This window comes from Cupriavidus sp. GA3-3 (assembly GCF_000389805.1).
Lineage (GTDB): Bacteria > Pseudomonadota > Gammaproteobacteria > Burkholderiales > Burkholderiaceae > Cupriavidus > Cupriavidus necator_D.
The window spans coordinates 1-57430 of sequence record NZ_KB944474.1 but is presented as its reverse complement, the minus strand read 5'-3'; the positions used below and the strand labels follow the sequence as shown (position 1 = coordinate 57430).

The following is a 57430-nucleotide window of genomic DNA, read 5'->3' as shown; positions in this document are numbered from 1 at the left end:
ACTCCGGCGATATGGAAGGCCTTGAGGCTCTCCTGCTGCAGCTTGTGATGTTCGACCTGCGCATCGCGCTCGGCAACGATGTCAGTGATGGTATTGGTGCAATAGGCCAGGCCATCCAGGCCGGCGTGGTGCTCCACGATGCAGACCTGGCTGCCGGCTTGCGCCACCACGAGGTTGCGCGCATGGGTTGCCAGTTCGGCAGCGGTGGCAAGGAACAGCAAGTGGATCGGTTGTTCCGGGACGGTGCCGGCCGCCACGCGGATATAGGCACCGTCGGTCATGAACGCCATGTTCAAGGCGGCGAAGCCGGACGGGTAGTCGCTTGTGCGACACAACAGCAGCGCTTCCAGGCAGTCCGGCGCGCGCTCCAGCGTCGCGGCGAGGCTGGCCAGCTCGATGCCCGCAGGCAGGGTGCCGATGCGCGACCATTGCGGCTGGTGCGTGCCATTGACGAACACCATCAGCTGCGCGCCGGCCAGGGCAAGCGCCTCGATCTGGGCTGCCACCGCGGGGTCCAGGCTGTCGCCGGCCTGCGGCAGTGCCACGGCAAAGCGGCTTCGCTCGAGTGCGGCCACGCTGGTGTATTTCCAGTCCTCGTGGCGCAGCGTGGGGAACCCGGCCTGGGCGAAATGATCCAGCGCCTGCCGCCGCGCGTGCGCAAGCCAGCCCAGACGGCGGCCGGGCAGTGCGGCCTCGACGCGGGCGAACTCGGCGAGATAGTGCTCCAGTCCGCTTGCGCTCATGTCGAAGACTCCATCGCGGCATAGCCGTGCCGCTCCAGTTCGCGCGCCAGCTCCGGCCCGCCGGACCTGGCGATGCGGCCTTGCGCAAGCACGTGGACCTGGTCCGGCACGATGTAGTCGAGCAGGCGCTGGTAGTGCGTGACCAGCACAATCGCGCGTTGCGGGCTGCGCATGGCCTCGATGCCCCTGGCGACGATCTTGAGTGCATCGATGTCGAGGCCGGAGTCGGTCTCGTCGAGAATGGCGAGCCGCGGCTCCAGCACTGCCATCTGCAGGATCTCGTTGCGCTTCTTCTCGCCGCCGGAGAAGCCCTCGTTCACCGATCGGTAAAGCAGGTCCTGGTCCATCTCCATGAGCTGGAGTTTGTCCTTGACCAGGGCGAGGAAATCCATGGCGTCCAGCTCCGGCTCGCCACGGTGCTTGCGGATCGCGTTGAGCCCCGCCTTGAGCAGGTAGATATTGGAGACGCCGGGGATTTCCACCGGATACTGGAAGGCGAGGAAGATGCCCGCGCGGGCGCGCTCTTCCGGCGGCATGCCAAGCAGGCTGGTGCCGTCATAGAGGACTTCGCCCTCTGTCACGGTAAAGCGGTCGCGCCCGGCCAGTACGTGGGCCAGGGTGCTCTTGCCCGAACCGTTCGGGCCCATGATGGCGTGCACCTCGCCGGCCTTCACGCTGAGGTCGATGCCGTGCAGGATGGGCTTGTCGTCTACGCTGACGTGCAGCTTGCGAATCTCAAGCATGGCTGGCTTCTTTCATCCGATACTGCCTTCCAGGCTCACGCCCAGCAGCTTCTGGGCTTCCACCGCGAATTCCATCGGCAGCTCCTTGAATACTTCCTTGCAAAAGCCGTTCACGATCATCGAGACTGCATCCTCCGCGCTGACGCCGCGGCTCTGGCAGTAGAACAACTGGTCCTCGCCGATGCGCGAGGTGGAGGCCTCGTGCTCGACCTGGCCGGTGGCGTTCTTCACCTCGATATAAGGGAAGGTATGGGCGGCGCATTTGTCGCCCAGCAGCAGCGAATCGCACTGCGAGTAGTTGCGTGCGCCGACCGCGCTCCTGGCCATCTTCACCAGCCCGCGATAAGCATTCTGGCCGTGGCCGGCCGAGATGCCCTTGGAAAGGATGGTGCTCCTGGTGTTCCTGCCGAGGTGCGTCATCTTGGTCCCGGTGTCGGCCTGCTGGTAGTGGTTGGTCAGCGCGACTGAATAGAACTCGCCGACCGAGTCGTCGCCCTGCAGGATCACGCTCGGATACTTCCAGGTGATGGCGGAGCCGGTCTCCACCTGGGTCCACGAGATCTTCGAGCGCGCGCCGCGGCAGTCACCGCGCTTGGTGACGAAGTTGTAGATGCCGCCCTTGCCGTCCTTGTCGCCCGGATACCAGTTCTGCACGGTCGCGTACTTGATCTGTGCGTCTTCCAGGGCGATCAGCTCCACCACCGCGGCATGCAGCTGGTTCTCGTCGCGCATCGGCGCGGTGCAGCCTTCCAGGTAGCTGACGTAAGCGCCCTGGTCGGCGATGATCAGGGTGCGCTCGAACTGGCCGGTGTTGCTGGCATTGATGCGGAAGTAGGTCGACAGCTCCATCGGGCAGCGTACCCCGGGCGGGATATAGCAGAACGAGCCGTCGCTGAACACGGCGGAGTTGAGCGAGGCGAAGAAGTTGTCGGTATAGGGCACGACCGAGCCGAGATACTGCTGCACCAGCGCCGGATGCTCCCGCACCGCCTCGGAAAACGAGCAGAAGATGATGCCGAGTTCGCCCAGTTTCTGCTTGAAGGTGGTGGCCACCGAGACGCTGTCGAATACCGCGTCCACGGCCACGCCGGCCAGCAGCTCGCGCTCGTGCAGCGGCACGCCCAGCTTTTCGTAGGTGCGCAGCAACTCCGGATCGACCTCGGCCAGCGTCTTCGGTCCGGCCTTCTGGGAGCGCGGCGCGGCATAGTAGGCGATTGCCTGGTAGTCGATGGGCGGGTGCGTCACCGTCGCCCAGTGCGGCTCGGACATCGTGAGCCAGTGGCGGAAGGCCTTGAGACGCCACTCCAGCATGAACTCCGGCTCGCCCTTGATGGCCGAGATCATGCGGATCACGTCCTCATCCAGCCCGCACGGCACCGTGTCCGTCTCAACGGCGGTGTAGAAGCCATGCTTATAGCCGTGGCTGATCAGTTCATCGAGCTTGCGTGCCGGGGTTGCCATGGTTTGCCTTCGCTTGCCACTGTCACCTGAATCACAAAATGTCAGCTTGCGGCCCGTTTGCGCGTCGGGCGCGCAAGGCGCCGATATCCACCGGGTGCAACACCGGTTGCGCCATATCCGCCAGCGTCACGCCATTCAGTGCGCTAAAGATGACTCGATTGATCGATTGCCAGTTGGCGCGGATGGCGCACAGGCTTTCCTGCGCACACAGGCCGGCAGCGACACTGCACTCGGTCATGCCGGCCGGGCCTTCCATGGCGTCAATCACCTGTGCGATCGAAATCTGTTCCGGCGGTCGCGCCAGCAGGTAGCCGCCATTGGCACCGCGCAGAGACTCCAGCAAGTGGTGCCTTGCCAGCATCTTCAGAATCTTGCTTGCCGTCGGAACCGCCACACCGATCGCGGCGGCGACCTCGGCCGCACTGTAGATCCGGCCCGGGTTGCGCGCCAGGTGCGTCATGATCACCGTGCCATAGTCAGTCAGCTTGCTAAGTCTGAGCATCGTCGCCACCAGTGTTTCTTAAATTAGAACCAATTCGGTCCTGATTTGTTCCGGCACGGAAATCCGCCTAACAAAAGTCGTAACCGACGGTGTATAGATGGCTTATCTGCGCCAGCGAGGAGGACCTCAGGCATGGCCAACCAACCCATTACCGTCATCACCGGCGCGAGCCGCGGCCTGGGCCGCGCAGCCACGCGCCGTCTGGCCACTGTTGAAGGCCATCTGGTCGTCGCCACGGCGCGCACGCCGGCGGACCTCGCTGGGCTTGAGGCAGAGCTCCGGCTCGCGGGGCATCCGATCGCATGCCACCGCCTTGACGTCACGGAAGAAGGCTCGGCGGCCGCACTGGCCAACTGGCTGAGCGAACGCTTCGGACGCGTGGACGTGCTGATCAACAACGCTGGTGTTTCGCTCGACCACTATCACACCAGCCTGCTCGAACTGCCGCTCGCGACCCTGCGCCGCACCCTGGAAACCAATCTGTTCGGCGTGCTGCGGACCACCCAGGCGCTGGCACCGCTGCTGCGCGCCAGCCGCGCCGCGAGGGTGGTCAACCTGGCTTCGGGCATGGGGCAATTGGCGGAGATGGGCCGCGGCGTGCCGGCTTACCGGATCTCGAAAACGGCGCTGAATGCCGTCACGCGCATCCTGGCCGCCGAGATGGCCGATCACGGCGCCAAGGTCAACTCCGTGTGCCCGGGCTGGTGTCGCACCGATCTGGGCGGCCCCGATGCGCCGCGCTCGCCGGAGCAGTGCATCGACACTGTGATCTGGCTGGCAACGCTGCCCGACGATGGTCCCACCGGCGGCTTCTTCCGCGATCGCCAGCCGATTCCGTGGTAGCGATCAATGCTGTGACGCGCCTTCGAGCATCCGGATAGCGGCCGATTTCCCTGCCCGCAAGGGCCGGTACGTGACCATCTTCCGCCCCAATCGGAGGTTCGGAAGCAGTAGCAAAAAGGGACGCCTTGGCGTCCCTTTTTGCATGATTGAACCCAGCGGCTCAGGTGCAGACCGTGTTGGCCGCGTCCTTCGCCTGCACTTCCGGCGGGGTCGGTACCGTCAGCGTCACGGTCGGCCGCCTGTCCGCACATACCCTCGGTTGACGGGATAATTTATGTGGGTAAAATCTAATTCACAACTATGAATAAATGCAGGTGCCAGCCATGGCTGGCCATGCCGGTGCCGGCTTCCGACAACCGCCGTCCAGGAGACAACCCGATGAAACCGAACTTGCGCCGCCGCCTGATGCTGTGCGCCGCCATGCTGGGCGCGATGCCCGCGTTGGCCTGGAGTGACACCTATCCCAGCAAGCCGATCCGCATGGTGGTGCCGTTTGCGCCAGGCGGGGCCACAGACGTGGTGGCGCGGCTGATTTCGCAGAAGCTGGGCGAAGCGCTCAAGCAGTCGGTGGTGGTGGAAAACCGTCCCGGCGCCAACGGCATCATCGGCACGGACATCGTGGCGCGCGCGGCGCCGGACGGCTACACCCTGCTGCTGAACAGCGCCGGCGCGCAGACCCTCAGCCCGGTGCTGTACAAGGCGGGCTATGAGCCGCTGAAGAGCTTTGCGCCGATCTCGCAGATCAGCAATATCGGCTTCGTGATGGTGGTCCATCCGTCGGTGCCGGCCAAGACCGTGCAGGAGTTCGTGGCGCTGGCCAAGTCCAAGACCAAGCCGCTGAGCCTGTCGGCCGGCAGCAGCATGATCGAGCTGATCGGCGCCACCTTCAAGTCCGCGGCGGGCACGCCGGACGTCGTCAGCGTGTCTTACCGCGGCACCGGGCCGCAGATGCAGGCAGTGGTGGCAGGCGAGGTCGACATGACCATCGACCCGTTCAACGGCATGGCGATGATCAAGGCCGGCAAGCTGCGTCCGCTGGCGGTGTTCGCGTCCAAGCGCTCGCCCGCGCTGCCGGACGTGCCGACCATGCATGAGGCCGGCTATGACGGCATGGCCTTCAATTCCTGGGCGGGGCTGCTGGCACCGGCTGGCACGCCCAAGGAAATCGTCACGCGGCTGAACCAGGAGGTGAACCGCATCCTGGCGCAGCCCGAGATCAAGCAGCGCCTGGCAGCGATCGACTATGAGGTGGTGGGTGGCACACCGGAGCAGTTTGCCGCGACCATTGCCGAGGATGCGGCAAGGTGGGCGAAGATCGTCAAGGATACGAACTACAAGGCGGGTTCCTGAGCGATCAGGCTGGTGCAGGCGTCGCCTGCCGCACCAGCCAGCTGCGGAACGCGCGCGCCGCGGCCGGTTCCATCCGGTCGCGCGGCCACACCGCGTAGTAGCCGCCGCCCAGGCTGGCGCTGGCCTCGCTGGCGCGCACCAGCAGGCCTTCGCGCAGGCAGGCGTCGATCATATGGCGCCAGCCCAGTACGATGCCATGGCCTTCCATGGCCAGCTGCAGCAGGATCGGGTACTGGTTGGAGGTGAGCACGTTGCGCAGCGTGGCGTCGGGCAGGCCCTGGTTGGCCAGCCAGGTCTGCCAGGACATCCACTGGCGCTGGCCGTCGTCGAGCATCAGCAGCGTTTCATTGGCCAGCGCGGCCGGGGCCAGCGTGCGGCCGTTCAGGTAGCCCGGCGCGCACACCGGGAACACTTCCTCGCCATACAGCCGTCGTGCTGCCAGTCCCGGCGGCGGGCCCTCGCGCAGATAGTACATGCCGATATCGAACTCCGCCGGCGACAGTGACGCCAGGCTGTCGTTGACGGTCAGGCGCAGCTGGATCTCGGGGTGCGCCTCGCGGAACGAGGCCAGCCGCGGCGTCAGCCACAGCACCGCCACGCCGCTGGAGCACGCCACCGTCAGGGCGGTATGGCTGCGCACCTTCATCACGTCTTCGGTCGCTTCGGCGCAGCCCACCAGCAGGCGCTGCACCACCTCGGCATAGCGCTGGCCGCTGACGGTCAGGCGCAGCGCGCGCGGTTCGCGGATAAAGAGCTTGCGCCCGAGAAAGTCTTCCAGCTGGGCCACCTGGCGGCTGATCGCGCTTTGGGTCAGGTGCAGTTCGGCCGCGGCGCGGGTGAAGCTGCCGTGGCGCATCGCGGCTTCAAACGCGACCAGGTTGGGCAGGGGCGGGAGCGGGGAAATGCGCATGGGGTTTCCGGTCAGAGAAGCCGCCATGATAGACCGCCGGCGCATCCAGCTGGAGGCCAGCGGGAGGGGCGCGCCGCCCGGATCAGCCGGCGCGGCGGTGGATGCGGCCGGCCTGCATCACCACGCTCAGGCGCTCGCCCTGGCCGGCGATCAGGCCGATATCGGCCAGCGGATTGCCGTCGACCAGCAGCAGGTCGGCCAGCGCGCCGGCGCGCACGGTGCCAAGCTCGCCTTCGCGCTGCAGGATGGCGGCCGCGATCGAGGTGGCCGAGCGGATCGCTTCCAGGTTGCCGAGCAGATCGGCGCGGATGCGGAACTCTTCGGCCTGGTGGTCGTGCATCTCGCCCAGCAGGTCCGAGCCATAGCCCATCGGCACGCCGGCATCGGCATAGATGCGCAGCGAGTCGCGGCCGGCCTGGCGCACGGTCTCGATCTTGGCCACGGAGTCGGCCGGCAGGCCCAGGCGGGCGCCGTCGCGCGCAAGCGCGTCGTAGGTGACCAGCGTCGGCACCACGAAGGCGCCGTGCCTGCGCATCTCGTCGGCGCTGTCGCGGTCGACCAGGTTGCCGTGCTCGATGGTGCGCACGCCACAGCGCACCGCGCGCGTGATGGCGCGGCCGGTGTAGGCGTGGGCCATCACATAGGTCTGTGCGGCTTCGGCTTCGGCAACGATCGCGCGGATCTCGTCTTCGCTGTACTGGGTGTTGCCGATCGGGTCGGTAGGCGAGGCCACGCCGCCCGAGGCCATGATCTTGATCTGGCTGGCGCCCTTCTGGATTTCTTCGCGCACGGCCAGGCGCACGGCATCGACGCCATCCACCACGCGCGCGATGGCACCGGCGCGGAAGGCACACGAACAGGGCTCCAGCACATCCGAGCGCGGACGGAAATCACCATGGCCGCCGGTCTGCGACAGCGCCTTGCCCGACGCAAAGATGCGCGGCCCCGGCACCAGCCCGGTGGCAACCGCCTGCGACAGGCCCCAGTCGGCGCCGCCGGCATCGCGCACCGTGGTGAAGCCGCGCTCCAGCATGCGCTGCATGATCGGCAGCGCGCGGATCGCCACCAGCACGTTGGGCTGCACCGCGTTCAGGCCGAGGTTGGCCAGCGAGGCCAGCACATGCACGTGGCAGTCGATCAGGCCGGGCATCACGGTCTTGCCGCGCGCGTCGATGCGCTGTGCGTTGGGGGCATCGATGGCCGGGCCGACCGCGGCAATGCGCTCGCCTTCAACCAGGACATCGTGGCCGCGCAGCAGCTCGCCCGTGCCGGGTTCGAGCACATCGCCGCCGTGGAAAAGGATCTGGGGACTCTGGGACATGTCAGCGTTGTTGCAGGTAGGAAGGTTCGCGCACGAAGCGGGTGCCGACCAGGCTGATGGCGGCGGCGATCATCACGTAGATGGCCGGGGCCATGCTGCTGCCGGTGGTGGCGATCAGCCAAGTGATGATGAAGGAGGCAAAGCCGCCGAAGATCGTCACCGCGAAGTTGTAGGCCACCGACAGGCCGGTCGACAGCACGCGCGCCGGGAACAGTTCGGAGAACGCCGCCAGGATCGGGCCGGTATAGGTGGCGATCAGCACGCCGAACACCAGTTGGAACACCAGCAGCGAAGCCAGGCCGGGCGCATGGTTGATATACGCGAACATCGGCCACGCCAGCACCAGGATCAGCAGCGCCGAGCCGCTCAGCAGCACGCGCCGGCCGATGCGGTCGGCCAGCAGGCCCACCAGCGGCGCGAACACCATGATGGCACTGCCGCCCGCCATGCCGGCGATAAAGCCATCGGCCTGCGGCACCTTCAGCACCTTGACCGCGTAGGTCGGCATGTAGAACAGCAGCACATAGGTGCACACCGTCCACAGGATCACCATCGAGAAGCTGGCCAGGGTCTCGCGCGGGTAGGCCTGCACGATTTCCTTGAGCGGTGAATCGGCGCGCTCGGCGTTGTCGCGGAAGGTCGGGGTTTCATCGAGGTGGTGGCGGATGTAGTAGCCCACCGGGCCGATCACGATGCCCAGCAGGAACGGCAGGCGCCAGCCCCAGCTGTTGAGTGCCTCGGTGCTCAGCGAACTGGTGACGAAGGTGCCCACCGCCGCGCCCAGCAGCACGGCCACGCCGATGCTGGCCTGGATCCAGCTGGAGTAGTAGGCACGCTGGCGCGCCGGGGCGTACTCGGTCAGGAAGGCGGTGGCGCCGCCCATCTCGCCGCCGGCGGAGAAGCCCTGCATCAGGCGCGCCACCACGATCAGCAGCGGGGCGAAGAGGCCGATCTGGTCGTATGTGGGCGCAATGCCGATCAGCGTGGTGCCGAGCGCCATCAGCAGGATGGTCAGCGACAGTGCCGCCTTGCGGCCCACGCGGTCGGCGTAGATGCCCAGCACGATGCCGCCCACCGGGCGCATGAAGAAGCCCACGCCGAAGGTGGCCACGGCCAGCAGCAGCGAGCTGAGGTCGTCGCCGGTGGGAAAGAACAGCTTCGCGATGATGACCGCGAAGAAGCTGTAGACGGTGAAATCGAACCATTCCAGGCCATTGCCGATCACCGTCGCGATGATGGCGCGGCGGCGCTGGCTGGGCTGGATGGCGGGCGCCGCTGGCGCAGCCGGTGTGTAGGGCGCGCTCGTTGGCGCAGCGCTGTTTTGCATGGGTGTTTCCTCCTCTGTGACAGCTGCCGGGGGCAAGGGCCGGTGTCGTCTCAGGCCGGCCGGGCAGATGGTGCAGCTGATGTTAGGAGAAGGCGGGGCGCAGACGGTAGCGATATCTCCGCATGAATGCATGCGCGTGGCGCATGGCTCGGGGTGATCGCGTCGTTGAGAGTATTTGCCGCCCGGACATTGCCGCCTGCTCAAGAGCAGCAGTTTCGCGGCGCTCAACCCCGGGCAGCTGCTGTGGCCGGCGTTCCTGCTGTAGTGGCAAGCGCGCCGGCCATGCAGCCAATCATGTCAGCGGACGCTAGTGAAAAGCAAGCTCAAGCTCCACGCCGCTGTAGTCAACGCGCGGAGCAAGCCTGCGGCGTGGCCCTTGTTCAAAGTGAATCAAGCCATAGCCCTCCATCGTGCGGAGTGTCCGCGACAGGTTCGACACGGCCCGTCCGGTTTTTTGCGATAGCTCTTCGAGCGATTCAGGATTCGTTTCCGCGATCAGCGCAAGCAATTGGCGATTGGCTGGGGACAGGACCTTTGCCAGCACGTCCAGCGATTGAAACCAGACCTTGGGCTCATCCTTTCCGGGCTTGAGTTTGCCGCGGGCGATCGCCATGGTGCGGGCCTTGAAGTCGTCCAGTGAGGCGATGCCAATCTTGAGGTTGCCGCTCATCATTCACTCCTTTTGCTGCAGGATCTTGTCGACCTCTGTCCAGAAATCTTCCAGCAACGTGGAAGCATCGTGGTAGTCGTAGAATCGAACGCCCGCCGCCATGTGCTGGTGGTCGTATTCAATGCGCGTCCGCACTCCTGGCCCGGATCCCTCATTGATGCCGTGCGCATTGTCAAAGCCAAGCAAACGGCAGCCAATCCTGTCATGCAGTGTCAGCGAATACCTCAGTCCGTGAGGGCGTTCCTGCGAGACAGCGCAGGTGCGCACCACGATTTTCACCCAATACAAGCTTTCGTCATCCATGACGAAGCGGAGCCCATCCAGGTCCAATAGTGTGTCGAGGCTACGGTCGCGCATAGGTATGCTATCACAGTGTGATAAGTATAGCGAGCCCGACCGCTTGCATAGTTTCGTACGTCCATAGGACGCCCGAACAACGTTTGTCTGTGGCCAAGGCCCGTCTGGTTAGCACATCACTTTGCCACCGACAATGTAACGAGGAGGTTATTTTCTGGAAATCTGGCGCATATTCAGAGCTTTCCCAAAGGGCTTTCCTTGCTGGCTCCGGCTTTTCCGTTGCTGATCGCTTGCGGCTCCTGTCGCCGGCCCTTCAGGCAGCCAGCAATTCTTCCACTTCCTCGCGCCGCGGCGGATACGCGCCGGCCCGGGTCGCAGCAATTGCCGCCGCGGCGGCAGCCAGCCGCGCCTGCGCGGCAAGGTCGCCCGCCGCGCCGGACAGCACGCCGGCCATCCAGCCGCCCATCGCCGCATCGCCACAGCCGACGGTGTCGGCCACATCAACTGCGAGCGCGGGCTGCTCGACGACAATACTGCCCTTGAGCAACGTCATGCCATGCGCGCCGCGCGTCAGCATGACGGTTGCATCGGGCGCCATGGCGCGTACCTGTGCCAGTGCCGCGTCGATATCGAGCGTGGGAAAGAGTCCGGCCAGGTCTTCGTCGGAGATCTTGACGTAGCTGGCCAGCCGCAGCATGTGTGCGAGGACGTTGGCGTAGCCCGGTGCGCGCATCAGGTCCCGGAAGTTGGGGTCGAAGGCAATGCGCTTGCCCGCCGTTGCGGCCAGCGTGGCTTCTTCACACAGCCGTGCCGCCAGCGGCTGGCGCACCAGGCTGATGGAGCCGAAGTGGATCACCTCTGCCGCCTGGCGCCAGCCCTCTGGCAGGCGCGCCGGATCGAAATGCAGGTCCGCGCTGTCGTCGCCGACAAAGAAGTACTGCGGCGGATGGCGTGACGCGACAAAGGCCAGCAACGGCGAGCGCGCCACCCGCTGCAGGAAGCGGCTGTCCAGGCCGGCGTCAGCGCTGGCCTGGGCCAGGTCATCGCCGAACAGGTCCTGGCTGACGGCTCCCGCAAAGGCGGTGGCAATGCCCAGCCGGGCGCCCACGCGCGCCACGTTCCAGCATGAGCCGCCGGGCAGGCCCAGCCAGCTGCCGTCGGCCTGGCGGACCATGTCGGTCAGGGCTTCTCCGAACACGACATAGCGGGGAAGGGGCGTGGACATCGGCGTCTCCTGTGTTGTTTGCCGCGGGTTAGCCTGCGGCCGTTGCCCGCACTGCCTGGGCGCGGCGGATCAGTGCGGCCGTCGACGCATCATGCGCGGCGGCGCCGGCCGTGCCTTCCAGTTCGCGCTGGATCGGCGCGGCCAGTTTCTTGCCGAGTTCCACGCCCCACTGGTCAAACGAATTGATCTGCCACAGCGCACCCTGCACGAAGGTGCGGTGTTCCGACAGCGCCAGCAGCGCGCCCAGGTGGTACGGGTCCAGCCGCTGCAGCAGCAGCGTATTGCTGGGCCGGTTGCCCTCGAACACCAGGTGCGGCACCAGCGCTTCGTCGCGCACGCCCTCGGCGCGCACTTCGTCGGCGGTGCGCCCGCGCAGCAGCGCCTCGCCCTGTGCAAAGCAGTTGGCCAGCAGCTTGGTATGGTGGCCGGGCAAGTCGCTCACGGGTTCCAGCGTGGCGATGAAGTCTACCGGAACCAGCTGCGAGCCCTGGTGCATCATCTGGAAGTAGGCGTGCTGGCCGTTGGTGCCGGTCGTGCCCCATACCACAGCGGCCGAGCCCGCATCGAGCGCGCCGCCGTCAAGCCGCACGGACTTGCCGTTGCTTTCCATTTCCAGTTGCTGCAGGAAGGCCGGCAGCAGTTCCAGCGGCTCGCAGTAGGGCGCCACGCAGCGGCTGCCGGCGCCGAGGAAGCTGCGGTACCAGACGTCGAGCAGGCCCAGGATCATCGGCAGGTTGCGCTCGGGCGGTGCGCTGGCGAAATGCAGGTCCATCGCGCGCGCGCCGTCCAGCAATTGCCGGAAGCGCTCGAAGCCGATGGCCACGGCGATCGAAAGTCCCACTGCGGACCACAGCGAGAAGCGTCCGCCCACCCAGTCCCAGAACGGGAACATATTGGCCGGGTCGATGCCGAACTCGGCCACCGCATCGCGGTTGGTCGACACCGCCACGAAATGGCGCGCCAGCCCGGCGCGGGTCACGCCTTGCTGCAGGAACCAGTCGCGCGCGGTGCAGGCGTTGGCCATGGTTTCCAGCGTGGTGAAGGTCTTGGAGCAGACGATCACCAGCGTGGTGGCGGCATCCAGCCCCGACAGCGTGCGTGCCAGATCGCTGCCGTCGACATTGGCGACAAAGTGCATGCGCGGGCCGGTGGTTTGTGCATCGCTCAGCGCGCGGCAGACCATGCGCGGGCCCAGGTCCGACCCGCCGATGCCGATATTGACGACGTCGGTGATCGCGCGGCCATCGAACCCGGTCCAGGCGCCACTGCGCACCGCGTTGGCAAAGCGCTCGATCTGTGCCAGCACCGTGGCTACGTCAGCGCCCACGGGCACGCCGAGCGCGCGATAGCCGTCCTCCGGATAGGCGCGCAGCGCGATATGCAGTGCTGCGCGGTGCTCGGTGGTGTTGACCGGTTCGCCGCCGAACATGGCGTCGCGCCGCTCGGCCACGCGCGCCTGGCCAGCCAGGGTGAACAGCAACGCCAGCGTTTCGTCGGTGATGCGGTTCTTGGCGTAGTCCAGCGTCAGGCCGCAGGCTTCGGCGGTGAAGCGCTCGGCGCGCAGCGGGCCGCGCGGGCCTTCGAACCAGTCGCGCATATGGGTGCCGCGCAGGGTGTCGGCGTGCGCGCGCAGGGCTTGCCAGGCGGGCAGGGAAGTGGTCATGTCAGATACTCCGCAATACGTGGGCTACATCTCTTCATGCCAGGCCATGCCGTCTCGCGACAGCAGGGCACTGGAGGCTGCCGGGCCCCAGGTGCCGGCGGTGTAAGGCTTGGGCGGCGTGGGCGAGTTCTCCCACGTCTTCAGGATGGGCGCGACCCAGCGCCACGCCTGTACCTGCTCATCGCGCCGCACGAACAGGCCCAGCCGGCCGCGGATCACGTCGAGCAGCAGGCGCTCGTACGCGCCCACGCGCCGTACACGTGGGGCGGCAGTGTTCAGCTGCAGGTCGAGGGACGCGGGAATCAGCGCCTGCGTGTCGCCCGGCTGCTTGGTCAGGAAATACAGCCGGATGCTCTCCTCGGGCTGCAGCGTGATCACCAGCCGGTTGCCGGACATGATTCCCAGCGGGTGCGGGAACAGCGGGTAGGGCACGTCATGGAAATGGATTACGATCTCCGCCACGCGCGACTGCATGCGCTTGCCGGTACGCAGGTAGAACGGCACCCCGGCCCAACGCCAGTTGGCGATCTCGGCGCGGATAGCGACGAAGGTCTCGGTGCGGCTGTCGGGCGCGATGCCGGGTTCACTGGCATAGCCGGGCACCGGGTCGCCGCCCGCGGCGCCACGGGAGTACTGGCCACGCACCACCTTTTCGGCCACGTCTTCCGGCCGGATCGGCCGCAGCGCCTTCAGGATCTTGAGCTTCTCATCGCGGATGGCGTCTTCCGACAGGCTCGTGGGCGGCTCCATCGCCACCATGCACAGCAGCTGCAGCAGGTGGTTCTGCACCATGTCGCGCAGCGCGCCGATGCCGTCATAGAAGTTGCCGCGGCGCTCCACGCCCAGCTCTTCGGCGATGGTGATCTGCACCTGGCGCACCCATTCGCGCCGCCACAGCGGCTCGAACAGCACGTTGCCAAAGCGCACCGCCATCAGGTTCTGCACCGACTCCTTGCCCAGGTAGTGGTCGATCCGGTAGATCTGGTCCTCGGCAAAGTGCCGCGCCACTTCCGCGTTGATGGCCTCGGACGAGGCCAGGTCGTGCCCGAGCGGTTTTTCCAGCACGATGCGGCTGCGCGGGCCGGTCAGGCCCACGCGCGCCAGTTGCTCGCAGATGGTGACGAACAGGTGCGGGGCCGTGGCCAGGTAGAACACCACCACTGGCGCCGCGCGCGCATTGACCAGCTCGGCCAGCGCGCCGAAGCCGGCATCGGCGTTGGCATCGACCTGCAGATACACGATGCGGTCGAGAAAGCCCTGCCACGCTGCGGCCGCGGCGTTGCCGGCCAGCGCTGGCAGCACTTCGTCGTTTAGCATCGCCAGGTAGGCGTCATGCGACAGCGGCTGGCTGCCCAGTGCCAGGATGCGCCCGCGCGGATGCAGCGAACCGGCGGCGTGGGCATCGAACAGTGCCGGCAGCAGCTTGCGCCGCGCCAGGTCGCCGGTGGCGCCGAACAGTACGAAATCGAACTCTGGAGCAGGTTCAGGTGCCGGAGCGCCGGCAGGGGGGCTAGCCATCATGGAATCAGCAAATGGAAAAGAGGGTGGAAGGACCGGCCGTGCCGCTTACCGCGGCGCGGCCCAGCCCTTGTACTGGCCTACATTGGCACGCGTCACCAGCGTGGACGGCAGCAGCACGGTCGGGTTGGGCGGGCGCTGGCCATTCATCATGCCCACGCCCAGTTGCACAGCGGTGCGGGCAATGGCCCACGGGTCCTGGCTGGCCGAGGCCTGCACCAGCGTGTCGGCCTTCAATGCCGCCTCGATGTCAGGCGCGCCGTCGACCGAGGCAATCACGATGCCGCGGCGGTTGAGCTGGCGCGCGGCCAGGTCCGCGCCCACGGCCTGCGGGTCGTTGATGGTGAAGACCGCATCCACCTTGGGAAAGCGCGTCAGGTACAGCTGCATTACGTTCAGCCCGCCTTCGCGGGAGCCCTTGGCATCCTGGTCGTCGGACAGGATGCGGATATCGGGGTGGCGCGCCAGCACGGTCTTGCAGCCCTTGACCCGGTCCAGCACCGCCGATACGGGCGGGCCGTTCTGGATGATGACGTTGCCGCGGCCCTTGAGCCGGTCGGCGATAAAGCCGCAGGCGAGTTCGCCGGCCTGGGTGTTGTCGGTCTGCACGGTGGCATCGGCGCCGGCGGCGGCCACATCGACCGCCACCACCACGATGCCGGCCTTGCGCGCCTTGCGTACCGCCGGCTCGATGGCGCGGGCGTCGGCGGCGTTGATCAGGATCAGGTCGACGCCGGCGACGATAAAGCTGTCGATGTGCATGAACTGCTTGTTCAGGTCGTAGTCCGCCGACAGCACGGTGACCTTTGCCTTCGGGTTGGCCTGCAGGGCCGCGGCCTCGGCACCGCGGGCCAGTGCGACAAAATACGGGTTGCCCAGCGAACCCAGGGTCACGCCAACCTTCTTGAGCGGGCGCTGCACGGACTGGACATCTGAAGCCGGCGCGGTCTGCGCGGGCGCTTGTGCCAGGGCCGGCACCGCGCACAGCGCTGCCAGCGCGCTCGCGGCAAGGGCTTTGAGGATGGGTTGGATCACGGTCTGTCTCCTGTGCGGCCGCAGCTCAGGTACGGGCCGAGCCCTTCTGGCGATAGCGGTCGAGCGCGACCGCGCCGATGATCACCAGGCCCTTGATGATGTATTGCCAGATATCCGACACGCCCAGCAGGATCAGCCCGTTGGACAGCACCGCGATGATCAGCGCACCCACCAGCGTGCCGGCAATCGATCCGACCCCGCCGACAAAGCTGGTGCCGCCCAGGATCACCGCGGCGATCGCATCCAGCTCATAGGACTGCCCCAGCTGCAGCCCGTTGGCCGCATACAGCCGCGACGCCGACATCACGCCGCCCAGCCCCGACAGCAGGCCCGACACCGCATAGACGAACAGAAGCACCACCCACACCTTGATGCCCGACAGGCGCGCCGCCTCGGCATTGCCGCCGACCGCGTAGATCTGCAGCCCCAGCACCGTGCGGCGCAGCACCAGCCACGACACCGCGACCACCGCAACGGCAATCACCACCAGCCAGGGGATGCCCAGCAGGTCGCCGTTGCCGATAAATGCGAACGGGATATCCGGGTTGTAGACCGTACTGTCGTTGCCGACCAGCCGCGCCAGCCCGCGCACCGCGGTCAGGCTGCCCAGCGTCACGATGAACGGCGGCAGCTTCATGAAGGCGATCAGCGCACCGTTGACCAGTCCGAACAGCAATCCGCACAGCAGCGCTGCCGGCACGCTCAGCGCCGCCAGTTGCGGCATCAGCGAGACCAGCATCGCCACCACGGCCGACACCGACAGGATCGATCCCACCGACAGGTCGATGCCCCCGGTCAGGATCACGAATGTCATGCCCGCGGCCAGTACCAGGTTGATCGACGCCTGCTGGGCGATGATCGACAGGTTCTGCAGGCTGGCGAAGTTCTCGGTCAGCAGCGTGAAGCCAAAGCAGAGCAGCACCAGCACCGGCAGCATGCCGAGCGCGCGCAGGCGTTCCTGCGTGGTGGCGCGGCCGGTGGCGTGGCCCACCGGCGTGGCAGCCTGGGCGGTGACGCCATGGGCCGTGGATGAGAGGGGATTGCGCATATGTGTCTCCTGATGCTGCGAGGCGGGATGCCGCCCCGGTGCGGCCGTTCTTTGCCGGCCTGTACGGGAATTCAGCGGTTCAGTGCAGGACTGGGGGCGGTTGCTCGCCGGCTCCGGTGGCCAGCGCAATGATCCGTTCCTGCATGGCGGCGGCATCGGCGCAGCCCGGCACTTCGCCGGCCAGCTCGCCTTCGCGCATCACCAGCACGCGGTCGCACAGGCCGACCACCTCGGGCAGTTCGCTGGAAATCATCAGCACCGCCACGCCGGAGCGCGCCAGCTCGTTGATGAGCCGGTAGATCTCGGCCTTGGCGCCGATATCCACGCCGCGCGTGGGCTCGTCCAGGATCAGCACGCGCGGCCGGGTTTCCAGCAGCCGCGACAGCATCACCTTCTGCTGGTTGCCGCCGGATAGCGATCCCACGTTGACCTGCGGGTGCGCCACGCGGATGCCGAGCGAGCGGATCGCCGCGGCGGTGCGCTGGCGCGCGCTGGCGCGGTTCAGGCGCCCGCCGCGCAGCGCATCGCGCGCGGCCACGATCAGGTTGATGTTCTCGTGCACGCTCTGGTCCAGGAACAGGCCCTGCAGCTTGCGGTCTTCGGTCAGGTAGGCAATGCCGGCATCGATCGCCTGGCGCGGGCCGGTGACGGCCAGCGGCGTGCCGGCCACGAACACGGCGCCATCGGTGCGGGCATCGGCGCCGAAGACTAGCCGCGCCAGCTCGGTGCGCCCGGCGCCCACCAGCCCGGCCAGGCCCAGCACCTCGCCGGCGCGCAGGTCGAAGCTGCAGCCGCGCACGCGCCGGCCATCGGACATATTGCGCACCGACAGCATGATCTCGCCCGGCGCGGCCGCGCCATGGGTCTTGGTGTAGAAGCCGGACAGGTCGCGCCCGACCATCATCTTGACCAGCGCCGCCTGCGTCAGAACGTCGCGCGTGAGCGTGCCGACAAAGCAGCCGTCGCGCAGCACCGTGACGCGGTCGGCCAGCTCATCGATTTCCGCCATGCGGTGGCTGATATAGATGATGGCCATGCCTTCGGCGCGCAGCTGGCGGATCAGGGCGAACAGGCGGTCGGTCTCGCGGGTGGACAGCGGCGTGGTGGGCTCGTCCATCACCAGGATGCGGGTCTCGAAATGCACCGCGCGCGCGATCTCCACCAGCTGGCGCTGCGCGATCGACAGCGTATGCACCGGCGTCTGCGGCGTGAAGTCCGCGCCCAGCCGGGCCAGCGTGGCCTCGCAGGCGCGCGCCATGGCGGCGCGGTCGACCATGCCGCGGTGGTGCAGGTGGCGGCCCAGGTAGATGTTCTCGGCCACGCTCAGGTTGGGCGCCAGGCTCAGCTCCTGGTAGATCACGGCCACGCCGTGGGCGCGCGCCGTGGCCGGGCCGTCGATGGCCACCGGCTTGCCGGCGATGCGGCACTCGCCGCCCGGGTCGGCGATGTAGGCGCCGGACAGGATCTTCATCAGCGTGGATTTGCCGGCGCCATTCTCGCCCATCAGGGCATGGACTTCGCCGGCGTAGACGGTCAGCTCCATGTTGCTGAGCGCCTTCACGCCGGGGAAGGTCTTGGAGATATTGCGCAGTTCAAGCAGCGGCGCTGGGCCCGCATGGCCGCCATGCAGGTGCGCTGCCATGGGCGAGGTACGCGGTGCTTCAGACAATGGCATGGCCGGCCTCCGGAACGATGGCAGACGCGCCCCGTAGCAGTTCGGCGCGCGGCGAGAAGTTCATGAACATCGGCAGCGACGCGGCACCCACCGCGCCGGCGTTGGCGCCAAAGCAGCCGCGCACCACGGTGGCGGGCGCGCGGGCTTCGGGGGCGCTTTCATCCAGCACCTGCTGCAGGCGCGCAATCAGCGTGGCGACCAGGCCGCCGTCGATATCGGCATCGAAGATCACCAGCGGCACGTCGAGCACGGCGAGGGCGGACTGCAGCGCCGGCGCCAGCGCATCGACGCAGTCGGCAATCCATTCCTCGACCGCGGGGTGGCCCAGCTCGACCTGGCGCTGCAGGTCGGCATGGCCGTTGACCACCACGCCGTGGTGGCGCAGGTGGCGGGTCAGGGCGTTGAGCGACGCGCGCGAGATCAGGATGTCGCGCCGCTTGCCGGTGCCGGTGGCAACCGGCGCGGAGGGCAGGGTGCTGGGCGGCACCGGCATCATCGCGATATCGCCGGCATTGCCGGAGACACCGCGCACGCAGTCGCCATTGAGCACCACGCCGCCGCCGATGGCGGGGCCAAGGAAGACATAGAGGAAATGCCGGGCATGGTGGCGCCCGTAGAACAGTTCGGCCACCGCGGCGGCGGTGCCGTCGTTCTCGCCGAAGACCGGCAAGCCGGTGGCGGCGTTGAGCATTGCCGGGAAGTCAGCCTGGTCCCAGGCGCGGAAGCTTGCCTGGAAGGCTTCGCCCTGCACGTCCAGCTCGCGCAGCCAGGCACCCAGGTTATAGGGCTGCGCCACGCCGATGCCCAGCAGGCGCTTCTGTTCGGTGGGGGTGAGCAGGGCGCGCAGCTCGGCAATATCGTGCCGCACCATTTCCAGCGCCTGGTCAGGGTGGGGCAGGACCAGCTGGTGGGCGCGGCTGGCCAGGATATGGCCGGCAAAGTCCACCATCACCACCTCGATGCTGCCGCGGTCCAGCCGTACGCCAATGCCGAAGGCGCCCTTGGGCTGCAGCCGGATCAGGCTGGCCGGCTGGCCGCGCTGGCCTTCCGTGCGGCGCCCGGACTGTTCGACCAGACCTTCCTCGGACAGGGTCTGCACGATGCTGCCCACCGCCGTATTGGTCAGCTGCGCCATGCGCGCCAGGTCAGCCTTGGAGGCCTCGCCGGCACGGCGCAGCGCCAGCAGCAGCGCGCGTTCGTTGTACAGGCGCAGGCTGGCGGAATTCACGCCACGGCCCGCTTTGGATGCGGTCATCTTGTCTCCGTCCGCTATTAATTAATTCATGTTGAATTAAATGATATGGGTGCGCAGAACTCAACCGCGGGGAAACCCGGAGGGCGGATGCGCCGCCTGGGTGTCAGGTGATCGGGAAGCCACTGCCATGGCTCGGAAGGAAGAAGGTAGCGGCGGTCCGCCCGCAGGAGGACCGCCCGGGGGCGTTGCGGGGGGCGGGCTTATTGTTTGGACATCTGCATGGTGAAGTACCCGCCGGTCCCGGTGCTGGCGGCCATCACCAGCGTGCGTGCATAGCGCGTGCTGCTGCTCACGATGATGCTGCCGTCGGCCGGCATCAGGCGGATCGCGGCAAAGCCGTTGTGCGGCACGCCGGTCGACAGCGCGCAGCCGGTGCTGCCCGGCTGCGTGGAGTTTTCGGCAACGATCCTGACCGCATACAGGTTCTTGGCCGATCCCGGGGTGGCAAGCGTTGCCGTGCCCTGCAGGTCGCAAATGCGGGTGCCGCTGGTATAGGTACCGGTGACGTTGCCCGCGTCATCGATCTGCATGGCAAAGCCGTCTTGCTTCCAGTTGCCGGCGATGGCAGCCTGGTCCACGGCTAGCGCGTTGGACGGATCATAGGTACCGGATAGCAAATTGATAGGGTTGCTTGGCGTGGCGACGAAATTGCCGTCAAAGCGCTGCCCCGGGGTAATGGTGCCGGCCCCGGTGGCCGGGTAGGCAAAGCCGGTTTCGTACAGCGTGCCGGGGCCCAGCGTCCAGGCCGAGCCAGAAAACTGGAACGCGCCTGCCAGCACGCCCGTCGGTCTCGCGTGCACGAACTTCCCGCTGTTGTCGACCAGCGTGGCGTTCATGAGGCCGACCCAGAGACCTTCGCTGCCATTGCCGACCGCTGCCGTCGAGCCCGGTTGCGGTGCGCTCAGGCTCGGCGGCAGCTCGCCAGTGGGTGCAGGTTGCGGTGCTGCTTCGGGCGAGGGCTCGGGCTTTGGTGCAGGCGCCGGTGCCGGATTATTTTCGGAAGGTGGCGTTTGTGCCGCCGGTGTGGTCGTTGTGTCGTCCCCGCCGCCGCCACAGGCGGCCAGCAGCGCGATGGCCGACAGCAGGGCTGCCGGCATTGCCATTTTTCTCATTGGATTTCACCTCCGGATTGTGGGAAAGGTCTAGCTGTCCCGTTGCATATGGGCGTCGGGCAGATCCCACTACGGAATGGTTGCGTCGGGCGACGCGGTGGGAAATGCCGACCGGCCAAAGCTATCGATCCGGGGTCGGCAGGTAAATCAGACGGATCTGAAATACGGGGGAGAAATTGCCTGTATGAATATCCGAGGGCAGTCACTGCAGGCGGCCGCGCGTGCGGCGGGCGCCTTCGGCTGCGTCAATCCGGCAACGCCCCCGCCTGCCGCAGCGCCGCGCGCGCAATCTCCATGCGCGCCTTGGCGTGTTCGGGCTGCACCATGTCGAGATTGAGTGCAAACAGGTAGTCGTCGTCGCCACGCTCAACCCAGCCCACCAGCCAGCCCACTGCGGGCTTGGCCGAATCGGCCCACCCGGTCTTGGCGTGCAGGGTGTAGCCGGCGGTGCGCTCCATCACAGTGATGTCGTCCACGGCCTTGAAGGTGGTCGGGGAGAACGGCAGCGTGCGCTGTACCACGCCCTTCAGGAAGTCGATCTGCTGGTAGGCGGAGATCTGCAGCGTGCCGTTCAGCCAGAAGCGGTCGACCTGGCCGGAGCTGTTGGCATTGCCATAGTGCGATGCGGTCAGGTAGCGCTGGTAGGCCGCGCTGCCAACCCGCCGCGCCAGCGCCTGGTAGGCCGGCACGCAGGAATTCGGGAAGGCGACGCGCAGCGGCACGTCAGCGTTGCAGGCGTCGGGCAGGACAGCCTTGCCGCCGACCAGCCAGACCTTGCCGTCCCACGGCAGCTTGTCATGGTCGACGTCGGCCACGGCACCGCTCTCCAGGCCGATCATCGAGTTCAGGATCTTGAAGGTCGACGCCGGCGAGTACTGCGTGGCCGCACGCGGCTTGTTGTAGGTCAGCATGCGGTCGCGCCGCAGGTCGTAGATCACCATGGTGCCGGTGGCATCGGCCTGGCGGAACAGCGCCGCGGCATCCAGCGGGACTTCTTTCGGTGCCGCCAGGGCGGGCAGGGTGGAGGCGAGCAGGCCGAAGCCGATCGCCATCGGTGTCAGCAGACGAGCAAGATGTTTGTTCATGGCTTTGCAGAAGAGTTGAGGGGATGGCAATCCGGGCCCGGACCGTGGTGCGCAGCATAGGAGAGCGTCCGGATAAGGCCAACCGCGTTGGCTGTAACTTGCGTAACATGACGGGCGCCACCAGCGGTTTTCACTTGATCCCTGCCTACCTGATGCCAGCCACGCCTGCTCCGATCCGTATCGACGTGTCGGCCCCGTACCGGGTCGACGGCCAACCCGCGCGCTACCAGTCGGTCTGGCTGCTGGCGCGCATCTGGCATGCGCATCGCACCGGGGAGGGCGGTGTCACCGCGGCGGTGGTGCGCAGCGCCTTCCCGACGGCGGCCAACCTGCGCATGCTGGTGTCGCGCGCGTTCGCGGACTTTGCGCGCTGGCAGGTGGTGGTCGGATGGGGGGGCGACCGCCAGCGCGACCCGGCCGCGGCCAATCCGGCGCAGCGCAGCCGCGGGCCGTTCTGGATCACGGCAGCGTGCGCGCGCCACCTGCGCTTTGTGGCGGACGGGCGCACGCTGGGCCCGGCCGCGCTGGCCCGCCGCCTTGGCTTTCCCACGGGGCCGCAAGCGGCGCCGGCGGGCCAGCCGGACGGCGTCGGCTACGTGATGCGCGACATGGCCTTCTGGAGCGAGCTGACCCAGGCCATGCGCGGCGCGCAGGACGGCCACGCGGGCATGCACGGCTCGGCCGTGGCCGAGTCCTTCCGCGCGGCAGGCCGCAGTGCCGGCGACGGATTCCAGCAAGCGCTGTCATTGCTCAAGGAAAGCCTGGCGTGGCGGCGCTGCGGCCGCCTCGATCAGAGCCGGGCGGCACTCAGGCGTGTCGACCGCCTGGTGCAGGCGGCTGAGGCCGGCGCAGCGACGCCCGCGTTCTGCGCCATGGCGCATATCGTGCGGGCCTGGGAACGCTATACCCGCGGTGACAGCGACGGCGCGCGTGCCGGCCTGGAAGGGCTGCAGTCCGATCCGGAACTGCGCCTGGTGGTGCGCTACAACCCGCGCGTGCGCTTTGAAGTGCTGAACCTCGAAGCGCTGCTGCACAAGGCCGATGCCATGCGCGCCGGGCATGCCGGCACGGCGCGGGCCGCGCAGCTGGCGCTGGATACCTTCGCCGGTGCGCTGCAGGCCGCCTACGAGGCGGATTCCGTCGACGCCGTGCAGCATGCCGCGGCCAATATCGGCCTGTGCCTGTGGCTGTTCTGGCAGCACGGCCTGGTCGATGCCGCGCGCACCTTGTCCGCCAGCGCGGTGCAGCGGCAGGCGATGCGCTGGCTGGGCTTGTCGGAGTGGATCTGCGACCGGTTCGGCGTGGGCGGTGGCACGGCGTGGAACGCGATCTTCCTGTTGCGCATCGCACGCGGCAGCTGCGGGCCCGATACCCCGCCGTCCGACCGGCCAGCCAGGGCCAACGACAGCATGGCCGCGTTCCGCCGCCAGCGCCCGCTGTCCGTTGCCGACGCTGTCGACGCACTGCGGCCGTTCCACGCGCCGTTCGCACCGGCCAAGGGCTTCGTGCGCTGGTCCGCCGTGGCTGCGTTCGCGCTGGAAGACCATGACGCCGGCCACGTCAGGCTGGGGCCGTTGCAGCTGGCCAACCTGCTGCTCGAATCGGCCTGGTACCTCACCCACGAGCAAGGCGCTACCGCCATAGCGTGTGCCGCGGTGGAGCGGCTGGCCGCCCAGTTGCCGGCGCTGCGGCCGGCCGAGCGTGCCTTCTTCACCGTGGAATTGCGTGCCTTGCCGCCTGAGTTGCGCGATGCTGCCGCGGAAGCTTCGCGGCGCCGGCGCAAGGCGGCGTGAGGGCTGGGAGCACCCAGACAGCAAGCCAACGGTTTTGGGTGCGCCAAAGCCGCCCGAACTAGCCTAAGCAAGGTGTTCTCCCTCTCCCCTCATGGGGAGAGGGCCGGGGTGAGGGGTGGTTTAGCTAGAAACGACATCAAGCCGGGCCTTCGGCCTGCGGGATCCTGGCCAAGACCGATCGGCTTGATGCGATGGTACTGGCACGCTTCGCCCTGCAGATTCGCCCGCCGGCGCGGCCGCTGCCCGACGAGGCGCAGCGCGAGTTTGCCGATCTACTGGATAGACGCAGCCAACTGGTGGCGATGCGCGCGCAGGAGAAGGCATGGGTTGCCACTGCCCCGCCAGTCGCACTTAAGAGTTTGAAGGAGCATATAGCGTGGCTGGACGCCCGCATTAAGTCTCACGACATCGACATGACGCACAAGCTGCGCACCAGCGACGTGTGGAAGAACAAGGTCGAATTGCTCGACAGCATGCCGACTTGACACGGTTGCTCTCCCGCAAGCGGGAGAGCGAGCACACAAACGTTGTGCTGGAACCAGTGGCACTAGCAATCCGGCTTCAGTCGAACAGTTCGTGCCAGATGCTCTTCTTCTTATAGTGCTTCTGCTCGCGCTCATAGTACCGGTCGCGGTCGCCATGGCCGCGCTGGTATTCCTGTCGCGGGGGCGGGGTTTGCTGCGGCATTTGCTGCATCGGCGCCGCCTGCTGTGCCGGGGCGGTTGCCACGGAGCGCTCAAGGATCTTGTCGAGTTCGCCCCGGTCCAGCCAGACACCGCGGCATTTCGGGCAGTAATCGATCTCGATGCCCTGGCGTTCGGACATCACGAGTTGCGTTTGCGGGCACACCGGACAATCCATTGCTTCTCCTCATTGCAGTGAAAACAGTCAGGGTATGACCGGCGCCAGCCCGTATGGTTCGGCCGGAGAGTGCTTTCGAAAGTGGTGCCGGGGCCGTTTGATGTGGCGCGCAGGCCCGCCTGACGGGGAATTTGCGGGGCTGGCTGCCGTCGAAGGCATATGCATGCCTCCCGTCTGTCTTCCCGTCCCCGCGCTTTCGCCGGCCTGATCTGGCTGGTGGTGAGCATCGGCCTGATCTGGCTCGCCTGGCCCTGGTTGCGGCCGCCACTCGAACGCGCGATCTACGTGGCCCGGCTCTCGGTCCGCCCCGCGCCGGTGGCATTGCCGGTGCCGGTCGAGGGCATTGTCCCGGGCGCGCTGCGCGATACCTGGCACGGCGCGCGCTCCGGCGGACGCAAGCATGAGGGCATCGATATCTTTGCGCCGCGCGGCCGCCCGGTGGTGTCGGCTACCGAGGGCATTGTCACGCGCGTGGGCACCAACAAGCTGGGCGGGAAGGTGGTGTGGGTGATGGGGCCCGGGCGCCAGCTGCATTACTACGCCCATCTTGACGACTACGCCGGCGTGCGTGCCGGCGACGTGATTGTGCCCGGCACGGTGCTGGGCTATGTCGGCACAAGCGGCAATGCGCGGGGCACGCCGCCCCACCTGCACTATGGCGTCTACACCGCGGGCGGGGCGATCAATCCCTACCCGCTGCTGAAGGCGCCCGCGCCAGGGGGCGGGGCGGCCGCGCGAGGCGGCGCACGCTAGCGCGCGCCCGCGGGCTTCAAGGCAGGCTGCTCAGGCAGCCTCGCCGACGGTGCCGTGGCCGGCTTGTTCGGCTGGCTCGTCCTTGCCGCCGGGCAGCAGCAGGTTGAGGATCACCGCCGACAGCGAGCCCACCGTGATGCCGGAGCCAAACACTTCATGGACGAAGGCAGGCAGCTTGGACAGCAGTTCCGGGCGGAACGTCACCGCCAGGCCGCAGCCGATCGACACGGCCACGATCAGGGTATTGCGCTGCGTGAACTTGACGGTGCTGAGCATCTGGATCCCGCCCGACACGATCATCGCGAACATCATCAGGCCGGCGCCGCCCAGCACCGGCTGCGGAATCGTCACCACCAGCGCGCCCAGCACCGGGAACAGCCCCGCCAGCAGCAGCATGACACCGGTCAGCGCGACCACATGGCGGCTGGCCACGCCGGTCAGCGAAACCACGCCGACGTTCTGCGCAAAGGTGGACAGCGGCGGGCTCGACACCAGTGCCGCAAAGGCCGAGCCAAAGCCATCGCACAGGATGCCGCGCGACAGGCATTTACCGGAAATCGGCCGCTGCGTGGCCGCGCCCAGTGCCATGAACGTGCCCGTGGATTCGACGATGGTCACCAGGAAAGCGATCGACATGGCGACGATGCCGGAGATTGGGAACGACATCCCGAAGTGCAGCGGCTGCGGCACCGCGATGATCGGCGCCTGGTGAAACTGGGTGAAGTCGACCAGGCCCAGCGCCAGGCAGAGCAGGTAGCCGCCGGCAATGCCGACCACAATGGCCGAGGCCGACAGCATGCCCTTGCCCCACTGCACCACCGCGACCACCAGCGCCAGCACCGCGACGGCAATCGCCAGGTTGCCGGGTGCGCCATAGCGGCTGCTGCCCTGGCCGCCTGCGGCCCAGTCGATGGCCACCGGAATCAGCGACAGGCCGATCATGGTGACTACCACGCTGGTGACGGTATGCGGAAACAGCTTGCGGATCGCCGGCATGAAGAAGCTGCCCAGGATCATCACCAGCGAACCCGCCAGCGCCGAGCCCAGGATGCCAGCCACGCCGTGTTCGACGCCCACGCTGATGGCCGCGCCGACAAAGGCGAAGCTGGTGCCCATCACGCATGGCATGCGGATGCCCACCGGGCCAATGCCCTTGCACTGGATGATGGTGACGATGCCCGAGCCAAGCAGGGCCGCATTCACCAGGGCAATGACCTGGTCCGGCGGCAGCTTCAGCGCACCGCCAATGACCAGCGGCACCGCAATGATGCCGCCCAGGGCGGCCAGCAGATGCTGGAGCGCAAGCAAAAACGTCGTCAGCCGAGGGGGGCGGTCTTCCACCTTGAATAGCAAGGGCGCCATTCATGTCTCCTGTTGTCTGGCCGGATAGGTTTCCGGACTGTCTTGTTCTTCTGGCGCCGGGGAAGGGGCTGCCCCCGGCCCTGTCATTGCGCGCTGACGGGCAGGCGGAGACCGCCTGCCGCGAGCGTGGCCTGGATCCAATTCCAGGCCGCAACCGGGGAGCAAGAATAGCAGGGATAAGCACTCCGTGATACAAAAATTGCATACAATTTGTATCAACTCCCTTGCGCGGGAGGATATAGGAGCGGGGAGAGGCGCCGTGCGCCGGCGTGCCGCTTCCGCGGCCGTTGCGCCAACCCGGCGCAAACGGCGCGGCCGGTCAAGGGACCAGGCCAGCGCCGTCCGGCGGCAGCCTTACCAGCGGTGCTGGTACATCGCGGTCAGCGTGATGCCCGCAGCCGGCAGGCGGCTGGTGTTATTGCTGTTGCGCATCAGCTGGCTGTACAACGGGTAGTAGTAGCGGTTGAACAGGTTCTCGATCCCCACCGTGATCGTGTCCTTCTTGCTGACCTGGTAGCGGCTGATCAGGTCGACGGTGGTGTAGCTGCTGACCTCGCGCCGCCCGAAGCTGTTCTGGTCGTTGAGCCGGTAGTCGCGGCCGCCGTAGTAGGTCACCTGCAGGCGGTTGCTCCAAGTGCTGATCGGCCGGTACTGGACGTAGGCGGTCAGCTTCAGCGGCGGGATGCGATAGCCCGTCATGTTCTGGAAGCTGCTGCTGCCTTGCGGCTGCTCGCGGCCGTTGATCCAGGTGAACGTGCCGCCGGCGCCCCAGGTCTCGCTGTCGCTCAGGTAGTCGGCGGAAGCCTCAACGCCTGCGATGCGCTCCTTGGTCCGGGTCAGGATCAGGCCATTGTTGAAGCTCTGCACGTCGCCCAGCTGCGAGGTGGTGTAGAACAGCGCCAGGCTCGCCATCGTATTGCCGAATGCGCCGCGCCAGCCGATTTCATAGTTGTTGGTCTTGACCGGCTCAAGGCTCGACGAATTGATATTGAAGCCCGGCCGCGCATTGCGGATCTGCAGGCCGATATCGGGCAACTGGAAGCCCTGGCCGAACGAGGCATAGAACTCCTGGTTCTTCACCGGCGCGTACGCACCGCCGATATTGAAGAGCCACGCGCCGTAGTTGACGGTGCCGCCCTGGACCGCGACCGGGTTGCTGACCCGCGATTGCGACAGCGGCACGAAGTCGTCGAACGTGGCGCTGGCGCGTTCATAGCGCGCGCCGCCTTCCATCGACCACTGCTCGTTGAACTTGTGCTGAAGCTGCCCGAAGATCCCGCCGCTGCGGGTGGTCAGCGGCGGCATGTAGGTCAGCGAACCGGTCTTGTTGAAGACCAGCCCGCCGCTCTGGTCGTAGGCGCGCGGATCGAACACGTCGAGCGGCATGTCGCTGCGCTCCTGGTTGTAGTCAGCGCCCCACAGCAGCTTGGTCTTCTTGTCGGCACCCAGCGGGGTGCTGATGGTCAGGCGCCCGCCGAACACGTCGCTGTTCTGGCTGACCTGGTCCACATTGCCGCCACGCGTGGCCACCGCGCGCGCATCGAACGGGGGGAAGCGGGTGAAGTAGTCGCGGTAGTAGATCTGCGTCGACACCGTGCTGCCGAGCAGGTCCAGGTTCTGGTAGCCCAGATTGACCACGGTGTTGCGCAGTTCGTTCTGGTTTTCCAGCTGCAGCCCCTTGATCGCCCGCGCCGCGGCGGTGCCCGGCGTCAGCCTGGCCACCGACGGATCGGAGGCGTAGTCGGTGTTCTGCTTGGCCTGGTACTGGCTCACGCTCAGTTCGATGCGCTGCTGGCTGTCGATGCGCCAGCCCAGCTTGCCGCTGACGTTGTAGACGTTGGAATCGAACAGGTCGCCCTGGCTGGGCTCCGGCGCGATGCGGTGGCCGTGCGCGTCGTAGGAGCCGCCGATACGCTGCGCGCCGAGGTGGAACGCGTAGTCGATCGGCCCCTGGCTGCCTGAAAAATGCTGCTGGACATTGGCGCTGAGCCCTTCCTTGCTCAGCCGTGTCAGCGGGGTGCCGAGCGTCACCGTGGTATCCGCGCTGGGCGCGCCGCCCGCGGGCCGCGTGGTGATCGCGATAATGCCGCCGTTGGCGCCGGCGCCATAGATCGCGCTGCTGCCGCGCATGACTTCGATCTTCTCGATGTTGCTGGAATCGATGGTGGCGAGGTTGCGCGCCGAATCCCGGTTGGTGTTGAGCGGAATGCCATCCACCAGGATCAGCGTGCCGCGCCCGCGCAGCGTCTGGCCGAAGTCCGTGACCGTGCGGCTGGAGTCCGCCATGCCCGGGATCAGCTTGCTCAGCATGGTCGCGAGATTGGTGGAGCCCACCTTCAGCTCCTCGATTTCGGCTCGGATGTGTCTTGGAAGCGAGAACAGGCTCCAAGGCCTGGGCCGTGCCGGAGAGCACGGCCCAGCGCGCGGCAGGCTCGTTCGCCATTCGCGCTCAATGGTCGCTTGTAAGCGATATGGCAGGCTTACTTGTTCTTGCCCAGCGCCTTCTGAATGGCCGCTTCGGTCTGGGCGTAATTCCCTTCGCCAAAATGCTTGTAGACCACGGTGCCGTTGGCGTCGACCAGGTAGAGCGCCGGCCAGTACTGGTTGCGCCAGGCGTTCCAGGTGGCATAGGCGTTGTCCTGCGCTACCGGGTAGCGGATATCGAAGCGCTTGAGCGCTGCCTGCACGTTGGCGGTGGACTTCTCGAAGGGGAACTCCGGGGTGTGGACGCCGACCACGACCAGGCCCTTGTCGCGGTATTTGTCGTACCACTGACGCACATGGGGCAGCGTGTTGATGCAGTTGATGCAGCTATAGGTCCAGAAATCGACCAGCACGACCTTGCCGCGCAGCCCGGCAACGGTCAGCGGTTCAGAGTTGAGCCACTTGTCGATGCCGGTGAATTCCGGCGCCTTGCCATAGTCGGCAGGGGCGGCGGCGGCATGCTGGGCGGCGACGATGGCGGTAGTGGCAAGCAGGGTACGAAGCAAGCGATGCATGGTTCAGGCTCCAGGTTGGGAGGCAGGGAAAAGGGAGGTCAGCCAGGCGACGGCAAGGGTGTCGTACTGGAAGTACATGGCGATGGCGGTCGCCACCACCAGCACGCCGAAGCCTTGCTGCAGCCGGTGCGTGTGACGCGCCAGCCGGCGCACGTGAGTGGTGGCGAACTGGCCGCCATAGGCAATGCCCAGCATCGGGATGGCCGCGCCAGCCGCGAACAGCGCCAGCAGGCCGGCGGCGCGATGCAGGTCTTGCGCCTTGGCCACCAGCGCGAGGATCGACGCCAGCACCGGCCCGGCGCACGGGGTCCACACCGCGCCCAGCGTCATGCCCAGCACAAAGCCGCCGGCCACGCCGGTGCCGGTCCGGCCGCCGGCGCCCGCCAGGCGGTCGACCACGCCGGCTAACGGGGCCGCCAGGCGCTCGAAGCCCGCCGGCCAGAGCCGTGCCAGGCCGGCACCCAGCAGCAACAGGATGGCCGCGTTGCGCACCACGCCTGGGGCTTCGCTGAAGGCGCTGGACAGTGCGCCAAAGACTATGCCCAGCGCGGAAAACGCGCTGACGAAGCCAAGCGCTATCGCCAGCGGGCGCAGCCGGCCGGATTCGCCCACCGAGCCGGCCAGCAGCATGGGCAGCACCGGCAGCACACAGGGCGAGGCAATAGTCAGCACGCCGGCGGCAAAGGCAAGGAAGGCGTCGATCATGGATGGCTTCCGTCGGCGTGCGCGGTGTCGTGGCAGGCACGATAGCAGGGGCAGGGCGGCGGCGGATGGATGGCGACGACGGACATGGCGGAGAACTCCCGGTGTTGGCGATAGACGCATTCCACCGTCCGCACGTATCCGGGTTGTTTCCGCTTCCCGGCATCCGTGCAAGCTTTCATGTCTGCCGTGGCCCGGGATACAAAGCGATACATAGTGGCGCCGGTGCCGCCCCATGGTGGCGGCACCGGGCAGTGCCAATGCTGTGCCGCCGCTTCAGCGGCTGCCGTTGAGCTCGAGGTATTCCGTGAATTCGTCGCGCACGACGGCTTCAATGCGGGCGAGCTCGTCGTCCGTGATGTCTTCGAACAGCTTGCGCTTGCGCCTGGACAGCTCGCCGTGGTTCTGGACGATCAGGTCGATCAGGTTCGACAGGCGTGACTGGCGCAGGTCGAGCCAGCTTTCCAGGCGTGCGACGCTGGCATCGTAAGCGCGCAGGTACTGGATCTCCTGCGCAAGGTCCTGCTCGACGCACTGCTCGATGCATTCGAAGACGAATTCGCACAGCGCTGTTGCATCAAAGGATGCGTAAAGCCAGCCGGGCTGTGGCGACTTGATCAGGATCGTGTCGCTGTCCGAATCCAGCGCGTAGTTGAGCAGGGCCGTCCGCGGGGCGGAATAGGACTTCAGCAGCGCGGCATAGGTATCGATCTGCTTGAGCATCCGTGCCGACACCGGCAGCACGACGCCATCTGGCGTGACACCGGCCTGGCGCAGCAAATGGTGGATGAGGAATCGATGGAGCCGGCCGTTGCCGTCGTAGAACGGGTGGGCGAAGACAAAGCCAAACGATACGCACGCCGCGGCCACGATGGGGTTCGCCGCCTGTGCCTCGACCAGGCCCGCGACCGCGGCAATCCCGTCCATCATCGCGCCAAGCTGCCCGGGCGGCGGGGGAATATAGTCAGCGATGTTGCGCATGCGCCCGCCGCGGGACAGCCAGTTCTGCTTGTCGCGGTAGGAGAATTCGGCGCGCAGCCCCGAGATGATTTCGTTCTGCCACTCGCACAGCTGGGCTTCGGTCAACGGCGCGGGATTGCCGGCATATTCCAGCAGCCGCCTGAACTTGGCAACCCGCTGGTTATCGGGGATCTCGTGCTCGATGGAGTAGGTCGATCGTGTCTCCGCGAGGTAGAGGTAGTCCACCGCGCGCGCCAGCAACTCTGGCTCGAGCCGCTTGATGGCCGCGGCCACGCGGCCGGGGAGGTCGGCGGCAATGTACTGCGCCAGCTTCTCGGTGCGGCGCACCAGGGGGCAAAACGCGGCCGGGCCGAGGTGGTTGTTCTGGATGCCGAACTGCAGGTCCGGCGTTGCCGGGCCGGTCAGGTACCGGCTCTCGTCCAGCGCCAGTACCCTGGGCGCCCCGGCGGGCAGCTTGTAGTCGAATTGCGCTCCGGCAAGCCATTTGGCATAGAACGCGCTCAGCCTCGCATAGCGCGAGGTCGGGGTGGCCGCCAGCCACTCCCGTACGGCCTGCACCGCTGGCGCATGTTCGAACAGCGCCGCCAGGACGGTCAGGTCGAGCTGCTCCTTCTTCAGCGCGAAAGTCAGGTGGTCCACGGTCGTATCGCCGCCGCGGTAGCGGTTCCTTGGGTACACGGTGCGCGTGGTGCCGTCCGGTCCGGTGTGCGTGCTGAGGACCCCGGTCTTGTCGGCAAGGGCGGACGTCGAGCGCAGCGGCGGCACGCGCAGCCCGAACTTGCGGATAAGCGCGTCGTAGCCAAGTGGCGCATGAGACATAGATGGTCGCAATTCCTGGATGCCGGTTTGCTCGGGAGCTTACCAGAGTTTCTACAGAACTTACCAAAAGATCTACTTCTATACCCGCTGCTTTCCATTCTATCTATAGCAATGGAGGGCGACCTGGCCGCCGGGCTTCCAGGAGTTCTACAGTACTTACCGTTTCATCTACTTTCATGGGCAGCCTGGATGATCTTGTCTACAGTGCTACGGGCAGCAGCGCATCTGGCCAGCAAATCGAAATCCATCATGACAAGTTGCCATCTGCTGAATCTCGCCAAATCGCGCTCAGGGTTTTTCGGTAAATCCCTCAGGGTTTTCGAGAATCCCTGACCGCCACCCCGCGCTAAGCGTTTTTATTTATTTGTCTGGCCCGAATAATCGCCTATAACTTCATCTACATGCTGCGGCTGATGTCACGCATCATGCCTACGCCCGCCAGGCTTGCCTGCGGGCATTTTTTTTGGCGCGCCGGTGCGGTTTATGCCGTATTAATCGCTCTGATTTATTTCGTTCATCATTCGGTGCGGTCAAAATCATGACATTTCTGTAATCATGACATTTTCGTAATCATGCTGTTCTGGCCGGAACGGACGGCTTCCGGGTATGACAAATTTGTAATGATGGGATTTAAGTCGTTTTCCTCATCCATTCAAAACGAACCCTCATCTATCGGCGGCGACGCGCCCGGAAGTGGCTCCAGTAAAGGGTTTCATGGTTATCCGGCGGTGCCCGGCCGGGCCTCCTTCCAGGGGCGATGATGCATTTTCAGCGTGAATATCCGGAACCCATCCTTCGCAATCATAAATTCAGTGAAAACCCTGCCATGCCTTTCCCTTGACTTACCTGATATATCACATACTGTGTATTCCATCGCCACTCCGAACTTGAGAGAGGTGAGGGCGGAGACCTCAGGTCGGCGTCGGAATAAGAGGCAAATAAATGCCAATGACACAGGAGACATGAAATGCCAGCAGCCACCCTTATGCTGAGGCGCAGTGCGTCCGCATACCCGCCCGCACCCCCGCAACTGAATGGCCAAATGATTCAAGGAGCGCGCAAATGAGTAATCCGTCCGCAGCGCTGGGCGCTAATCGCCAGGTCCCGGAAGGCACACGCTGGCTGCAATTGATTGTCGGTGTGATCTGCATGATCGCCACCGCCAATATTCAATACGCCTGGACCCTTTTCGTCCCTGAAATCCAGAGTACCTACGGCTGGTCGCGCGCCAGTATCCAGATCGCCTTCACCGTCTTCGTCCTTGTGCAGACCTGGCTGGCGCCGATCGAAGGCTACTTCATCGACAAGTTCGGCCCGCGCATGATGGTCGCCTTCGGCGCGGTCTTCATCGGCGCGGCGTGGTGCATCAACTCCCAGGCCACCACCCTGATGGGCTTCTACGTCGGCGCAGCCGTTGGCGGCCTTGGCGTGGGCTCGATCTACGCCACCTGCATCAACAACGCGCTCAAGTGGTTCCCGGACCGCCGTGGCCTTGCGGTGGGCCTGACCGCGGGCGGTTACGGCGCCGGTTCCGCGGCAACCATCCTGCCCATCGCGGCCATGATCGAGTCGCAGGGCTTCCAGCACACCTTCCTGTTCTTCGGCCTGCTGCAGGGCGGACTCGCCTTTGTCGCGGCGTGGTTCCTGCGCGCACCGAAGGGTAGCGAGGTGAAGGCATCGCAGAAGCTGGTCCAGGCCACGCGCGACTACACGCTCAAGGAAGCGATGTCCACCAAGCTGTTCTGGCTGATGTTTGTGATGTTCATCCTGGTCGTCACCGGCGGCATGATGGCCGTGGCCCAGCTTGGCGTCATCGCCAAGGACCTGGGTGTGAAGGAGTTCAAGGTCGACCTGCACTTCTTCGTGATGGCCGCACTGCCGCTCGCGCTGATGCTGGACCGGATCATGAACGGCATCTCGCGTCCGTTGTTCGGCTGGATCTCGGACAACATCGGCCGTGAGAAGACCATGGTCATCGCCTTCACCCTGGAAGGCCTTGGCATCATCGCGCTCGGCTACTTCGGCAGCAACCCGTACGCCTTCCTGATCCTGTCGGGCGTGGTGTTCCTGGCCTGGGGCGAGGTCTACTCGCTGTTCTCGGCACTGGCCGGCGATGCCTTCGGCACCAAGCATATCGGCAAGATCTATGGCGTGCTCTACACGGCCAAGGGCATCGGCGCACTGTTCGTGCCGGTCGGCAACCTGATGATGGAGGCGAGCGGCACCTGGTCGACGGTCCTCTACACGGTGGCGGCCATGGACCTGAGCGCGGCCTTCCTGGCGATCATGGTCTTGCGGCCGGTGCTGGCCAGCCATGTAGCGACTTCCAGGAGTCTTTTCTCGAAGGAGACGGCGGCGGCGGGGACGCAGGTTCCAGCCTGACCGGCCGATATACAGGCGTCTAGCGGCAAACCGGGCGGGCTTCTTCGGAAGCCCGCTTTTTCGTACCGGGGACTTGCGTCTCGGGCGGGCACTTCGATCGCGCTAGTTCTCCTGAACCAGCTGGAATGCGCTCCTGCATGCCTTGGCCCATTCCCAGGCCAGTTCCCTGCGCTGCGCGGTCCGGGTTGCCATCGCTTCGTCCAGGCCGTCCGCAAGATCCTGAACGATCACCGCGGCCGGCGCCCCGGCCGCGCCCCAGGCCGCGGCAAAGGCGACCTGCTTGCTGGTGCCAGGAGGTTGTGCGGGCCGGAGCAGGCCAAGCCGTGGCAGGAAAAAGGCGCCGGCGACAATGCCGCCGTGCAGGCTGCTGCCGACAAAGCCCTGGCTGTGCGCAATCAGCGCACAGATATCCCACAGATTGAGCGATTCGAACAGGACCACAGGCGTGCCGCGCAGCCGTGCCGCCAGGCGCTGGTAGCAAGCCAGGTCGTCGTGCCAGGGCGCGGCGCCGGCGCGAAACAGCACCATGCCCAGGGCCCTGGCCCGGGCGATACGTTCGAGCTGGGCCGCCAGCTGTGAAAGGGTATCGTCGTCGCCAAAATCCGCGCTGAACTGCACGGCCAGGTATCCGCCCGAGAACCCTGACACGATGCGGGCGCACTCGCCCTGGCGGGCGCGCCGGCGGATGCAGGGGCCGAACAACTCGGCCACCAGCACGGCCGGATCGGGCTCCAGGCGGCAGGCAATGCCGTTCTCCGCGAGCATGGCCCGGGTCTGATGGTCTCGTACCCCGACGCTGGTGGCGGCCCCGAGCTTGGCCACCACCTCGGCCCGCATGGCAGGCTCAACCGATCCAAGTTCAATGCCGCCGACGGCGTGGACAATGACACGCCGGACGTTGGCAAAGATGCCGGCCGGCAACAGGTAGGGGACAAGGTCCCGTATGCCCAGCTGCGCCTGGGCCCAGACCGTCCGCTCGTGCGGCCGGGCATCGAGCATTGCCACTACTGCCCGGGCCTGCCCGGGAGGCTGCAGCATCACGGCCGCCTCCCAGAGCGAGCAGGTCAGGGTTTCGCCACCCACATGGATGACATCGACGGCGCTGTCGCCCACGCTGGCTGCAAGCCGCGCCAGGGTGTGGACCCGATGGCCGCCATGGATTCTCAGGTTGCGCTCGGCCAGGCCCCCGTAGAACGGGTTGGCCGGCCCGATCAGGCTTCGCATCACATGCGGCAGCAGCAAGTCGCCGAAGTTGTGGCGATCGAAAGCGCCAAACAGGATCGTGGGGAAGCCGGTGGTTCCTGAGTGGGAGGCTGGCATGGCGTTTGGCAAGAATTGGCGCCCACGGGGTTCTCAGATCCGCATTTTGTGCATTGCGCGATGGGACCCTCCTCGGGACGCCTCTCCGTCGGATTAGATTCCCCAAAGCCGTCCATCGCAAGTGGCTTCGGCCACCAGGGCAGTGGGCCGGTTGTGCGCCCAAGCTCGCAAAGCGATTTCATGGACCCGGCGCGGCGCTCCCGTCAATGATGCATGAGCGGATAGACCACCAGGCCGATCAGCGCCGCGCCGGCCACGATCACGGGTTCGGGCAGCTTCCTGAACCTGAGCAGCAGCGCCACTGTGCAAAGCGCCAGCAGTACCGTCGGCACATCCACGATCGAACGCCTGGCCAGCACGATCACGGCGCCGGTGATGGCCCCCACCGCGGCAGCGGTCACGCCATCGACAAAGGCCAGGATGGCGGGCAGCTTGCCGTATTTCTTGAAGTAGGGGGCCGGCAGGACGGTGAACAGGTAGCACGGCAGGAAGGTGGCCAGCGCCGCAACCGAGGCGCCGGGCAAGCCGGCCACCAGGTAGCCGATAAAGCCGACGGTGATCACCACGGGGCCGGGCGTGATCATGGCCACCGCCACGGCATCGACGAACTGCTTGTCATTGAGCCAGTGGAAGTCGGTGACCACGCCGCCGTACAGGAACGGCACAATGGCCAGCCCCGAGCCGAACACGAAGGCGCCCGCCTTGGCAAAGAACACCGCAATCTGCGCCAGCAGCGGCCAGTCAATGGCGCCAGCCACGCCCCCGGCCAGGGGCAGCTGTGTCGCCGCGGCCGCATGCAGGCCGCCCTGGCGCAGCCATTTCGGCGGGGCGCGCCAGAACCACACCAGCAGCCCGGCCGCGAGGAACATCCACGCGATTTCGGATTCGGTGACCACCGTGACCGCGGCAAGCACCAGGTAGATCGCCCACAACAGGCGGTCTTTGCCCACGCTCTTGGTCGTGAGCTTGTACGCACTGATCGCAATGATGCCGATCACCGCGGCCCCGACGCCGTAGAACACGGACTGCATCCACGTCAGGCCGCCAAAGCGCACATAGGCCCAGCCCAGCGCCAGCACCATCAGGAATGACGGCAGCACGAACGCGATCCCGACCAGCGTCGCGCCCGCGATGCGGTAGTGGACATAGCCCAGGTAGATGGCCAGCTGCGCGGCCAGCGGGCCGGGTGCCAGCTGTGCCAGGGCCAGCCCCTCCTTGTAGTCGGCGTCGGTGATCCACTGGCGCCGGTCCACCAGGTCGCGATGCATATAGCCAGCCAGCGCCACCGGACCGCCGAAGCCGAGCGTACCCAGGCGCAGCATGTAGCCGACCAGCTGCCAGAGGGTGTAGCGCGGCCGTTCCGTGAGCGCGGCCTTAGGGGTTGGGGCCTGCGAGACGTTGCTCACGTCGTGGACCTCAGGGGCATGGTGCTATCGCTTTCCGGAAAAATGCACATAAAGAGAATCGAGGGTACGGCCGATTTCGGCCAGCAGCGCGTCGTCATCCGCCAGGCGCTCGCGCGCGCCGGCAAGCACAGCTTCGAAGCCGCTGGCTTCCGGCGCCTGGGCCCCGCCGATATCCAGGGCGTGGACCATGTTGGCCAGGCGGGCCAGCCCGCGGTCGGCGTCCAGCCCGAAGCTGGCCAGCAGCACCTCGAATGAAACCTTGTCGCCCACATGCGTGAAGGCGGCGCCGTCGAAGTCGAAACCCAGCGCGTCATGCGGGCAGTCCGCGGGATGCTCCAGCCACAGGAAGCGCGCATGGGGGTCGATAAAACGCTGGATCAGCCACGCGCTGGCGACCCGGTCCACCCAAAGGTGGCGCCGCGTTGCCCAATCGCGCCCCTGGTATTGGGCAGGATCCCGGCGCGGGATGCCGCCGCTTGCAGGCTGGGGCTCGCCTGGCGAACGCAGGGTTTCGATCGCACTGGTGAAGTCCCGCCATTGCAAGGAGGCGTTGACCGATGCGTCATTGGGGAAGAAATCGGTCCCGGCGATGGCATCAAAGGCACGGCCGTGCCGGCGCAGAAGGCGGGCGATCCCGGCTTCGTCCTGGCCGGACAAGTTCTTGCGGTCTTCGGAGAGGGAGGCCAGCCAGACGGCGTAGTCGGTCGTGCGGTCAAACAGGGTCCGGTAGGCGTGAGCCTCCGCCGGATCATGCGCGCGCACATTCAGCAGCCAGGCCTGGCCGCCTTCCTGGATGGCTTCATCGGCCAGGTCACGTAGTTGAGCGCTTTGCGCGCTTGGCGTCGGCAACAGATAGGCGCCGTCGCGCAGTGCAGCGCAGCCTAGTGCCTTGAGGGCCCGCCAGATGCGCATCCGGGCAGTGGCGCACTTGGTTGGCAGGCTGATGACGAGGAGGGTCCACAGTTCCGGAGCTGGTTCCATGGGCCGATACTAAGTGCTTGTAGAGTGTGGATCAACTCTGTAGCGATCTCTACAATTTCAGTCGAGTGCACTTAGTGGCACTTATTCCGGAGTCGGCTGTAGTCCATTGGGTAGATAACGATATAGGCATTCATTCGTTCCCGTGTGATGCAGGGTTCCCTATCTTGTGAGCCTGCTCATCCGCAAGGAAGGAATCCTTTATGAATGCCCCGTTGGACTTCGATGCGCGGCACGCGCTGCGCGCCGCGCTGGACGCCGTGCCGGCGCTGGCGCGGAAGATTGGCGTCGACGCGGCCGCCCGCGAGGCACGGCGGCTGCTGCCCTATGAGGCCTTCGCGCTGTTTCGCGAGTCCGGGCTTGGCGTGCTCCGGCTCCCGGTGGAGCAGGGTGGCCTGGGCGGCTCGCTGGCCGACCTGTTCGAGGTCATTGCCGCGCTTGCCGCGGAGGAATCGAACGTCGCGCACGCGCTGCGCATCCACTTCGACCAGACCGAGTCGCTGCGCCTGGCGCCGCGCTCGGCGTTCAATGACCTGCAGGTGCAGCGCATTGTCGGGGGCGCGATCTTCGGCGGTGCCTCCACCGAACGCGGCACGTCGCGTCCCGGTGAAATCAGCACGGCGCTGCGGCGCGACGGCGGGCACTACCGCCTGAGCGGCAAGAAGTATTACTCCACCGGCACAGCCTTTGCCGACTACGCCCGCATCAATGTAAAGGATGCCGATGGCGCCGATGCCTCGATCATCATCCCGACCGATCGCCCCGGCTTCAACGTCGTTGACGACTGGGACGGCATGGGCCAGCGCATGACCGCCAGCGGCAGCCTGGTGCTGGACGATGTGCAGGTGCTCGCCGATGAAGTGACGCGGCGCGCCAACAGCACGCTGGTCGGTCGTCACTGCGGCGCGCTGCGCCAGCTGCACCTGGTGGCGGTGGCGGCGGGGATCGTGCGCAATGCCTGGGCCGATGCCTTGCGCTATGTGCGCGAGCATGGCCGTCCGGTGCTGCACAGCCCGGCATCCTCGGCACGCGAAGACCATTTCATCCAGCAGGTGATCGGCGACCTGGCCGCGCACAGCCATGCCATCGACGCACTCGTGCGTGAGAATGCGCGCGCACTGGACCGCTCGGCGGATGCGCTGCTGGCACGCTCCGAAGACGCCGAAGCGCTGGTCCTGGCCGGCGCGCTGGCCACCGCGCAGACCCAGCTGGTGGTCAGCAAGCTGGCGCTGCACGTGGCCGAGCGCATGTTCGAGGCCGGCGGCGCCTCGGCCACCGCCAGGCAGCACAACTTCGACCGGCACTGGCGCAACCTGCGCACGATCTTCAGCCACAACCCGCTGCTGCACAAGGCGCGCGTGGTCGGCGCCTACCACCTGAACGGCGACACCACGCACCTGGCCGAAGGCCGGGTGTTCTGAGCCGCCGGAGGCGAACGATGACAACAAGCTCACCGCAGCGCCAGCTGCACCTGAATATCAACGCGCTCCATTCCGGCTTCGTGCCGTCGGCGTGGCGCCTGCCCGCCAGCGACCCGCGTGCGTTCGTGGACGTGCAGCACTACATCCGCCTGGCACGCATCGCTGAAGCGGGGAAGTTTGACGCGATCTTCCTGGCCGACAATGCGTCGATCGCCGACCAGATCCATTTCCGGCCGATCACGGCGCTGGAGCCGACCCTGCTGCTGGCCTGCGTCGCCGCGGCGACTACCCATATCGGACTGGTGGCCACGGCCTCCACCAGCTACAACGAGCCCTATAACATCGCGCGGCGCTTTGCCACGCTGGACCATGTCAGTGGCGGCCGCGCGGGCTGGAACGTGGTGACCACGGCGGATGCCGGCTCGGCACGCAACTTCGGCCGCGCCGCGCCGCCGGACCACGGACAGCGCTATGCGCGTGCCGACGAGTTCACGGATCTTGTCAAGGCGCTGTGGGACAGCTGGGAAGACGATGCCCTGATCGGCGACAAGCACGACGGGCGCTTTGTCGATACCGCCAGGCTGCAGCCGGTGGCGCACCATGGCACCTTCTTCGACGTGCAGGGCCCGCTGAACCTGCCGCGGCCGCCGCAGGGCCATCCGGTGCTGTTCCAGGCCGGCGGCTCCAGCGACGGGCGCGAGCTGGCCGCGCGGCATGCCGAGGCGGTGTTCTCCGCGTCGCAGTCGTTCGAGGAGTCGCTGGCCTACAAGCGCGAGATCAACGCACGTGCCGAAGCGCTGGGCCGCGGCCCGCACGCGGTCAAGGTGTTGCCGGGGCTGACCACCATCATCGGCGCCACCGAGGCGCAGGCGCGGCAGCGCCGCGACGAGCTGGTCGACCTGATTCCGTGGGACTACAGCCTGGTGCGGCTGGCCGGCACACTAGGCATCCCGGTGGAACGGCTGAGCCTGGACGCGCCGCTGCCAGATGACCTGGCGCTGCCGGCCAACGGCAACCACACCTTCTTCCGCGCCACCGTGGCGGTGGCGCAGCGCCAGAACCTGACGGTGCGGGCGCTGATCCGCGAGCTGGCGGGCGGCGGCGGCCACCGCGTGATCGTGGGCACGCCGGAGCAGGTGGCCGACGATATCGAACACTGGTTCCGCCATGGTGCCGCGGACGGCTTCAACCTGATGCCCGATGCGCTGCCCGACGGGCTGCAGGCCTTCGTCGATGGCGTGGTGCCGATCCTGCAGCGGCGCGGCATTTTCCGCACTGCGTACGCGGGTACCACGCTGCGCTCGCACCTGGGCCGCGAACGGCCCGCGGGACGGGTACCGGCGCAGGCTGCGGCGTAAGCAGAAGTCCGCATTTGCTACGTCGTATTCCTTCGTGGACTGGGCAACGGGCGTTTCTTAGACTGGTCCTTCCTTATCACTGCCCACCTGCCATGACACGACGCCCTTTCCTTGCCACCCTCGCACTCGCCGCGCTGACGGCGCTTGCCACGCTCTCCATCGGCAACGCCCACGCGCAAGCCAGCGACCGGCCACTCAAGGTCGGCGTGCGCGGCGGGGTCGACGAAGAGATCTGGGAAGTGGTGACGCGCGTCGCCGACAAGCAGGGGCTGAAGGTGCAGACCATCGTCATCACCGGCACCGCCAGCCCCAACGAGGCCCTCAACAATGGCGACCTCGATGCCAATGCCTTCCAGCACATCCCGTTCCTGCGCGACCAGGTCCGGCAGCGGGGCTACAAGATCGTCAATGTCGGCGATACGCTGATCTCGCCGATCGCGTTCTATTCGCGCAAAGTCAAGTCGCTGGAGGCGCTGCCCAACGGCGCGCGCATCGGCATCCCGAACGACCCGAGCAACCAGACGCGCGCGCTGGTGATCCTGCGCGACCACGGGCTGGTCAAGCTCAAGGATGGTTTCGATCCCTATACCGGCACGGCGTCGCTGGCCGACATCACGGCCAACCCGAGGAAGCTGGAGTTCGTGGAAAGCGCCTCGGTGGTGCTGCCGCGCGCGCTGCCAGACGTCGATGCGGCCGCCATCGTCAATACCTTTGCGTACCAGGCCGGCCTGATCGCCACGCGCGACGGCATCGCGGTGGAAAAGAGGGAGCACAACCCGTACGTGAACGTGATTGCCGTGCGCGAGAAGGACAAGGGCGCGCCGTGGGTCGCGCGGCTGGTCAAGGCCTATCAGTCCGACGAGGTGCGCAAGTTCATCCAGACCAAATACCAGGGTTCCGTGATCCCTGCCTTCTGACGAGCCAGCATGCACGCTGTCCTACCGTTGCGCGAATCCGCGCCGCATATCGTGTTCGCGGGGATCGGCAAGACCTACGCGGGGGCAGGCGCCCCCGCGCTGGCCGATATTTCCTTCACCATTGGCCGCGGCGAGCGCTTCGGCATCATCGGCCGCAGCGGCGCCGGCAAGTCGACGCTGTTGCGTACCATCAACATGCTGGAGCGTCCCGACACCGGCCACGTCCGCATCGACGGCACCGATATCGGCCTGCTGGACGAGAACGGGCTGGTGACGCTGCGGCGCCGGATCGGCATGATCTTCCAGCACTTCAACCTGCTGTCGGCCAAGACCGTATTCGACAACGTCGCGCTGCCGCTGCGCGTGGCGGGTGTGCCGCGCCACGAGATCGCGGTCCGTGTGATGGAGCTGCTGGACCTGGTCGGGCTGACCGACAAGGCGCGTGCCTATCCCGCGATGCTGTCCGGCGGGCAGAAGCAGCGCGTGGGCATCGCCCGTGCGCTGGTGCACCGGCCCGAGATCCTGCTGTGCGATGAGGCCACTTCCGCGCTGGACCCGGAGACCACTGAACAGATCCTGGCGCTGCTGCGCGACATCAACCAGCGGCTGGGGCTGACCGTGGTGCTGATCACGCACGACATGGCGGTGATCAGTGAAGCCTGCGACCGCGTGCTGGTGCTCGACCACGGCCACGTCATCGAGCATGGCCCCGTCTGGAAGGTGTTTGCCGAGCCGCACGCGGAAGCCACCATCGCGCTGCTGCGGCCATTGCGGCACCGCATGGCCGCCGTGCCGGACACAACCAGACAGGAGACTGCACATCGTGCTGTTGCCAATGGCTGACAAGTATTTCAAGGCACTGGGCGAGACCCTGCTGATGACCACCAGCGCGTGCGCCGTGGTGTTCGCTGCCGGCATGGTGCTGGCCCTCGTGCTCACCATGACCGCTCCCGGCGGCCTGGCGCCGCGGCCGCGGCTGCACCGGAGCTTGTCGGTGCTGGTGAACATGTTCCGCTCGATTCCCTTCATCATCCTGCTGGTCGCGATGCTTCCGGTGACGCGCATGATCGTCGGCACCACCATGGGCACGTGGGCGGCGGTGGTGCCGCTGAGCGCCCACCTGATACCGTTCTTCGCGCGCATCTCGCAGGTTGCACTCAATGAGATCGACCCGGGGCTTGTCGAGGCGGCCCGAGCCATGGGATGCCGCCGCTGGCATATCGTGCGCCACGTGCTGCTGCCGGAGGCGATGCCCGCGATCATCGGCGGCGCCACCGTGACCGTGATCGCCATGATCGGTTCGTCGGCGATGGCGGGCGCGGTCGGCGCCGGCGGGCTGGGTGATCTGGCGATCCGCTATGGCTACGAACGCTACGAGACCGCCGTGATGTTCCATGTGATCGCGATCCTGGTGACGCTGGTCACGCTGGTGCAGTTTGCCGGTGAACGGCTGGCGCGGCGGTTCGACCACCGGCGCTAGTCGACGCTTTGTGATAAAGGTACGGCTGTCCTGTTTCCGGCGCATGCCACGACACGTCCGCTATGTTCCAGGTGATTGCTCCTTGCGCCGCCCTGGCGCCCTACGTCAACGGCTACTGGTTCGTCGAGGACCTGGCGGGTGTTTACGCGGGCAGGCGGATCGTGACCTGCCCGTACCCGGGGTCGGTGCTCTCGATCAACTTCGGACGCCCGAACGCGATGGAGGGCGGCCCGACCGTGCCGCAGGTGTCGCTGCTGGGCTTCCAGTCGACCAGCCGGCAATGGCGGTCGTGGCCGGACACCTATTTCGTCATGGCGATGCTGAGTGGCGCGGGCCTGGCGCGGCTGTTCCCCGGCATCGGGCCGGACTGCAAGGATCAGCTGCTGGACCTGGCCGGATACCTTGGCGATGGCGCGACCCATGCGCTCAGCGCCGACCTGAGCGCCGCCTGGACCCCGGCGAGGGTTGCCTGCCAGCTGGACGCGTGGTTGCTGCGACGCATGACGGCTATCCGGCCGGCTGCGGAACTGGCGACGATCAGGGCGGCGCATGCGCTGCTGCGCCAGGGACGGCAAGTGCAGGAAGTCGCCAGCCTGACCGCCGTCAACCGGCGCCAGCTGAACCGCTGGTTCGAGCGGCACCTTGGCGTTGGCCCCAAGCAGTTGATGGACCTGGAGCGACTGCAGTCCAGCATCCAGGCGGTGCAGCGCGGCGCGGGCGACGCGCTGTCAGGCTATAGCGATCAGCCACATCAGATACGGAGCTGGCGGCGGCGCCTGGCCCAGACGCCGGGCGACTATGCGCGCAACGGGCCATCGCCGCTCGCCGAGTACTTCGGACGCCTGCCAGACGATGCCCCGGCCTTCTATCTCTGACGACGCAACACCTGGCGTCCCAAACGTTCAATACAGCGTTCCCCGCCTGCCGCATGCTGGCGGCTCAAAAGGAGAATGCTATGGACGCTGGGAATCTGCCGCTGGAACAATCGTTGGTCGAATACACGGATGGCACGACTGTCTTCGAAGGGTATGTAGCGCGGCCCGCCGGGCTGGCCCAACGCACGCCGTGCGTGCTGCTGGCCCACGAATGGAGCGGACTCAACGCCGCGATGCGCTGCTGCGCCGACCGGCTTGCGGCATTGGGCTACATCTGCTTTGCCGCAGACGTGTACGGCAAGGGCGTCCGTGGTGACGAGCTGGGAGACAACGCGCATCTCATGGGCCCGATGATGGCCGATCGCCGCTTGTTGCGCCGGCGCCTGCTGGCCGGGTTCGATGCGGCCACCAGGTTTCCCGGGGTCGATGCGAAGCGGATGGCTGCGCTTGGGTATTGCTTCGGCGGCCTGTGCGCCCTGGACCTGGCGCGCGCGGCCCCGCCGAACCTGCTGGCTACCGTCAGCTTCCACGGGGTGCTTCAACCGCCGCGGATCGGCCCGCAAGCACCCATCACTTCCAGCATCCTGCTCCTGCATGGTTGGGAAGACCCGGTCGCGCCGCCGAACGATGTTCTCGGCATTGCAGGGGAGCTGACCGGCGCCGGCGCCGACTGGCAGCTGCATGCCTATGGCCATGCCCTGCATGCATTCACGTTCGAGGGGGCGAATCTTCCGGATCGTGGCATTGCCTATGATGCGGCGGCGGACCGCCGGTCCTGGGCGGCAATGCAGGCCTTCCTGGCGGAACGGCTTGCCCCGGGTGTGTCACCCAAGGCAGCCTGGCCGGCCAGCTAAGGCGCGCGCTGCGACATGACTTCAGGACGCGTTGGTCTTGCGGCCCACGTTCCGGATCAGTTGCGTGACACGTCCCAGGTACTGGTCGAAGACCTGATTCGCCTGCTCCTGGCTGTTGATCGGCTGTGCGACCGTACGTCCCTCGGCTTCGAGCTTGGCCCGGATCTCGGGCTTGGCCAGGGCTTCGCCAATCGCCTTGCGCAGCACTGCCACCCGGCTGGCGGGCGTGCCCTGCCTGACGAAGTAGCCGCCGCCGATCGAGTACTCGAAGTCGGGCACCAGCCGGCTTTGCGAGATCAGCGGAATATGCTTGAGCGCCGGGGGCAGGGCCTTGGCGAAGCTGCTCAGCACCTTCAGCCGGCCCTGTTGCTGCATGCTGTCGAAACTGGACTGGTAGGGCAGGATGGCAAAGTCGACCTCCCCGCCGGCAAGGCCTTGCAGCGCTGGAGCGCCGCCCTTGTACGGCACGTGCAGGAAGGGCACGCCGAGCCGGGCAGCCAGCGCATCGCCCATGAGGTGATAGATGGAGTCGATGCCGACCGTGGCGTAGGTCAGCGGTTTCCCCTTGCTTTTCTTCGCATAGTCCAGGAAATTGTCCAGGGTATCCACGGCAATGCCGTTCCTGACCATCAGCACGATGTTGGCGTCGCTGATGGGCGCGGCCAGCTGGAAGTCCTGCGGCTTGTAGCGCGCCGCCGGGTTGAGCATGGGAGCCAGGAAGACCTCGTTGATCGAGCCGTGGAAGAAGGTGTAGCCATCGGCCGGTGCGCCCAGCACCTTGTTGGCGCCGATCAGCCCGGTGCCGCCGCCGTAGTTCTCGACGACCACCTGCTGCCCGACGCTCTTGCTGATGGATTCCCCGAAGATGCGCGCCGAAGTGTCGCTGGCACCGCCGGCCGGGTAGGGGACCACCAGGGACAGCGACTTGGCGGGGAAGTTGTCTGCGGCAAAGGCCGGCAGGCTGGCCAGCACGGAGGTGCCGGCGGAAACACCGGCATATTGAAGGAAGCGGCGGCGGTTCAGTGAAGCCATGGTGGATGTCCCCGAAGAATTGTTGTTCAAACCAGATAGCTTTGCGTCAGGTGCGCCCAGAATGCGGCGCCGACAGGCAGGGCCTTGTCATTGAAGTCGTACAGGGGGTTGTGGACCATGCAACCACCATCCTCGCCCAGGCCGTTGCCGAGCCGGATGTAGGCACCGGGCCGGTGCTCCAGCATGTAGGCGAAGTCTTCGCTGCCCATCACCGGCGGGCGCTCGACCACGTTGTCCGCGCCCACCAGCCGGATCGCGGCCTGGCGCGCGCGCTCGGTCTGCGCGTCGTGGTTGACCAGTACCGGGTACTTGCGTTCGTAGACGACCTCGGATTGCAGCCGGAAGCTCTGGGCCTGTGCGGCGACAAATTCGCTGATGCGCGCTTCGACCAGCGTACGCACCTGCGGGTCCAGCGTGCGCACGCCGATCTTGATCGTTGCGCTGTCGGGCACGACGTTGTAGGTGGTGCCAGCCTGGATGGAGCCTACGGTAATGACCGCGGACTTGAGCGCATCGATCTCGCGGCTGACGATCGATTGCAGTCCAAGCACGATGCTGGCGGCGCACTGCATGGCGTCGATGCCATGATGAGGCATGGCGCCATGGGCGCCGCGGCCGCGCAGCGTGACCGTGGCGCGGTCGAACGAGGCCATGGCAGGGCCGGCGATGACCCCGATCTGGCCGACCGGCAGCCCCGGGGAATTGTGCAGCGCATAGATTTCGTCGCAGGGGAATTGCTCGAACAGCCCATCGTCCAGCATGCGCAGCGCACCGCCTTCGTTCTCCTCGGCCGGCTGGAAGATCAGGTTGAGCGTGCCATTGAAATCAACGGACTCGGACAGGTACCTGGCGGCACACAGCAGGATCGCCGTGTGCCCGTCATGGCCGCAGGCGTGCATCTTGCCGGCGATGGTGCTGGCGTAGTCAAGGCCGGTCTTTTCCTGAATCGGCAGCGCGTCCATGTCGGCGCGGATGCCCAGCGCCTTGCTGCCTTGCCCCTTCCTTAGCCTGCCCACGACGCCGGTGGTGCCCATGCCGCGATGCACCTCGTAGCCCCATGCCGCCAGCCGTCCGGCGACCAGGTCGCTGGTCTGGCGCTCTTCAAAGGCCAGTTCGGGGTGCGCATGGATCTTTCGGCGGATCTCAACGAACTCCGGCGACAGGGTCTGGATGGATTGGTGCAGTTCGGCAAGCGGGGCCTGGTTCATGGCGGTATCGGAGCGTGGTCGTCCACAGCATTCTCCACGCAGGCGCTTGCCGAAACCATGACAATGATGAGGCAGAAACGTTGCATAATTTGCAACATTAAAAAGTCCGTGCTGCCGTCCTGAGGCGGCGGCACGAGCCAGAGGAGGAAGACATGGAAGATGTGCTGGACCGCAAGCGGGCGCTGTGCTTGCTGCAGATCATCGAGACCGGCACGGTGCGCGGCGCGGCCGAGGTGCTTGAGCTGGACCCGTCCGTAGTGAGCCGCGCCGTGGCGAAACTGGAGCAGGAAACCGGGCTGACTTTGCTTGAGCGGCGCGGCCGGGGTGTTGTCGCCACCGATGCCGGGCGCCTGCTGGCGCTGTTTGCCCGGCGCCAGCAGGACCTGAACGATACCTTCCTGGCCGAGGTCAACAACCTGAAGAATGCGCGGCGCGGCCACGTGGAGCTGGTCTTTGGCGAAGGCTTCGTCGACCTGGTGCTGGAGCCCGTGCTGCAGGGCTTCCTGCGCAAGCATCCCGACGTGAGCTGCAGCATCCAGGTGGCCGGCACCGATGAAACGGTCCGGCATATCCTGGAGGACCTGGCGCATGTCGGCTTCGTCTTTCAGCCGCCCGACGATGTGCGCCTGCGCTCGCACTATTCACGGCTGTCGCCGATCCGCGTGCATGTGCGTAAAGACCACCCGCTGGCGCGCAAGCGCCGCGCACTGACGCTGGCGGACCTGGCGCCGCACCAGGGAGCGGCGCTGACGGAATCGTTTGGTGTGCGCAAGCATATCCAGGCGGCGGAGCTGGACGAGCACGTCACCCTGAAGCCGATGCTTGTCACCAACTCGTTCAAGGTGCTGTGGGAATATGCAGCGATGGGGCTGGGCTACATCATGACGGCACGCTCGGTGGCGCTGAAGGAGCCGCAGTTCAGGCAACTGGTGTCGCTGCCGCTGGCAAATCCCATCCTGAACAACAGCCGCATCCACATCATCACCCGGACCGGCCGGCACCTGTCCCCGGTGGCCGACAGCCTGCTGCGGCATGTGGTGAAGGCGTTCCCGCTGGTCTGAAGCAACTGTGCTCCCCGGGCAAGCGCCCCTTTGTATGTACCCGGGGGCACCCGGGAAATCTAATCTGGTGACACCGCAACGATCCGGTCCCCGCCGCAGCACTGGCAGGCCGCCGGACAGCGCCCCCGTCGTTACAGGACACCACGCCAATGAGCTCCCCGACCCCTGAAAAAGGCCACATCGCCCCCTACACCCACCCCGCCGCCGGCTGGGGTGCGTTGAAGTACGTTGCCATCAACCTGATCAAGGAGAAGGTTGCCGGTGGCAAGTACAAGATGCTGTTCAAGCAGAACCAGGCCGATGGCTTCGACTGCCCCGGCTGTGCCTGGCCGGACCGGCAGCACGCCTCCACCTTCGAGTTCTGCGAGAACGGCGTCAAGGCCGTGGCCGCCGAGTCCACCAGCATGCGCGTGACCCCCGAGTTCTTTGCGCAGCACACGGTGACGTCGCTGATGGCGCAGACGGACTATGAGCTTGAGCAGCACGGGCGGCTGACGCACCCCATGGTCTATGACGCGCAGACCGACAAGTACCGTGCGATCGCCTGGGACGAGGCCTTTGCGCTGATCGGGCGCCACCTGCGCGCGCTGCCGGACCCGAACCAGGCCGCATTCTATACGTCGGGGCGCGCCAGCAACGAGGCCGCATTCCTCTACCAGCTGTTCGTGCGTGCCTATGGCACCAACAACTTCCCCGACTGCTCGAACATGTGCCACGAGGCCACCAGCCGGGGCCTGCCGCCGACCATCGGCGTGGGCAAGGCCACCGTGGTGCTGGATGATTTCGAGCATGCCGACACCATCCTGCTGTTCGGCCACAACGCGGCCACCAACCATCCGCGCATGCTGGGCGAGCTGCGCGAATGCGCGCGGCGCGGCGCCACCATCGTTTCGATCAACCCGCTGCGCGAACGCGGCGTGGAGCGCTTCACCAGCCCGCAGCACCCGGTGGAGATGCTGACCGGCTCCAGCACCAAGATCGCCTCGATGTTCGTGCAGCCCAAGCTGGGCGGCGACTTTGCCTTGATCAAGGGCATGGCCAAGCGCCTGGACGAACTCGACCAAGAGGCCATCCGGCACGGCCGCGAGCGCCTGATCGACGTGGATTTCGTGCGCGAGCACACCATCGGCTACGGCGACTTCATCGAAGACCTGCGCGCGGAGAGCTGGGCCGACATCGTCGCCGAGTCGGGCGTGTCGCAGGAAGACATCGATGCTTTGACCCAGGTCTACGCCAAGGGCAAGCGCGTGATCGCCTGCTGGGGCATGGGCCTGACGCAGCATAAGCACTCTGTGCCGACGGTGCAGATCCTGTCCAACCTGATGATGATGCGCGGGAACATCGGGCGCCCCGGCGCCGGGCTGCTGCCGGTGCGCGGGCATTCGAACGTGCAGGGCGACCGCACGGTGGGTATCGAAGAGAAGCCCGAGCCGGAATTCCTGGACCGCCTGCAGGCCGCCTTCGGCTTCGAGCCGCCGCGCAAGCATGGCTATGATGTGGTCCACACCATCTCGGCGATGCTCGAGGGCAAGGTCAAGGTCTTTGTCGGACTGGGCGGCAATTTCTCCACCGCCACGCCGGATACGCCACGCACCTTCGAGGCCCTGCGCCAGTGCGACCTGACCGTGAACATCGCCACCAAGCTCAACCGCAGCCACCTGGTGCACGGCAGGGAGTCGTTGATCCTGCCGACGCTGGGCCGCACCGAGATCGACCAGCAGGACGGCGTGGCGCAGGGCGTGACGGTCGAGGACTCGGTCTGCATGGTCCATATCTCCTTTGGCATGAACGCACCGGCGTCGCCGCACCTGTTGTCGGAGATTGCCATCGTCGCGCGCATGGCGGCCGCCACGCTGGGCTCGGAGAAGATCGACTGGCTCTGGTATGCGCAGGACTACGCCCGCATCCGCGACGCCATCGAGCAGGTGATCGACGGCTTCGAGAGCTACAACGAGCGCGTGGCGGTGCCGGGCGGGTTCCACCTGACGCCGGCGGCATGCAACCGGGTCTGGCATACGCCGTCGGGCAAGGCGCAGTTCCTGGTCAACCGCATCGACAAGGACACCCCCATCAGCCGGGCCCGCCAGAAGTATGGCGACAAGCTGATGGTGATGATGACGACGCGCTCGCATGACCAGTACAACACCACGATCTATGGCCTGGACGACCGCTACCGCGGCGTGTTCGGCCTGCGCCGGGTGGTCTTCATCAGCCCCGCTGACCTGGCGCGGCTTGGCCTGAAGGCGGGCCAGCACGTGGACATCACCAGTGTCTGGGACGACGGCGTGCAGCGCCAGGTCGAGGACTTCGTGCTGGTCGAATACGACATCCCGCAAGGCTGCCTGGGGGCGTACTACCCCGAGACCAATCCGCTGGTGCCGCTGGAAAGCACGGGCGATGGCTGCGGCACGCCCACGTCGAAGTCGGTGCCGGTGTTGCTGACGCCGTCCCGTCGCCAGAACGCGGCGGCGAGCTGATCCCGCGCTGCGCGCAATACCGCTCGTCAAGCGACTGACACCCCTCGTGAACGTTCCCCTCTCCCGCAAGCGGGAGAGGGGAACAAACCGTCAGCATGCAAGCGGGCGCTGCACATAATTTTACGAGAGATCCCATGGAATGCACCGAACTGGTCGAACACACAGGCTATGAAGCGCGCAGCATCGTGCGGCACAAAAACTGCTTGGTGCAGCCGGCCACGGACAACGTGGCGGAAGAACTCCCGGTGGCGCTGGTGTACAACGGCATCTCGCACGCCGTGATGATGGCCACGCCGCTGGACCTGGAGGCGTTCGCGGTCGGCTTCTCGCTGACCGAGGGCATCGTCGGGCGCAATGCCGAGATCCACGACCTGGAAGTGCGCGTGCACCCGCACGGCGCCGAGGTGCAGATGGAGATCAGCGAGCACGCCTTTGCCACCATGCGGGCCCGCCGGCGCGCGCTGGCGGGGCGCACCGGCTGCGGCGTCTGCGGCATCGAGAGCATCGAGCTGCTCGACCTGGAGCCGGCGCGCATGCCCGAGCCGGCCACCCGGCTGACGCCGTCGCGCGAGATGATTGAGCGCGCGGTCGCGGCGCTGCCGTCGCACCAGCGGCTGATGCAGGCCACCGGGGGCGTCCACGCCGCGGCCTGGTGCGATGCGGGCGGCGAGATCCTGCATGTGTTCGAGGATGTGGGCCGCCACAACGGCCTGGACAAGCTGATCGGCCACCTGGCGATGCAGCGCGTGGCGATGGACGACGGATTCGTGCTGCTGTCCAGCCGCGCCAGCTATGAACTGGTGCGCAAGGTGGCGCGCATGAATATCCAGATGCTGGCGACGATCTCGGCGCCGACCTCGCTGGCGATACGCATCGCCGAGCAGGCCGGTCTGCGCCTGCTCAGCTTCTGCCGCCAGGATGGTTATGTCGACTATACCGGCGCCGCACTGGATGCCGCCCGCGGAGGCGCAGCATGCTGAACTTTGACGAGGCGCAGGCGGTCTTCGCGATGTGCGCGGAGCCCGTGCGGCAGACCGAAACCGTGTGGCTGGGCCTGCTGACCGGCCGCGTGCTGGCCGGCGACGTGGCCGCGGTCATGGATACGCCCGCGGCGGACCGCAGTGCCATGGACGGCTATGCGGTGCGCTGTGAAGACTGCCGCGCTGACGCCTGCCTGCCGCTGCAGCAGGTCGTCTACGCCGGCACGCAGCCGCAGCCGCTGTTGCCCGGCCAGGCCATCCGCATCTACACCGGCGGCGTGATTCCACCCGGCGCCGGTGCCGTGGTCGCGCTGGAGGATGCCGAGGAAACCTATCGCGGCGTGGTCTGCGCGCGCGCACCCGTGGCGGGCCAGCATATCCGGCGCAAGGGCGAGGACGCCCGCCGGGGCGACCTGCTGCTGTCGGCGGGAACCCTGCTGCATGCGGGGCATATTGCCGCGCTGGCGTCGCAGGGACTGACGGAGGCCACGGTCTGCCGGCTGGTGGAGGTGGCCATCCTGACTTCGGGCGACGAGGTGGCGGCGCACGACGAGCCGCGCGACGTGTACCAGGTGCATGACGTCAATGGCCCGATGCTCGAGTCGCTGGTGCAGTCGATGGGCGCCGTGGTCAGTTGCCACCGCCACGTGCAGGACGACGAGCGCGCCTTGCACGACATGCTGCGGGAACTTGCCGCCGACGCCGACCTAGTGCTGGTCACCGGCGGTGCCTCGGTCGGCCAGCGCGACCTGGTCGCGGCGGCGCTGGCTTCGGCAGGCGGCGAGCTGCTTTGCCGTGGCGTCAACATGAAGCCCGGCAAGCCGGTCACGGTGGGGCGCCTGCGCGGCAAGCCCGTAGCATGCCTGCCCGGCAATCCGGCGGCGGCCTATGCCACCTTCGCGCTGCTGGTGACGCCGCTGCTGCGCCGCCTGCAGGGGCGCGCGGAGCTGTTCCCGCCGGTAGGCCGGGTCAGGGCGGCGCTGGCGGGCACCCGCCCGCACCGCGGCGATGCCTTCTGGCGCGTGGGCGAAATCGGCAACCTCGGCGGCCGCGAGAGCTTCGTGCAGGTCAATGCACAGCAGGGTGCCGCCTCGGTGTCGGCGCTCGGCCAGGCCAGCGGCTTTGTGCGGGTCGAACCCCAATGCGCCGGACAACTCCAAAATGTGCCCCTGCCGTACTATGATCTTCATCGTTGGCTCAGCTGACAGCAGCCCGGCGCAAGGGCCGGACCAGGCACCGGCCGGGCGCAAGGGACACGGGAAGGGGAGCGCAGCGTGAAACTATATGAAAAGCTGGCTGCGGACATAGAAGCATTGGTGCAGCAGGGGGTGCTGTTGCCCGGCGAGCGGATTCCCTCGGTGCGGCAGACCAGCCAGCACCACCGCATGAGCATCACCACGGTGATCCGGGCCTACGTCTTGCTGGAGAGCCGCGGCATCATCGAAAGCCGGCCGCAGTCCGGCTATTTCGTGCGCGCGCGGCCGGGCGAGCCGGTGGTCGAGCTGCGCCCGTCCAGGCCCAGTGCCAAGCCCTCGGCGGTGGATGTCAGCGCGCTGGTGCTTTCCACGCTGCGTTCGATCCGTTCCGATGATGCCGTGCCGCTCGGTTCGCCCTATCCGGACCCTTCGCTGTTTCCGTGGCAGCGCATCAACCAGTACGCCAACAATATCGCGCGCCGCTATGCCAAGTGGACCATGCTCGACGACCTGCCGCCCGGCAGCCCCGAGCTGATCCGGCAGATCTCGCGCCGCTACCTGGAGAACGGCTACGCCATCGATCCGAACGAGGTGATCGTCACCATCGGCGCGACCGAGGCCATCAACCTCTGCCTGCAGGCGGTGGCCAGGCCGGGCGATACCATCGCAGTGGAGTCGCCAACCTTCTACGCCATGCTCCATGCTATCGAGCGGCTGGGCATGCGCGCCATCGAGGTGGCGACCGATCCGGTGGAAGGCATCGACATTGGCGAGCTGGCGCGGCTGATCGATGAAAAGGGCGTGGCCGCCTGCATGGTGATGCCCAATTTCCAGAACCCGCTCGGCTTCCAGATGCCCGATGAGAAGAAGCGCGCGCTGGTGGCCATGCTGACCGAGAAGGACATCCCCGTCATCGAGAACGACGTCTACGGCGAGCTCTATTACGGCGAGGCCCATCCCAGTTCATTGAAGGCGTTTGACAAGGCCGGCATCGTGCTGCATTGCTCCTCGTTCTCCAAGACGCTGACCAATGCCTACCGGATCGGCTGGGCGCTGCCGGGCCGCTACCGCGAGGCGGTGGAACGGCTCAAGTTCCTCAACACGCTGACCACGCCCGCCATTCCGCAGCTGGCGATTGCCGAGTTCCTGAAGAACGACGGCTACGACTTCCACCTGCGGCGGGTGCGCAAGGCCTATGCACAGCAGGCCAACATCATGGCCGCCGCGGTGCGCAGGTTCTTCCCGGACGGCACCACCCCGTCGCGCCCTGCGGGAGGCTATGTGCTGTGGGTGCAGCTGCCGGAGGGCATCGATGCGATGGAGATGTACCACGCCGCGCTGGAGCACCGCATCACCATCGCGCCCGGGCATATGTTTGCGCCCGGGGCCACTTACCGCCATTGCATCCGGCTGAACTACAGCGGGGAATGGTCGCCCGGCATCGAGTCCGCCGTGCAGACGCTGGGCAGGATCGCGCAGCACCTGCTGGCGCGCAGCCGGGAACCCGGCGAGGAAGAGCATGCAAGACGCTGATATCGATCCCGCCATGGTCGCGGCGCTCCAGGTCCTGTGGCAGGCTGGGCGCGAGGGCGGCGGCAGCCCCTGGTCGCTCGCCAAGATCGCGAAGCGGGCCCAGCTGCCAATGAGCGTGCTGCGGCGCGTGTTGACGCAACTGCAGGCCGCCGGACTGGCGGACGTGGCGATCGACGAGGAAGGCCGCGGTCACGCGAGCCTGACACCAGCCGGCGCGGAGCTTGCCGCGCAGGCTTTCCCGAATCCTGACTGAGTGGCCGAAAGCCGCGCCCGCGGCTCAGCCGCCGACCAGCGACATGCGCACCGTCGGGTACTGGCGCTTGCCGCTGGCCAGCCGGTCCGCGCGCAGCTCGGAGTAGCGGTCGCCGCGGGCCTGCCAGGCTTGCCGGACCGCGTCCGCAACGGCTTCATCGGGGCGCGCGGCACCCAGGTGCTGGCGCAGGTCGACAGAGCTGGTGGCGAACAGGCACAGGTAAAGCCGACCGTCGACCGAAACGCGTGCGCGGGTGCAATCGCCGCAGAACGGGTGCGAAACGCTGGAGATAAAACCCAGCTTCAGGCTGCCATCCGCCAGCAGGTAGTTGCTGGCGGTTTCGCCGTCGCGCCGGGTGACCGGCAGCAGCGCATGCGCGCGCTCGACCATGCCGCGGATCTCGTCGGACGGGACGACGCGTGACTGTGACCAGCCGCTCGGGCCTTCCACATCCATATATTCGATAAAGCGCAGCGTGACGTCGCTGCCACGGAAGTGCTCCACCAGCGGCAGCACCTGCGCGTCGTTGGTGCCGCGCTCGACCACGCAGTTGACCTTGACTGGTGCCAGGCCCGCCGCGATGGCCGCGTCGATGCCCTCCAGCACGCGCCCGACCGGGAAATCGACATCGTTCATGGCGCGGAAGATCTGGTCGTCCAGGCTGTCCAGGCTGACCGTGACCCGGCCCAGGCCTGCGTCGCGCAGCGAACGCGCCTTGCGGGCCAGCAGGCTGCCGTTGGTGGTCATGGCCACTTCCACCTGCCGGCCATCGAGGGTACGCATGGCCGCAATGCGTTCGACCAGCGACTCGATGCCCTTGCGCAGCAGCGGCTCGCCGCCGGTCAGGCGCACTTTCTCAACGCCCAGGTCGACAAAGGCGCGCACGATGCGCAGCAGTTCCGCATCGGACAGGCGCTGCTCAGGTGACAGGAACGGATAGTCGCGCCCGAAGCGCTCCTTGGGCATGCAGTAGGTGCAGCGGAAGTTGCACTGGTCGATCACCGAGAGCCGCAGGTCGCGCAGCGGACGGCCCAGCTGGTCCCGGCAGGCGGGTGATGCGTGGTCCGGCTCGGGCGCCTCAAGACTGCGGGCGGCGGGCATTTCTTGCACAAGCGCTGCTTGCATGGCGAATCTCCCGGGGGCAATGGGGTAGGGCATGGCGCATGCCATGCCCTCCATGGTAGGGACCGATCGCCGCCCGGCAGGCGTACAAATCGGCACGAGCGGAAGCAGAACAGTTCCGGCGGGGCCGGTATGGCTGCGTCGGGGCGCCTCATTCGCGCGGCGCCCGGATGCGCACCGTCGCGGTCTGGCCGGCGATCAGGTGGACCCCGGCGGGTACCTGGTCCAGTGCGATTCGCACCGGTATGCGCTGGGCCAGGCGCACCCAGTTGAAGGTCGGGTTGACGCTGGGCAGCATGTTGGGCCCGATGGCGCGGTCCTGGTCCTCGATGCCGGGCGCAATGCTCTGCACATGTCCGCGCAAGGGAGTGCGCTGGCCCATGATATGCACTTCGGCGGCGCTGCCGACGCGGATCGCGGGCAGCTTGGTTTCCTCGAAATAGCCTTCCACGTACTGCGAGCCGCTGGCCACCACCGACAGGGCCGGCCTGCCGCGGGTGGCAAAGTCGCCGACGCGCGGCAGGCGGTCGCTGGCATGGCCGTCGACCGGGCTGGTCACGCGGCAGCGGGCCAGGTTGAGCCTGGCCACGTCCACCGCGGCATCGGCTTCGTCGATGCGCGCCTGCGCGGCGGCCACGGCGGCCACGGCGGCCGCGTTCGCCGCCTGGCGCCGGCCCAGTGCCAGCGCGGCGCGCGCCGACGCGGCCTCGGCCTGGGCCTGTTTCAGGGCCAGGCTGAAGCGCTCCTGGTCCACCACGAACAGGACCTGGCCGCGTTGCACCCGGGCGTTGTCGCCGACGAACACGGCAGTGACCAGGCCGGACACGTCCGGCGCGACCTGGATCACTTCTGCGCGCACATGGCCGTCGCGGGTCCAGGGCGCCTCGGTGTAGTACTGCCACAAATGCCAGGCGGTCAGCGCCGCTGCGACCACGGCCGCCAGGGTCACCGCAACGGGGCCGAGCAGCGAAAGCTTGCGAATCATGATGGGGCCTGCCAGAGGAGCGCGACGAGCGCGCCCAGTACAAGGATATAGAGCGAGAAATTGAACAAGGACCGGTGCCAGACGATGCGGTAGAAGCCGATCCGGGCGAGCACGGCGCGCACGCCGGCGGTCACCGCGAACGCGGCCAGCATCCACACCACGGTGGCCGGCACGAAGACGCCGTACAGGTCGAACTCAGTGGCGTGCATGGGGCTCTCCTTCGGTAGGCGGATACAGGGCCAGCCGCAGGGTGGCCAGTACCGCCAGCGCCGTGCGGGGGCTGCCGTGCGCCGACGAGGCCAGCGCCGCGAAGGCCGCGTCGATCTGCGCCGCCAGTGCCGGAGCGGGCGGGCTGGCATGGCCGGCGCGCGCGCACTGGCGGTAGTGGCGTGCCACGCCGGCCAGCACGCGCTCCACGGCACGGCGGTGCGGCGCAGGCACGCCAGCGGGGGCGCGCCGCAGCGCGAGCGCGGCGGATTCGACCAGGAAGTCGGCAACGGCGCTGCCGGCGTGCCTGCCGCTGGCATTGTTGCGGCGGG

The 57430-nt window shown here is 66.9% G+C and carries 52 protein-coding genes (1 of these 52 cut by a window edge); 19 read left to right on the top strand and 33 right to left on the bottom strand.

All coding sequences use genetic code 11. The features are described 5' to 3' along the window. The 4 genes in view from sufD to C265_RS12230 are tightly spaced (at most 31 nt apart) and all read right to left on the bottom strand, a layout consistent with a single transcriptional unit that may run on beyond the window. Positions 1-743, bottom strand: partial view of a Fe-S cluster assembly protein SufD gene (gene sufD / locus C265_RS12245; RefSeq protein WP_010814499.1) — the 5' portion only. 589 nt of this gene lie to the left of the window's left edge; the window shows 743 of its 1332 coding nt (coding positions 1-743); it begins with the start codon at positions 741-743; its stop codon lies beyond the left edge, outside the window. Continuing rightward, positions 740-1486: a Fe-S cluster assembly ATPase SufC gene (gene sufC, locus C265_RS12240; RefSeq protein WP_010814498.1), complete on the bottom strand. Its 747-nt coding sequence runs from the start codon at positions 1484-1486 to the stop codon at positions 740-742. Before sufC ends, sufD begins: the two co-directional genes overlap by 4 nt. 12 nt (positions 1487-1498) lie before the next feature. Further along, positions 1499-2947 carry a Fe-S cluster assembly protein SufB gene (sufB, locus tag C265_RS12235; RefSeq protein WP_010814497.1) on the bottom strand — a complete coding sequence of 483 codons (1449 nt, stop codon included), beginning with the start codon at positions 2945-2947 and terminating at the stop codon, positions 1499-1501. A gap of 31 nt (positions 2948-2978) precedes the next feature. Next, positions 2979-3449 carry an SUF system Fe-S cluster assembly regulator gene (locus C265_RS12230; protein WP_037024219.1) on the bottom strand — a complete coding sequence of 157 codons (471 nt, stop codon included), beginning with the start codon at positions 3447-3449 and terminating at the stop codon, positions 2979-2981. A gap of 132 nt (positions 3450-3581) precedes the next feature. On the opposite strand from C265_RS12230, the gene C265_RS12225 reads away from it, so the two are divergent. Beyond that, a complete protein-coding gene (locus tag C265_RS12225; RefSeq protein ID WP_010814495.1) occupies positions 3582-4292 on the top strand; it encodes an SDR family oxidoreductase in 711 nt (236 codons plus the stop codon). A 378-nt stretch (positions 4293-4670) separates the two neighbouring features. Next, positions 4671-5642: a tripartite tricarboxylate transporter substrate binding protein gene (locus C265_RS12220; protein ID WP_010814494.1), complete on the top strand. Its 972-nt coding sequence runs from the start codon at positions 4671-4673 to the stop codon at positions 5640-5642. Positions 5643-5646: 4 nt separating this feature from the next. Here the strand turns inward: C265_RS12220 and C265_RS12215 are convergent, their stop codons facing one another. From C265_RS12215 to C265_RS12150, 14 genes are all read right to left on the bottom strand, one after another. Next, on the bottom strand, positions 5647-6552 hold the full coding sequence (locus tag C265_RS12215; RefSeq protein WP_010814493.1) for a LysR substrate-binding domain-containing protein: 906 nt from the start codon (positions 6550-6552) through the stop codon (positions 5647-5649). A gap of 82 nt (positions 6553-6634) precedes the next feature. Next, positions 6635-7873, bottom strand: coding sequence for an amidohydrolase family protein (locus tag C265_RS12210; RefSeq protein WP_010814492.1), 1239 nt, complete (start codon positions 7871-7873; stop codon positions 6635-6637). Between the two features lies 1 nt (position 7874). Continuing rightward, entirely contained in the window at positions 7875-9200 is a 1326-nt protein-coding gene (locus C265_RS12205; RefSeq protein WP_010814491.1) for an MFS transporter, read from the bottom strand. Positions 9201-9507: 307 nt separating this feature from the next. Then, the gene (locus C265_RS12200) at positions 9508-9873 is read right to left on the bottom strand and encodes a helix-turn-helix domain-containing protein (RefSeq protein ID WP_010814490.1); all 366 of its coding nucleotides are present in this window, start codon (positions 9871-9873) and stop codon (positions 9508-9510) included. Beyond that, positions 9874-10227 carry a DUF6516 family protein gene (locus C265_RS12195; protein WP_010814489.1) on the bottom strand — a complete coding sequence of 118 codons (354 nt, stop codon included), beginning with the start codon at positions 10225-10227 and terminating at the stop codon, positions 9874-9876. 253 nt (positions 10228-10480) lie between these two features. Continuing rightward, the gene (locus C265_RS12190; RefSeq protein WP_010814488.1) at positions 10481-11392 is read right to left on the bottom strand and encodes a carbohydrate kinase; all 912 of its coding nucleotides are present in this window, start codon (positions 11390-11392) and stop codon (positions 10481-10483) included. A gap of 28 nt (positions 11393-11420) precedes the next feature. After that, positions 11421-13055 carry a glucose-6-phosphate isomerase gene (pgi, locus tag C265_RS12185; protein WP_010814487.1) on the bottom strand — a complete coding sequence of 545 codons (1635 nt, stop codon included), beginning with the start codon at positions 13053-13055 and terminating at the stop codon, positions 11421-11423. A 24-nt stretch (positions 13056-13079) separates the two neighbouring features. Continuing rightward, positions 13080-14576 carry a glucose-6-phosphate dehydrogenase gene (zwf, locus tag C265_RS12180; protein ID WP_011617276.1) on the bottom strand — a complete coding sequence of 499 codons (1497 nt, stop codon included), beginning with the start codon at positions 14574-14576 and terminating at the stop codon, positions 13080-13082. A 45-nt stretch (positions 14577-14621) separates the two neighbouring features. Continuing rightward, positions 14622-15608 carry an ABC transporter substrate-binding protein gene (locus tag C265_RS12175; protein ID WP_010814485.1) on the bottom strand — a complete coding sequence of 329 codons (987 nt, stop codon included), beginning with the start codon at positions 15606-15608 and terminating at the stop codon, positions 14622-14624. A gap of 25 nt (positions 15609-15633) precedes the next feature. Then, complete coding sequence (locus tag C265_RS12170) at positions 15634-16656, bottom strand: ribose ABC transporter permease (protein ID WP_010814484.1); 1023 nt, start codon at positions 16654-16656, stop codon at positions 15634-15636. Positions 16657-16735: 79 nt separating this feature from the next. Then, the gene (locus tag C265_RS12165) at positions 16736-18298 is read right to left on the bottom strand and encodes a sugar ABC transporter ATP-binding protein (protein WP_010814483.1); all 1563 of its coding nucleotides are present in this window, start codon (positions 18296-18298) and stop codon (positions 16736-16738) included. A 19-nt stretch (positions 18299-18317) separates the two neighbouring features. Beyond that, positions 18318-19586, bottom strand: a complete 1269-nt coding sequence (locus C265_RS12160; protein ID WP_010814482.1) for an ROK family protein — start codon at positions 19584-19586, stop codon at positions 18318-18320. Between the two features lie 200 nt (positions 19587-19786). Further along, complete coding sequence (locus C265_RS12155; protein WP_246840199.1) at positions 19787-20698, bottom strand: hypothetical protein; 912 nt, start codon at positions 20696-20698, stop codon at positions 19787-19789. Between the two features lie 245 nt (positions 20699-20943). Further along, complete coding sequence (locus tag C265_RS12150; RefSeq protein ID WP_011617271.1) at positions 20944-21783, bottom strand: penicillin-binding transpeptidase domain-containing protein; 840 nt, start codon at positions 21781-21783, stop codon at positions 20944-20946. Positions 21784-21935: 152 nt separating this feature from the next. Between C265_RS12150 and C265_RS12145 the strand changes: the two genes are divergently transcribed. Both C265_RS12145 and C265_RS12140 read left to right on the top strand, forming a co-directional pair. Continuing rightward, the gene (locus C265_RS12145) at positions 21936-23576 is read left to right on the top strand and encodes a hypothetical protein (protein ID WP_037024248.1); all 1641 of its coding nucleotides are present in this window, start codon (positions 21936-21938) and stop codon (positions 23574-23576) included. A gap of 161 nt (positions 23577-23737) precedes the next feature. Then, on the top strand, positions 23738-24061 hold the full coding sequence (locus C265_RS12140) for a transposase (protein ID WP_371258350.1): 324 nt from the start codon (positions 23738-23740) through the stop codon (positions 24059-24061). A 76-nt stretch (positions 24062-24137) separates the two neighbouring features. Here the strand turns inward: C265_RS12140 and C265_RS12135 are convergent, their stop codons facing one another. Continuing rightward, positions 24138-24437: a zf-TFIIB domain-containing protein gene (locus C265_RS12135; RefSeq protein ID WP_010814477.1), complete on the bottom strand. Its 300-nt coding sequence runs from the start codon at positions 24435-24437 to the stop codon at positions 24138-24140. A 159-nt stretch (positions 24438-24596) separates the two neighbouring features. Between C265_RS12135 and C265_RS12130 the strand changes: the two genes are divergently transcribed. Continuing rightward, positions 24597-25190: a M23 family metallopeptidase gene (locus C265_RS12130; protein WP_010814476.1), complete on the top strand. Its 594-nt coding sequence runs from the start codon at positions 24597-24599 to the stop codon at positions 25188-25190. Between the two features lie 30 nt (positions 25191-25220). Here C265_RS12130 and C265_RS12125 read toward each other — a convergent pair whose 3' ends face one another. The 5 genes from C265_RS12125 to C265_RS12105 form a co-directional block, all read right to left on the bottom strand. Further along, a complete protein-coding gene (locus C265_RS12125) occupies positions 25221-26552 on the bottom strand; it encodes a nucleobase:cation symporter-2 family protein (protein WP_010814475.1) in 1332 nt (443 codons plus the stop codon). A gap of 354 nt (positions 26553-26906) precedes the next feature. Continuing rightward, the gene (locus C265_RS12120) at positions 26907-29150 is read right to left on the bottom strand and encodes a TonB-dependent receptor (protein ID WP_371258349.1); all 2244 of its coding nucleotides are present in this window, start codon (positions 29148-29150) and stop codon (positions 26907-26909) included. Next, positions 29033-29551, bottom strand: a complete 519-nt coding sequence (locus tag C265_RS12115) for a thioredoxin family protein (RefSeq protein ID WP_010814473.1) — start codon at positions 29549-29551, stop codon at positions 29033-29035. Before C265_RS12115 ends, C265_RS12120 begins: the two co-directional genes overlap by 118 nt. A 3-nt stretch (positions 29552-29554) precedes the next feature. Continuing rightward, positions 29555-30256 carry a cytochrome c biogenesis CcdA family protein gene (locus tag C265_RS12110; RefSeq protein ID WP_010814472.1) on the bottom strand — a complete coding sequence of 234 codons (702 nt, stop codon included), beginning with the start codon at positions 30254-30256 and terminating at the stop codon, positions 29555-29557. Positions 30257-30529: 273 nt separating this feature from the next. After that, entirely contained in the window at positions 30530-32053 is a 1524-nt protein-coding gene (locus C265_RS12105) for a Fic family protein (protein ID WP_010814471.1), read from the bottom strand. A gap of 1062 nt (positions 32054-33115) precedes the next feature. On the opposite strand from C265_RS12105, the gene oxlT reads away from it, so the two are divergent. Further along, on the top strand, positions 33116-34435 hold the full coding sequence (gene oxlT, locus C265_RS12100) for an oxalate/formate MFS antiporter (RefSeq protein ID WP_010814470.1): 1320 nt from the start codon (positions 33116-33118) through the stop codon (positions 34433-34435). Between the two features lie 102 nt (positions 34436-34537). Here oxlT and C265_RS12095 read toward each other — a convergent pair whose 3' ends face one another. The 3 genes from C265_RS12095 to C265_RS12085 form a co-directional block, all read right to left on the bottom strand. Continuing rightward, positions 34538-35755 (bottom strand): polysaccharide pyruvyl transferase family protein, encoded by a 1218-nt coding sequence (locus tag C265_RS12095; RefSeq protein ID WP_010814469.1) that lies wholly within the window; start codon positions 35753-35755, stop codon positions 34538-34540. A gap of 203 nt (positions 35756-35958) precedes the next feature. Further along, entirely contained in the window at positions 35959-37161 is a 1203-nt protein-coding gene (locus C265_RS12090) for a chromate transporter (protein WP_010814468.1), read from the bottom strand. 24 nt (positions 37162-37185) lie between these two features. Further along, positions 37186-38142: a chromate resistance protein ChrB domain-containing protein gene (locus C265_RS12085; protein WP_010814467.1), complete on the bottom strand. Its 957-nt coding sequence runs from the start codon at positions 38140-38142 to the stop codon at positions 37186-37188. 200 nt (positions 38143-38342) lie between these two features. Between C265_RS12085 and C265_RS12080 the strand changes: the two genes are divergently transcribed. The 7 genes from C265_RS12080 (at position 38343) to C265_RS12050 (ending at position 45044) form a co-directional block, all read left to right on the top strand. Then, positions 38343-39560 (top strand): acyl-CoA dehydrogenase family protein, encoded by a 1218-nt coding sequence (locus tag C265_RS12080; RefSeq protein ID WP_010814466.1) that lies wholly within the window; start codon positions 38343-38345, stop codon positions 39558-39560. A gap of 17 nt (positions 39561-39577) precedes the next feature. Then, positions 39578-40918 carry an LLM class flavin-dependent oxidoreductase gene (locus C265_RS12075; protein WP_010814465.1) on the top strand — a complete coding sequence of 447 codons (1341 nt, stop codon included), beginning with the start codon at positions 39578-39580 and terminating at the stop codon, positions 40916-40918. Between the two features lie 92 nt (positions 40919-41010). After that, positions 41011-41835 (top strand): MetQ/NlpA family ABC transporter substrate-binding protein, encoded by an 825-nt coding sequence (locus C265_RS12070; RefSeq protein ID WP_010814464.1) that lies wholly within the window; start codon positions 41011-41013, stop codon positions 41833-41835. Positions 41836-41844: 9 nt separating this feature from the next. Continuing rightward, positions 41845-42678, top strand: a complete 834-nt coding sequence (locus tag C265_RS12065; RefSeq protein WP_037024216.1) for a methionine ABC transporter ATP-binding protein — start codon at positions 41845-41847, stop codon at positions 42676-42678. Continuing rightward, complete coding sequence (locus C265_RS12060; RefSeq protein ID WP_010814462.1) at positions 42659-43315, top strand: methionine ABC transporter permease; 657 nt, start codon at positions 42659-42661, stop codon at positions 43313-43315. Before C265_RS12065 ends, C265_RS12060 begins: the two co-directional genes overlap by 20 nt. A gap of 62 nt (positions 43316-43377) precedes the next feature. After that, positions 43378-44190, top strand: coding sequence for a helix-turn-helix domain-containing protein (locus tag C265_RS12055; protein ID WP_010814461.1), 813 nt, complete (start codon positions 43378-43380; stop codon positions 44188-44190). Positions 44191-44270: 80 nt separating this feature from the next. Further along, a complete protein-coding gene (locus C265_RS12050; RefSeq protein ID WP_010814460.1) occupies positions 44271-45044 on the top strand; it encodes a dienelactone hydrolase family protein in 774 nt (257 codons plus the stop codon). A gap of 21 nt (positions 45045-45065) precedes the next feature. Here the strand turns inward: C265_RS12050 and C265_RS12045 are convergent, their stop codons facing one another. Then, the gene (locus tag C265_RS12045) at positions 45066-46076 is read right to left on the bottom strand and encodes a tripartite tricarboxylate transporter substrate binding protein (RefSeq protein ID WP_010814459.1); all 1011 of its coding nucleotides are present in this window, start codon (positions 46074-46076) and stop codon (positions 45066-45068) included. Positions 46077-46102: 26 nt separating this feature from the next. Further along, on the bottom strand, positions 46103-47284 hold the full coding sequence (locus tag C265_RS12040) for a M20 aminoacylase family protein (protein ID WP_010814458.1): 1182 nt from the start codon (positions 47282-47284) through the stop codon (positions 46103-46105). A gap of 152 nt (positions 47285-47436) precedes the next feature. On the opposite strand from C265_RS12040, the gene C265_RS12035 reads away from it, so the two are divergent. From C265_RS12035 to C265_RS12010, 6 genes are all read left to right on the top strand, one after another. Continuing rightward, on the top strand, positions 47437-48345 hold the full coding sequence (locus tag C265_RS12035; RefSeq protein ID WP_010814457.1) for a LysR family transcriptional regulator: 909 nt from the start codon (positions 47437-47439) through the stop codon (positions 48343-48345). Positions 48346-48494: 149 nt separating this feature from the next. Then, positions 48495-50822, top strand: coding sequence for an FdhF/YdeP family oxidoreductase (locus C265_RS12030; protein WP_010814456.1), 2328 nt, complete (start codon positions 48495-48497; stop codon positions 50820-50822). Positions 50823-50956: 134 nt separating this feature from the next. Continuing rightward, positions 50957-51802, top strand: a complete 846-nt coding sequence (gene fdhD / locus C265_RS12025) for a formate dehydrogenase accessory sulfurtransferase FdhD (protein ID WP_010814455.1) — start codon at positions 50957-50959, stop codon at positions 51800-51802. Beyond that, the gene (locus tag C265_RS12020; RefSeq protein WP_010814454.1) at positions 51796-53007 is read left to right on the top strand and encodes a molybdopterin molybdotransferase MoeA; all 1212 of its coding nucleotides are present in this window, start codon (positions 51796-51798) and stop codon (positions 53005-53007) included. The genes fdhD and C265_RS12020 overlap by 7 nt, the downstream gene beginning before the upstream one ends. Before the next feature lie 69 nt (positions 53008-53076). Then, entirely contained in the window at positions 53077-54531 is a 1455-nt protein-coding gene (locus C265_RS12015) for a PLP-dependent aminotransferase family protein (RefSeq protein ID WP_011617257.1), read from the top strand. Further along, positions 54518-54784 (top strand): Rrf2 family transcriptional regulator, encoded by a 267-nt coding sequence (locus tag C265_RS12010; protein WP_010814452.1) that lies wholly within the window; start codon positions 54518-54520, stop codon positions 54782-54784. The genes C265_RS12015 and C265_RS12010 overlap by 14 nt, the downstream gene beginning before the upstream one ends. 24 nt (positions 54785-54808) lie before the next feature. On the opposite strand, the gene moaA is transcribed toward C265_RS12010, so the two are convergent. From moaA to C265_RS11990, 4 genes are all read right to left on the bottom strand, one after another. Beyond that, positions 54809-55909, bottom strand: coding sequence for a GTP 3',8-cyclase MoaA (moaA, locus tag C265_RS12005; RefSeq protein WP_010814451.1), 1101 nt, complete (start codon positions 55907-55909; stop codon positions 54809-54811). Between the two features lie 148 nt (positions 55910-56057). Beyond that, the gene (locus C265_RS12000) at positions 56058-56891 is read right to left on the bottom strand and encodes an HlyD family secretion protein (RefSeq protein ID WP_010814450.1); all 834 of its coding nucleotides are present in this window, start codon (positions 56889-56891) and stop codon (positions 56058-56060) included. Next, on the bottom strand, positions 56888-57100 hold the full coding sequence (locus C265_RS11995) for a DUF1656 domain-containing protein (protein WP_010814449.1): 213 nt from the start codon (positions 57098-57100) through the stop codon (positions 56888-56890). Before C265_RS11995 ends, C265_RS12000 begins: the two co-directional genes overlap by 4 nt. Further along, positions 57087-57430: FUSC family protein (locus tag C265_RS11990; protein ID WP_010814448.1), on the bottom strand; the 344-nt coding region annotated here is incomplete at its 5' end. The genes C265_RS11995 and C265_RS11990, both read right to left, overlap by 14 nt.

Coding starts and splice junctions, on each gene's coding strand:
- C265_RS12160 (WP_010814482.1), bottom strand. CDS start 19,586: ATGACCGCATCCAAAGCGGGCCGTGGCGTGAATTCCGCCAGCCTGCGC.
- C265_RS12055 (WP_010814461.1), top strand. CDS start 43,378: ATGTTCCAGGTGATTGCTCCTTGCGCCGCCCTGGCGCCCTACGTCAAC.
- C265_RS12080 (WP_010814466.1), top strand. CDS start 38,343: ATGAATGCCCCGTTGGACTTCGATGCGCGGCACGCGCTGCGCGCCGCG.
- pgi (WP_010814487.1), bottom strand. CDS start 13,055: ATGACCACTTCCCTGCCCGCCTGGCAAGCCCTGCGCGCGCACGCCGAC.
- C265_RS12035 (WP_010814457.1), top strand. CDS start 47,437: ATGGAAGATGTGCTGGACCGCAAGCGGGCGCTGTGCTTGCTGCAGATC.
- C265_RS12040 (WP_010814458.1), bottom strand. CDS start 47,284: ATGAACCAGGCCCCGCTTGCCGAACTGCACCAATCCATCCAGACCCTG.
- C265_RS12210 (WP_010814492.1), bottom strand. CDS start 7,873: ATGTCCCAGAGTCCCCAGATCCTTTTCCACGGCGGCGATGTGCTCGAA.
- C265_RS12130 (WP_010814476.1), top strand. CDS start 24,597: ATGCATGCCTCCCGTCTGTCTTCCCGTCCCCGCGCTTTCGCCGGCCTG.
- zwf (WP_011617276.1), bottom strand. CDS start 14,576: ATGATGGCTAGCCCCCCTGCCGGCGCTCCGGCACCTGAACCTGCTCCA.
- C265_RS12115 (WP_010814473.1), bottom strand. CDS start 29,551: ATGCATCGCTTGCTTCGTACCCTGCTTGCCACTACCGCCATCGTCGCC.
- C265_RS12110 (WP_010814472.1), bottom strand. CDS start 30,256: ATGATCGACGCCTTCCTTGCCTTTGCCGCCGGCGTGCTGACTATTGCC.
- C265_RS12070 (WP_010814464.1), top strand. CDS start 41,011: ATGACACGACGCCCTTTCCTTGCCACCCTCGCACTCGCCGCGCTGACG.
- C265_RS12030 (WP_010814456.1), top strand. CDS start 48,495: ATGAGCTCCCCGACCCCTGAAAAAGGCCACATCGCCCCCTACACCCAC.
- C265_RS12125 (WP_010814475.1), bottom strand. CDS start 26,552: ATGGCGCCCTTGCTATTCAAGGTGGAAGACCGCCCCCCTCGGCTGACG.
- C265_RS11995 (WP_010814449.1), bottom strand. CDS start 57,100: ATGCACGCCACTGAGTTCGACCTGTACGGCGTCTTCGTGCCGGCCACC.
- C265_RS12165 (WP_010814483.1), bottom strand. CDS start 18,298: ATGGCAGCGCACCTGCATGGCGGCCATGCGGGCCCAGCGCCGCTGCTT.
- C265_RS12105 (WP_010814471.1), bottom strand. CDS start 32,053: ATGTCTCATGCGCCACTTGGCTACGACGCGCTTATCCGCAAGTTCGGG.
- C265_RS12225 (WP_010814495.1), top strand. CDS start 3,582: ATGGCCAACCAACCCATTACCGTCATCACCGGCGCGAGCCGCGGCCTG.
- C265_RS12010 (WP_010814452.1), top strand. CDS start 54,518: ATGCAAGACGCTGATATCGATCCCGCCATGGTCGCGGCGCTCCAGGTC.
- C265_RS12220 (WP_010814494.1), top strand. CDS start 4,671: ATGAAACCGAACTTGCGCCGCCGCCTGATGCTGTGCGCCGCCATGCTG.
- C265_RS12000 (WP_010814450.1), bottom strand. CDS start 56,891: ATGATTCGCAAGCTTTCGCTGCTCGGCCCCGTTGCGGTGACCCTGGCG.
- C265_RS12195 (WP_010814489.1), bottom strand. CDS start 10,227: ATGCGCGACCGTAGCCTCGACACACTATTGGACCTGGATGGGCTCCGC.
- C265_RS12045 (WP_010814459.1), bottom strand. CDS start 46,076: ATGGCTTCACTGAACCGCCGCCGCTTCCTTCAATATGCCGGTGTTTCC.
- C265_RS12150 (WP_011617271.1), bottom strand. CDS start 21,783: ATGAACAAACATCTTGCTCGTCTGCTGACACCGATGGCGATCGGCTTC.
- C265_RS12190 (WP_010814488.1), bottom strand. CDS start 11,392: ATGTCCACGCCCCTTCCCCGCTATGTCGTGTTCGGAGAAGCCCTGACC.
- C265_RS12135 (WP_010814477.1), bottom strand. CDS start 24,437: ATGGATTGTCCGGTGTGCCCGCAAACGCAACTCGTGATGTCCGAACGC.
- C265_RS12095 (WP_010814469.1), bottom strand. CDS start 35,755: ATGCCAGCCTCCCACTCAGGAACCACCGGCTTCCCCACGATCCTGTTT.
- C265_RS12075 (WP_010814465.1), top strand. CDS start 39,578: ATGACAACAAGCTCACCGCAGCGCCAGCTGCACCTGAATATCAACGCG.
- C265_RS12085 (WP_010814467.1), bottom strand. CDS start 38,142: ATGGAACCAGCTCCGGAACTGTGGACCCTCCTCGTCATCAGCCTGCCA.
- C265_RS12170 (WP_010814484.1), bottom strand. CDS start 16,656: ATGCGCAATCCCCTCTCATCCACGGCCCATGGCGTCACCGCCCAGGCT.
- C265_RS12065 (WP_037024216.1), top strand. CDS start 41,845: ATGCACGCTGTCCTACCGTTGCGCGAATCCGCGCCGCATATCGTGTTC.
- C265_RS12050 (WP_010814460.1), top strand. CDS start 44,271: ATGGACGCTGGGAATCTGCCGCTGGAACAATCGTTGGTCGAATACACG.
- C265_RS12020 (WP_010814454.1), top strand. CDS start 51,796: ATGCTGAACTTTGACGAGGCGCAGGCGGTCTTCGCGATGTGCGCGGAG.
- fdhD (WP_010814455.1), top strand. CDS start 50,957: ATGGAATGCACCGAACTGGTCGAACACACAGGCTATGAAGCGCGCAGC.
- C265_RS12200 (WP_010814490.1), bottom strand. CDS start 9,873: ATGATGAGCGGCAACCTCAAGATTGGCATCGCCTCACTGGACGACTTC.
- moaA (WP_010814451.1), bottom strand. CDS start 55,909: ATGCAAGCAGCGCTTGTGCAAGAAATGCCCGCCGCCCGCAGTCTTGAG.
- sufB (WP_010814497.1), bottom strand. CDS start 2,947: ATGGCAACCCCGGCACGCAAGCTCGATGAACTGATCAGCCACGGCTAT.
- C265_RS12155 (WP_246840199.1), bottom strand. CDS start 20,698: ATGAGAAAAATGGCAATGCCGGCAGCCCTGCTGTCGGCCATCGCGCTG.
- sufC (WP_010814498.1), bottom strand. CDS start 1,486: ATGCTTGAGATTCGCAAGCTGCACGTCAGCGTAGACGACAAGCCCATC.
- C265_RS12205 (WP_010814491.1), bottom strand. CDS start 9,200: ATGCAAAACAGCGCTGCGCCAACGAGCGCGCCCTACACACCGGCTGCG.
- C265_RS12145 (WP_037024248.1), top strand. CDS start 21,936: ATGCCAGCCACGCCTGCTCCGATCCGTATCGACGTGTCGGCCCCGTAC.
- C265_RS12215 (WP_010814493.1), bottom strand. CDS start 6,552: ATGCGCATTTCCCCGCTCCCGCCCCTGCCCAACCTGGTCGCGTTTGAA.
- oxlT (WP_010814470.1), top strand. CDS start 33,116: ATGAGTAATCCGTCCGCAGCGCTGGGCGCTAATCGCCAGGTCCCGGAA.
- C265_RS12230 (WP_037024219.1), bottom strand. CDS start 3,449: ATGCTCAGACTTAGCAAGCTGACTGACTATGGCACGGTGATCATGACG.